Source organism: Priestia sp. FSL H7-0729 (assembly GCF_038005685.1).
Taxonomy (GTDB): domain Bacteria; phylum Bacillota; class Bacilli; order Paenibacillales; family Paenibacillaceae; genus Paenibacillus.
The window spans coordinates 230,687-288,357 of record NZ_JBBOTQ010000007.1; the positions used below are offsets into that span (position 1 = coordinate 230,687).

Consider the following 57,671-nt stretch of genomic DNA (forward strand, 5'->3'; position numbering starts at 1 on the left):
TCATAGCCGTGGCCATGAGGGCACTGGAATCAGGCAAACCCTACGCTGTGCCAGGGGCCAGCAATTATTGGACAGCGCAATTCACCCGCCTTGTGCCTCGTAAATTGATGCTGCGAATTGTAGGAAGTATGCTTCGTCCACGTTCCAAGGGGGGTAAACCAGAAAATATTCAAGTTTGACGATTCAAACATAAGACGTTATCGGTGTATGATGCTCGGGTAACGTCTTATTAGGATTTATTAGCGTCTGATTAGTACACTGCTTAGAGCATTGTGTTGGTTTCCTACGCCTCATCAGACTCATACTTTTCCCGATGCTCCTTCTTCATCTTCACATAGTCCGGATCCGTCTTCGCAATCTCCCATTGTGCTTTGAATATGGCTGCGGATTCCGCCTTTACCTTATCATTCTGATAGGGCAAGATTGAGCCATCCTCCTTCGAATATTTGCGTCCACCTTTGTGATTGGTATACCGTCTGGCCCGTGTATAGCCCATCTGGAGAAATTTGCGAGCCATATCCATACCCACGAAATCTCCCTTTTTTTTATACTCCAAAAATAGCTCATAGATCTTCTCTGATGACTCTGTCGCAATCTCGGGTGTTTTGAACCGCCAGTGTGGCAGGATCTCGCCTTTGTAGGGTTCTACCATCAGCACACCCTGCTCACCCCGGCCTACGGTGTACAGCTCAGGATGTTTGCGAAGATCCAACTTTTCATAATTGAGACTGTAATCAAATTTTTTCATGTATACGACCTCCTTGATAGGAATTACCCCGATTCTGAACCAACAAGCACGGTTAATGGGGAACAACAGAACGAATTACAATTACACAGGAGGGATAACGGTATGGGAATGTCCGGCAGATATCTTGTGGTAACGAGTGAGCTAGTTGAATCCATCAAGTCAGGCGAGGTTAGTGTGCATGATTGTGCAGTTGATCTGGATATTGATAAAACGTGGCAGATGCTTCAATTCACGCTGAACGGTAACCTGGTAGAAGGGGAACCACCCCTGGGTTATGTAGTGCCTCTCGCAGGTGAGCAATACGTGGGAAACTATTCGGACATGGATCTGTTCTTGCTCAGTAATGAGCAGGTGTTGGAAGCCTACATGGCATTGGAGCAGCTCACACGAGAAGAATTAAAGCAGCGGTATAGTCTGGATCAGATGATCGCGGAAGGGGTCTATCCTGTCATGGAAGATTGGGATGCGGAAGAGACATTTCAAGAGATCGTTCAGACCGTGGATGATGTCCAGGCCCTATTTCAGGCAACGGCTGCAAGTGGGAACGGAATCGTCTTTTATGTTTTCTAAATGAGCATGAGATGATGATGAAAAAGGGTTGGCCGGCGCTGAAACAGGTTTGAACTGTGCCTATTCGGGTTATTGATAGACACAAGGCTCAGGCCTTGCTGATATGACAATCCGGTAGAAGAGAGGGAATGCGATATGACACAGGATCAGAACGAAGAGAACAAAGCGATTCAAGAGGACGAGCCGGATCAATTCGAGACTCCCGTAACTGCGGAAGATGAAGAAACGGATGAGAAACTTGCAGAAGATCAGGAGCAAGAATAACTTTCAGCTTTGCATAATGAAGCAGGATGTTTTATCGAAATTTACGATATGCTGAAATATAGATAGACCAGAGGTCGGACATGTTCCGGCCTTTTGGTTTATTTTTTGCGTATCCGTTTACAAGAATTACCTGTACCTTCATAATGGAAATGAACCATATTTTTCTAAGGAGGAGATCCTATTACGAATCGAAAGTTAGTCCAATGGATGGCAGTGCCACTCGTGTTATTAATGGTTGTTCTTACAGGATGTCAGGCTGTGGGTGGAGTAGATGTTGGCAAAGCCGTGGCTAATGGTGCGAGTATCAAGTCCGGTGAATCCAAACAATCCATGAATATAAACGTAGAACCGGCTAAGGAATTCGCGACAGATAAAGACCTTGAAATGATCGAACTCATTAACTCCATATCCCTGGATATTGATCAAGCCAAAATGAAAGATGCGAAGACAGCATCGATTAAAGGTACACTGAGCATGGAGGGAACGAAGTTACCTTTCCACCTGTCCATGAATGAGTCCCAATTGGTCATTGATCTGGACGGAGCCCAGAAACCGCTGTACATATCTCTGGATACGTTCCAGGATGCACAGGCTCTTCCAATGGTAGATACGAAGGCTTTGGAGAAACAAATCGAAGAGATTTACCCGAAACTGTATTCTTTTGTCCTAAAGCATCTGTCCAATCCGAAAAACATCTCCGTAACACCGGTACAGGAATCCGTGAATGGCGAAGCACTTAGCCTCTCCAAGCTGCACCTGGAGATCAGTGGTGAAGAGATGCTTGCCATGGTTAAACCGTTCCTGACGAGTATTTCGAAGGATGAGCAAGGACTGAAAGATCTGATTGGTGATCTGTACGATGTGTTCTACCCTGTATTTGAAGCTGTGAATGAGGTTGAAGACGGGGGAGATGAAACGCTGAATTCCATCGTTCCTGAATCGAAAGATGAAGCCGTGGCTTCACTGTATGCCATGATCAAAGTTGGACTGGACAGTATGCTGGTCAATTATGATCAGGAGCTGACCAACCTGTTGAATGATACCCCTGAATTCAAAACGGTATTTGGCACAGAGACCAAACTGAAATTGGACTTCTATTTCGACAGCAAGCTGGATATTCGCAAGCAAAACTTTGAACTGAAAGTAGCGCTGCCAGCTTCCGAAGATCTGCCGGTGAACGCTGTAACCGTGAGTGGAAACAGTGAACAGTGGAATATCGGTGGAACGGTTGCAGTCGATGAAGTGGATGTATCGGGCGGCGTTATGGATGTGATGAAGGATGATATTACGCCTGGACAGATGCTGCGCAATTTCGATTCCAATTCATTGGCATACCGATTATTGAAGGATGAAGCCGGAATCACGAGTAAAAGTGTAGTGCTCTTCCCGGATGATGAGTACGCTGGAGCGATCACCGTTAAGAATACAACATTTGTTCCGCTTCGCTACGTGTCTGAAGAATTGGACGCTGAAGTGAAATGGACCAAAGGCTCGAACCAAATTGTTGTCATTGACGACATCACTGGTGATGAGATTGTCCTGACCGTAGGTTCCAAGAAAGCAACTGTTGCTGGTAAAGAAGTAACCATGGTGGAATCCGCCTATGTAGGCAAGGACGGCAAGACATATGTGCCGCTGCGCTTTATGGCTGAATCCCTTGGAGCTACTGTAGATAAGGAACAAGAAACAGGCTGGATTTACATTGACCGTCCTTAAGTGAGAGGTTGAAGTAGTCCTTAGCATGAGAGGGGATTTCAGAGTATGCCAGATTTCTCGTAATGATCGTGAAAAGAACACCGCAAAAATTCCGTTAGACCATGAACGGGATACGTGTGTCCTTTTGACCCATTACGAGGAGCTTCCGCGTTTCTGAAATGATGAAACGGATCGGGGAGTGCCTCTATTGGAGGTGCTCCTCTTTGTCGTGTCATCCTAAATAAATCCCCAGAGGTGTAGTATATGAAAAGTCAATTGAAGCAGGTACATTCTGAAATTCGCTTACGACGAGCGCAGCAAGAAGATGCTGTTGTACTTACAGAGATTTGCACTCGTGCTTTTGATCATGCCATAAAAGTCTGGTCCGATGGTGAGAAGGATATCGATAGGAATCTATGTCCACCTGATTATTCTTCAGTTCGAATGCATTGTTACGTGATCCGTGAATGGGATTATTATGTCGTAGAATCAGATGGATGTGCCATTGGCGGAGTGAGTGTTAATGTGCTCGGACAAAAACATGCCAGGATCGATAAGCTCTATATTGACCCCGTATGCCAGGGACGTGGCGTGGGAACTCAAGTCATGAGGCTTATTGAAGCTGAGTTTCCGCATATTGAAATCTGGAAGCTGGAGACCTCAGGTCGGCAGCTGGATAATCATCTCTTTTACGAAAAAATGGGATATGTTCGTACCTATGCATCTGAGGAAGAGTTTGGATACGAGAAGAATGTATCAGCGGTTTCTTTTGATCCAAAATGTGATAAGACCTTGTTCAAAAACTCGGGTGACTCGGTGGTTGAGTTTGTTCAAGCTCAACTGGACTCCGTTCGTTACAGTACCAGTAATCTGACCAATAGTCGGATCACCGACTGCAATCTAAGTGGCAGCAAGTTCACCAATCTTAATATGACCAACATATTGCTAGCTGATTTACGTTTATCCGATAGCAAGGTTGAATTCTGTGCTTTGGATGGCGTTCAATTCCAGGATACTCATCTTGGATCTGACCGTGTGCCCATGCATTGGGCGCATTGTGATCTTGGGGGGAGTCGTTTTGTTGATTGCGATCTATCTGGGGTTCAGTTGGAACAGTGTCAAGTGACCGGGATGAAGATCAACGGAGTAGAGGTAGAGCAACTGCTTGCGGCTTATGAGGCTATGAAATCCTGAGCGGGCACTCCGGTGCCTTCCTGATGTCCGGTGAAAAACACTTTATCCATGTGACATAGATATACGGAAGAACGCCCTTAACTGGCCATTGTGCTGAGTGGGCGTTCTTTCTGGTCTGATAATTGAGATTCAGGGTAACTTATCCGCAGGTTAATTGTGCTGTAGAATCTGCGGTTTTTTGCTAAACCCGGTACTCCCGGCTGTAAAGCCCATTTGGCGATAGAATTCATGCGCATCTTCACGCTCCGGGCGATTACCACTGTTCAGAGACAGGGAGTCCACGTCATGCGTGGCGGCCCATCGTTCGGCTTCCAGTATGAGCTGACGGCCGATGCCTGAGCCCCTGAACTGGTCATGCACAACCAAAGCCATGATGCGGCAGTGTCTTCCGTTCTTTTCATACAGATAAGATGTCTGTAATCCGATCAGTCCAACTACACGTCCGCGTGCTTCAGCAACCAGTGTGGTAAAGTTTGCGTCTGCAGCAATGTGGGTGTAGCGCTCCTCCATCTCGGCGTAAGTGGTGGGGTAACCGAGTTGGTCCATCAGAATGACCATATCTTGCAGATCGGTAGTGGAACTATGTCTAATCGTCACATCCAGGCTCATAATGTTGTATCCTCCTTGGGTCTTTCCTTCAATGAAAGTTCAATAATGGTATCCAGTAGCTCTGCAAAAGAAATGCCTGCAGCAGCTGCACTTTTGGGCAGCAGACTGTTACGGGTAAGTCCCGGCAGCGTGTTCACTTCAAGGACATAAGGCATGCCTTCCCGTATCATCATATCCACGCGCGCGTAGACGCTGCATTTAAGCACCTGATAGCAGGCCAATGCAGCGGCTTCAACGCTATGGTGAAGGTCCGCAGGCAATTGCACAACCTGCTCATCAGCCCCGTGGTCATCATATTTGGAAGCATAGTCGAAAAATGCAGCGTTCGAATGAATGGAGATCACCGGCAGCATCTTACCATCCAGAATGGCACAGGTAATCTCTTCACCTTCGATATACTGTTCAATCATGACCGTATCATCCCAGGATAGGGCAGCCTCTACAGCAGCAGGCAGGGCGGAAGCTTCCTTCACCACTTGGGTACCAATGCTGGAACCGCCTGAATTGGGTTTGACCACCACGGGGTACGTTAATTGTTGAACAGCAATAGAGGATAGTTCCTCCATATGTTTCACCCGCAGCCACTCCCCGGTAAGCACACCCGCATGCTGCATGAGTTGTTTCGACATGTCTTTATCCATACATACACTGCTCGCAAGCACGCCACAACCTGTGTAGGGAATACCCAGGGATTCAAGTGTACCCTGAACGGTACCGTCTTCGCCGTATTTGCCATGCAGGGCAAGCAGTGCCACATCAATCCCCGCTGACTTGTCTATTAGATCGCGCTTGGTATTAAGCTCAATGGGCACTACCTCGTATTTGTCTCTATTCAGGTTTGCAATCATCTCCTGTCCGGTGAGCAGGGAAATAGCCCGCTCTGAAGATGTACCGCCCATAATCACGCCAACTTTCATGTGAAATCCTCCTTATCTCATTTGGGCTGCTGTCTCGCCAATGATGCGAATGCCTTTACGTATATTTTCATCGCTGACTCTGGAGAAACCCAGACGCATCGTGTTTACGCCCTGACCGGGTTCCAGATAAAAGGTATCCCCTGGTGTGAACGTTACACCTTTCACTTTACAAGCCTCCAGCAGTTCACGAGTGCTGTATTCGGACGGGAACTGCACGAACAGGTGCAGCCCCCCCTCACCGGAAATCCGGCACATTGGCAGATGCTGCTTCAGGCAACGCACAACCAATTCATATTTTCGTTTATACTCCGTGCGAGCTCGCTTCAGATACTTCTCGAAATTACCGTTGCTCAGATATTGATACAATAACGATTGATCCAACGTGGAGGTATGGATACTGCGTGCCCGTTTCATACTCTCCAGATAATCAATGAGCGACGCATCCGCAATAACCCAGCCAACGCGCAGTCCCGGAAACAGTACTTTGGAGAAGCTGCCCAGATACATCAGCCCGTTGCCTTTACCCATGCTGGCAATCAGGGGCGAGACGTGGGAGCCGGAATAGCGTAATTCTTCGTTGAATCCGTCCTCAATGATGGGGACTTGATACTTGTTCATCAATCGGATGATCTCTGCGCGTTTCGCAGGCGAAGTCACAATCCCGGTTGGATTGTGGTAGGAGGGTACGAGATATGCCAGATCATATGGACTTGCCTCAAGTTCATGTTCCAGTTGCTTCAAGTCCAGGCCATCCGGCTCCATGTTCACACCGGTCAGTTGAAACTGGTGCAATTTTAGATTTTTAATCGCGGTGTGGTGCGTTGGATTCTCACAGAGCGCTTTGCCGCTTTTTTTGCGCAACGCTCCAAGCACCAGATCGAAACCTTCCGTGAATCCGTTGGTGATTAGAATATCCTTGCCACGGAGGTCGACACCTTTGTTCTCCATATATCGTAGTAAATAGTTCATCAGCGGTCTGTATCCTTGCGCATATCCGTAATTCAGCAGTACTTCGCCTTCAAGTGACATGCGATCCAGAAAAGCCCGCTTCACGTTGTGCAGATCGAACAGCTTCTCATCCGGTGCGATGCTGGTAAATGAGATCTCGCCGCGCTCTGCTCCGGAGCCATGCTTCATCAGATCGTACTGCTCTGCCTGAATGGCATACTCGCTCATCTCGGTCGTCCAGTCCAATTGCCAGCTCGCTGTTGCCTCAGGTGTTTCAATGGAAGCACTGACGTAATTGCCTTTGCCTTTGACGGCATAGATCAGACCTTCATCCTCAAGCTCGGCATAAGCGAGCAGGACCGTGCTGCGACTAACCTTCATGAGGGTACTGAGTTCACGGGTCGAGGGCAGCTTTTGTTTAGCTTGCAGACCACCTTTGAGCATCAATCGCTTCATATAATCTTTGACTTGTATATATACAGGGCGGTCCTCCGTCAGTTGCAGATCGGAATACATCCCATCACTCCCTCTACTGGTATCTTGCCATATTATAAACCCAGCAGAAAGAACCACGATACCTCTGTTTCCCTGAGCGTGTGGTTGGTTGTTCGCGCAAACGCAAAAAAGCCCTGGCATTATGCCTGGGCCTGGTGGTGGAACTTGATCCATCTTCTATAGTACTGCTGCTATAACTCTACAGTTGCATTACATGACTAGTCTCTCTAGGATCGATAGCTATCTGACCTTCTACGTGTGTCTATTAACTTCAGTACGACTATAATTGCAGGCTTTCTAGGTGATACTTAAAATCTACAGTGAAATCATGAATCTAGGTCTTTCTACGTTTGCTTGCTGCAAGGGTCGATTAGATGATGAATCTACAATCTATAAGCTAAGGTTCTTGCTAACTGTACTCTTGTTGTGATCACTTAACAGAATTCAGCATGAAAAAGAGTTTCAATCATAGGGTACAATAGACGGAGGTAGATATAAAGACGTATGTCTCAGTGCCCAATTTCTTCCTCATACCCCTATAGTACCACTTTGAATCAGGGAAGTTAACCTTTTTTTTGAAATATTTGTCGTAATAGCGAAAATTGCGTGAATTGTACTTCATATAGATTGAAATGGTGTCCCTTTATAATATGTGATAGGATGTAAACCTATAGATAATGAGGAAGTGAGCCTATTGATTAATATTACCGTGCCAACACCAGATGTAACCATTACCAAGCAGGTTGATCCACAGCTTAGCCACATTTATGGATTCACTGATTTTCACCTGATTACCCGGGAACTGGGCGGGATTTTCATGTTTTACAATGCCGCTGGAGAGCTGTTGTTTGTCGGGAAAGCACGAAAATTAAGACCACGCATCAAAAAGCATTTTGAAGATACCGTATCACCAATGAAGAACCACCGTGAGGAAGTAACGAAGATTGAAGTGTGCGTGATTGAAGATCCGGTAGATCGTGAAATTTACGAGACGTATATCATCAACACGATGCGTGCGAAATACAATGTAGACAAAGTGCTGTACAAATAAGACGTATTAAAGCACTTAAAGTAACTGAATATGCGATGTCTGGGACATATGTCCTAAGTGTTGCGCTAGTGGGTAAGGATGTAATCGAAGGATTGCATCCGATCCCTTCTAGTGCCATCCCGATCTTTCGAGGGAGTAGCTTGTAGAATTGGAAACGTAGCATGCCCAATCAAACTTAGTATCACAGATATACCAAATACATATGAAGAGGTGATTGTGTTGATCGGTCGTAGCGGTAACCCTACACTTAAAGACAGCACGTTTGAGAACAGAGGATATGGAGAAGATCGGTATCAGAATTACATGACGATCAACGGCACGGTGAACAAAGCGTTTATTACGCTGGTAATCCTACTGGCTAGTGCGTTTGCAACCTGGATGATGTTCTTCAACGGACAACAAGTGATGCCGCTCGCGTATGGCGGATTGATTGTTGGTTTCATTCTGGCACTTGTCATTTCGTTCAAACCGATAGCGGCACCCTATCTCGTACCCATCTATGCGGTAGCTGAAGGACTATTCCTTGGGGCACTCTCTGCAACCTATGAATCCCTGTATAACGGGATTACCTTGCAGGCCGCCCTGTTGACGATGGCTGTATTCATCGCGCTACTGATGGCATACAAAACGAAAATGATCAAAGCTACGGAGAATTTCAAGCTGGGTGTTGTGGCTGCAACCGGTGGGATCATGATTATGTATCTGCTGAGCTTTGTACTTGGTTTCTTCGGCATTTCGATTCCATATCTGCATGATAACAGCTTGATCGGCATCGGTATTTCGGTCGTTATTGTCATTGTGGCTGCCCTCAATCTGGTTCTTGATTTCGACTTCATCGAAGGTGGCGCTGAGCGTGGTGCACCCAAGTACATGGAGTGGTACGGTGCATTTGGATTGATGGTTACACTGGTATGGCTGTACATCGAGATCATCCGTTTGCTTGGCAAATTGCGGAGCCGGGACTAGTCCTATTCGATACGTTGGAGACGTAAACGGATTGTGAGTTTAAAGCTAAAAAGCCAAAAGCTAACGCGTGATACTCACGTCGTTAGCTTTTTTAGTATGTAAGTACGAGACTATGGGTGGTACGTAGTACGACTGGCTGTCGTGACCATGATTGCTTTTGACATTTCCATGTTGCAGATCTTCCTACCACTGGCTACCGGGGCCGGATTGTATACCGCGCAAAAGACCAAAAGACAAAGAAATCACCATCATTGGTGCAGGAATCATCTGTTCAATTGAAAGAATAGGTATTGTTATCTGAATAAACACCAAAAAATCCCTGACAGGTTCGCCAGAGATTTTTTGGTGTTTATCTCAACATGATTGCTGGTTGGTATGTCTACAATAAAAAAAACTAAAAACTAATAATTGCTATGATCATCCGTGTATTGCTTTGGTTTTAAGCTGCACGAGCAATAATCTGATTATTTTCCAGAACCGCTTGAGCTTCAGCATTGGAAGGACGGTAGCCTTTTTCGAGCAACTCTTTAATGTAGATTTTGTTGTAAACGAAAGAGAAGACGATCCCACTAATCCAAGCTCCAACTCCTGCAGTGAAAATACCAAGGGCTACGGAGATCAAGAACATGATGGCAGCCCATTTCAAATCACCACGGAACAACGCAGGGAAAAATCCGAAAAATAATGTTGTCCAGCTGAAACCTACTTTCACGTTCTTGGTTACACCTGCACTGTTTTGCAAAAAGATATGCATTTGTCCACTTCCTTCTAAAATAATGAATCGGGGAGAGAATCGAGTACTAACAAGTATGTAGTGTGAATCTAGTCGTAAATACCTGATTATTATTACCTATTCTTCTTCCTTTTGGTCCTATAGTACCATTAACTGGGCAGGATGTTAATCTTTTTTTGAAAATTATGGTTTCCTATGAGATATATGCTCTTTTTGAAAAAAAGTAAAAATGAAGGAGAGTCAATGACCGCTCCTTCATCATACTTGCAATTCTAACGATTCTCACACCTCTTAATAGAGGATTTTTAGTGTATAGGTAAACCTAACGAACCTTAGACACCTTATTGGTGCAGAGTTTGGCAATATCAACGTGAAAAAGGACATATTAGAGCATATAGGGTGCGTAGGATTCCTTACAATGCCAGACCTGCGTAATTGAAGCCCATAAGGCGTGTCAGATTTGTTAGAGCTTGAACCCAGTCTTAACCCCAACCTCCAAAACCAAATCCAAACTAGACTTCACGATCCCCCAATAAATCCTCAACTAGCTGCGCACTACACCAACTCTGTATATAGATCCTCCAAGGTAATGACCTCGGGCTGGCTCGGCAGCTCTCCACCAGCTGAACAGGCCGCAAGCATATGTCCTTCATCCAGTCGCTGACTGAGAAAGCGATATGTTCCAGCCTGCTGGCAATGCCAAACTCCGCCCTCATCCAGTAGGATGGCGAAGGAGTCCAGTGGTATGGATAAGCCCATACCCACTGCTTTGATATAACTTTCCTTCAACGTCCATAGACGGTAGAAGGTCTCCATCTGACGATCGACAGGCACGGCAGCCAAGAACTGGCTCTCCATAGGAGAGAAGAAACGCTCTGCAATCTGCATGTCAATGGGTGCTATTTTTTCCAAATCCACACCCAGTTCATTCGTACCGCCGGAGATCAAAGCAATCCAATCACCAGAGTGGGAGACGTTGAATGGCACATTCGTATGGTGACTGAGCGAAGGCTTGCCGTAGGAATTACGGGTAAAAGAAAGATCAGCAGGTCTCAGTTCAGTTAACTTGCTCAAAGTCACACGAGTCAATATCTCTCCCAGCACGGAGCGATATGCATCTGCCTGACGCACAAAACGCGATGCCTGGGAACGACGCTCGGCCGAGACTTGCGAGAGAAAATGGTTCCAGTATGCCTCGGGCAATACTTCTGGAACTTGGAGCATACGAATCGTTATCATCATTTATCACCTGAGGACATATTCGGCGCGGTTCAATAACTTTCCTGTATGTGGAACGAACTCTAAAGTGATCTCTATTTTAAGTGAAGTCTATACGGATGCTTGATGAAGATAACTATCCCGTTTTCCTTTTCGTATTGAGGTTTCAGATTATGCAGCCTCATGTCTATGCTTCTTGCGCTTTTTTCCATTCCGTATGCGCAGCCTGCACTCGCTCCCACATGTCTTGGCATTCCGATTCGCTGTAATTCACCAATGGCTCATGGAACAGTCCAGTTAACACGTCACGCCACTCGGTGTAGGTCTGAATCTCCGTTTTGCGGATTCCTTCGATATCATGGGTTCGGAGCATACATCCTCGTAGTTCGTGACTGCGGTTCTCATCCCGTTGACGAAGCAAAAATACATTATGCCATGGGGATTCGGCCGCCCGACTGTAGAATTCATGTTTCGGTATGAACTCCCCCAGATCATGAACTGCTTCAGGAGCATAGTCGACGCCTTCACTTGGCCCATTCGGCTCGTACTCAAGCCGCCATCCCCCAGCTGCAACAGATGATGGCATCAATTGGTATGTGAATGGAGCGGAACCATAGGTTCCATAACGAAGTGGCAGAGGTTCGAAGGGCATTCCACCAAGACCTACATCTACAATCCAGCGCTCAACTGTCGGGTCAGCATCCGGCAGAAGAACAGACAGACCGAGATGGAATGAGTTCACACGGGGTTGTTCCCCATGAGGCTGTACTCCGCCCCGATGCCAATCAACCGTGTAACCCAGAGAGCGAAGAAGAACACTGAATGCACCATTGAGATGAAAACAGTAGCCGCTGCGCCCCTGTAATATAAGTTGGATCGACTCTTGAAGACTGATGCCCACAGGACGACCTGCATAAATATCGACGGTTTGCCAGGATAGATATTTCACATGTGCTCGTTGGAGTTCGGCCAAGAATTCCAGCGTGGGTTTCTTTATATCATCAATGCCGATCCGTTTCAGATAGGCCTGTATTTCAACTCCACTTAATCGTTCAATCATCCAGATCACCTCATGTTCTATAGTGGGCTACAGGCATTGCTCATAAACTTTTGTTGCCCTGAATTCATTGTAAAAGTGAACGGGTGAAAACAACATGTTCAATTAAGCAGATTGTAACGGTACAATTCATAGGACAGTATTAAAAATGATTCTAAGGAGATGAACATGGATTTAATGATAATGAAGTACAATATATGGATGAGCTATTTCTTTTTCTGGGGTATGCTAACCCTTTGGAGTGGATATAGGTTAGAATATAGATAGATAGCAGGATTAGGAGATGGAAAAATGGCTAATGAAGAAGTGATTTTGACACAGGAAGGCTTGGAAAAGCTGGAGGACGAACTAAGGGAATTGAAGACTGTGAAGCGTAAGGAACTGGCTGAGCGTCTGAAACTCGCCATAAGTTACGGTGACCTCAAGGAAAACAGTGAATATCATTCAGCCAAAGATGATCAGGCTTTTATGGAGACGCGGATTCTGATCGTGGAGAAGATGCTGAAGAACGCCAAAGTCATCACGTCCGAGAACATGGATGCAACCAAAGTGGGTGTAGGTTCCACGGTATTGCTTAATGATATCGAATTCGCTGAGAAGATTGAATATAAATTGGTTGGTCCTGCTGAGGCCGATGTAGCAGATAATAAAATTTCCTATGAAAGTCCACTGGGCAAAGAACTGATGGGCAAAGAAGTGGGCAGCGTCATTCATGTCAACGCTCCGATGGGCGTTATCAAGTACGAGTTGCTTGAAATTAAAGTTTAATTCTAAAAGAGAGGTGTTCCGCAGTCATCAAAGTGGCTGAGGGGACACCTCTTTTTGGTTCTAATGGGCTTTGAAGGTTGGAGATATGATTATGTTGTAACTCCACACGGTTGGCCTGACGTAATTTATCACATACTGTGTTTAGGGAACTTATGAGATATAGATGACAGAGTGTTTTTATATGTAAATAAATAACATTTCGACAAATTTCGATTTTCGAATGACCTGACACCTGGAGTAGTATATAATTACGGGAAAACTTTAAAGTGATGGAGTAGATACGATGAATTTTAGTAAGCCTAATCTGGATCAAGACAACGCTGGCAAAGGAGAACGCTTCTCCCAAGCTGGATTTATCCTGGCAGCCATTGGTAGTTCGGTTGGTCTGGGCAACATGTGGAAATTCCCGTACATTACGGGAGAGAACGGGGGAGCCGCGTTTTTCCTGCTCTTTATCGTCTGTTTGCTGCTCATCGGTCTGCCAGTGCTCCTGGCTGAACTTGCGATTGGTCGCAGCGGCAGAGGTAGTGCAGCTACGGCTTTTATCAAAGCAGGTGGACATAAGGGTTGGCTCGCAGCCGGATTGCTGCAAGTATTAACGCCATTTATCATCCTGTCCTTTTATGTCATTATTGCGGGCTGGACATTGCAATATGCGATTACGTCTTTCAGCGGTACATTGTTTGACAATCCGGATTATGCTGGACAATTCGGCTCCTTTGTAGGCGGGTATATGCCGATCGTGTGGCAACTGGTTTCGGTGCTGATTACAGGCTGGATTGTAGCCAAAGGGGTATCGAACGGAATCGAGAAGTTCAACAAGGTACTGATTCCGGCAATGTTGGTTTTGCTTATTATCCTGATGATTCGTGCTGTTACGTTGCCAGGTGCAGGAGCTGGGGTTTCCTTCTTCCTGAATCCGGATTTCTCGCAACTGACAACTGAATCTGCATTGGTGGCGCTTGGACATGCCTTCTTCTCCCTGTCACTCGGGATGGGTATTCTGGTAACATACGGATCTTATGTGGATAAAAATCAATCTCTCGGTGCGGCGACCGTCGCTGTTGGCGCGGGTGACCTTATCTATGCATTCATTGCGGGTCTAATCATCTTCCCAACGACTTTCTCGTTCGGTATTGCACCAGACCAAGGACCGTCACTAATCTTCGTGGCTCTTCCGGCAGCCTTCTCGGCGATGCCACTTGGCTTCTTGTTTGGCGGACTATTCTTCATCCTGCTGGCTATTGCGGCGTTGACGTCCGCAGTATCTTTGCTGGAAGTTCCGGTGAAATATTTCATGGAACGTTTGTCCTGGAGCCGGAATCGCGCGGTATGGGTTATATCACTCGCGGTCTTCATCGTGGGGCTTCCTTCGGTATTGTCGCTCGGCTTGCTGCCTGAATGGACGATTGGATCGAAGAGTGTATTCGACTGGATGGACTTTGTAGCATCCAACATCCTGCTGCCTGTAGGTGGACTGCTTGTGACGATTTTTGCGGGATACTTCTGGAAAACGGCTGCTGAAGCTTCCGGTCTGCGTTCCGGATGGTTCCGTGTGTGGCTGTTCATGCTGCGTTACGTGGCTCCGATCCTGGTTCTGCTGGTTCTACTGCACACATCCGGTATCATTCACTTCTAAATGTGAAGGCCCGATAGGGTTAAATATGGTCTGTTGTGCAGATTTACCATGGATAAAACCTCTTGGAAGAAATGCAAAAGCCCTTGTTTTCCCTCGTCAATTTTGGGACAATACGGAGTAGAGGTTTTTTGGGTAGGACCGATAAGCCATATGCTTTCTTGCGAAAAGAGGATTATACAATGAACAAATCATCCATATATGGATTAACATTAGAGCAATTACGTTCCTGGCTGCCGGAGCATGGGCAGAAGAAATCCCGTGCATCCCGGATCTGGGAATGGTTATACCAAGAGCGTGTACACGATTTTCCCGCGATGTCCGATGTCCGTCAAGAATGTTTAGATGTACTCTCCGAGCACTTCACAATGAACTCTCTTAGCGAACATGTGAAGCAGGAATCGGCAGATGGTACCGTGAAGTTTCTGCTTCGGATGCAGGACGGCAACCTGATTGAGACGGTATTGATGCGGCAAAAATACGGACTTACCGTCTGTGTGACCACACAAGTGGGTTGTAATATTGGCTGTAGCTTCTGTGCGAGCGGTCTGATCAAGAAGAGTCGTGACCTGACCGCTGGAGAGATTGTGGAACAGATTATGCATGTACAACGACATCTGGATGCAGCGGGCCAAGACGAGCGGGTAACCAACGTAGTTGTGATGGGTATTGGTGAACCATTCGACAACTTCCAGCACATGAGTGATTTCATCGAAGTCATCAAGGATCGCAAAGGACTGGCACTTGCCGCCAAACGGATTACTGTGTCCACGAGTGGCCTTCCGGACAAAATCAAGGAATTTGCAGACAGCAGTCTGCAGGTTAATCTGGCGATCTCTCTGCATGCACCGAATAATGAACTGCGTACACACATCATGAAGATCAACCGGGCTTTCCCGATTGAGCAATTGATGGATGCAGTCGATTATTATCTGGCTACGACGAACAAACGCATCATGTTTGAGTATATCCTCCTGCGTGATGTTAACGATCAACGTGAGCATGCCGCGGAGCTCGCTGAACTGTTGTCCAGTCGCAGAAGTATGGTCAGCGTGAATCTGATCCCATACAACCCGGTGGATGAGCACAGTCAGTATCAACGGAGTACAGAAGAGTCGATTCTGGGCTTCTATGATACACTCAAAAAGAACAACATCAACTCCACTGTACGTATGGAGCATGGTACGGACATCGATGCTGCTTGCGGACAGTTGCGCAGTAAACAAATGAAGAACAACACTGCCGAAGAATCCCAACCAGACCGTCTGGCACTGGGATAAGACACAACGCGGAGCTGGCGAGTAATTAGGATACTTGGTTGCTATGATCGTGTCTGTACTTGCTCAACACCGTTGTTGGGTCACGAATGAATGTGTTGCCTGAATACAAAACGCCTCTGTATATCACTAAGAAGTGATAACGGAGGCGTTTTTGGAATGTCATTATTTCAGTTTCTTGGTCATCAACAGATGGGGAATGCCGTCTTCCATAAATACGTCCGACGCGGGTGCATATCCGAGACGTTCGTAGAACCCGGAAGCTTGTACCTGGGCGTGCAGTTTGGCTTTCTCAAGTCCATCGGCAACAGCCATCTGCTCCAGCTTGTCGATCAGCACACGACCCAGGCCGTGTTTACGATAATCGAGCATGACACAGATTCGTTCCAATTTGGCGACCTGCTCCACAACGCGCAGCCTGGAAGACGCGGCAGGTACACCGTCTACATAGAGCAGAATATGGCGCGCCTCCGCGTCTAATGTATCATAAGCATCGAATTCATCCACTGCGGGTACACCTTGCTCTTCAACGAAAATAGCGGTGCGAATGGCGAAGCAGGCATCGAGCAATTCCTGATTATTAACTTCAACAATCGTTGTATTCATGAATGTTTCTCCTTTGGACGATAGTAATCATATCCGGGCATGATAAACTGGTATATAGCATAATCATTGCAGCCATTCCATGTGAGTATCATAGTTAAAATTTAATCCAATTTAACTGTAGTTATATCACTATTTATGTTGTGAATGCAACAATTTTATAAAAGGGCGTGAGCGCATTGACTGAAAAAAAAGAAGTGCTACGCGAAATTGGCATGATTGCCCGCTGTCTGGATTCCATCAGTAATGTCGAGTTTCAGCATCTGAACCTGTCCCGTGGACAATATCTCTATTTGTATCGAATCTGTGAGAATCCAGGTATTATTCCGAATCAGCTTGCTGAACTGATCAAAGTGGATCGAACGACTGCGGCCAGAGCCATTAGCAAACTCGAATCGGATGGATTCATCATTAAACAGCCAGCACTGGGTAATAAGAAGAATAAAGTGTTGTATCCCACCGAAGCTGGGCTTGAAGCATGGGAATTTATTCGAAAAGAAGGCGTGCATTCAGATCAGGTGACGCTGGATGGTCTGACGGAGGAAGAGATCGAGACCGCTATTCATCTTCTCAGACGAATGCGCCATAACATAGAAGTGGACTGGAAATTTGTCAAAAAGGGTGGACGGCGGTCCTACATGGATATCTCAGAATGAACAATACCTCTATCCTTGACCCCTACATCCCAGACCCTAGTCGAACCGATCTCAAGGAGCAGAGTCATTATCTCACAATAGCAAAAGTACAGGAGGGAATCATGAAGAGAATGAACCGGAAAACAGTAACGTGGTTGGTCATATTGGTGGTCAGTATTGCAGCAGCGTTCATTATTTTCATGAAGGAGCGGTTCGTGATGAATGAATTATCCCCTACAGTATCCTTTGTCCAAGATCATATGACCAATCCCAATGGTTTACTTGCGTCCTATTTGCAGGAAGCCACATCCGAAAAAGCAGATATCGTAGCAGGCAGAGAGGTTTTATCTGAATCACTTGGTCTTTGGATGCAATATGCTGTAGCGAAGAACGATCAGGCGTTATTTGAGCAAAGCTATGAGCTGCTGACGACCTATTTCCTCATGCCGCGAAAATATATTGCCTGGAAGCTGGATGCTGAGGGAAAATCTCACGTGACCACCAACGCACTCGGTGATGATTTCCGAATTGTCGGTGCCTTATTAAAGGCAGCAGATCAATGGCAACAGGGAAGAGAAGCCAAACTGGCAACGGCCTCGGATATTTCCCGTACACTGACGCAGTCGGTTCAGAATAAAGGATATTATGTTGATTTTCACGATTTTGGCAATGGTTACTCCGCAGATATGTTAAGCCTGGTTTATGTGGATCTACCGTCTCTCCAATTAATGGAAAAGCATGAAATGCTGGAGCCGGGCACATATGCCAAGTACGAATCCATGTTGAAGAGTATGCCGGATGACGGGATATTTTATCCGAAAACATTCAATGTGGAGAAGAAAGAGTATACATATGATGACACAGTGAATCTGATTGATCAGTTGATCGTAGCGAACCATCTAACTGCGACCAGCCGCAAACCGGACAAGCTCATTGCTTTTTTGAAAAAAGAATTCAATACCCGTCATCAGCTGCCGGGACAATATAAGCGTAGTACTCGCACACCTGCGGTATCTTACCAATCTCCATCCGTATATGGACTCGCGATGCTGCTTGCGGTTCAGTCAGGTGATCCAAAATGGGCGAAACAGCTGTATAAGCATATGATCAGCATGCGTAGTCTGGACGCCAGTTATCCAGGCGGATATGTATTTAGTGGAAACACGCATATGTTTGATAACCTGTTTCCTTTGCTTGGGGAAACTGAATTACAGAAGTTACTTAAAAAGTAATAAAAATGTCGTTTAATATATTCAACAATGTGTTAACATAATGTTTGTCTATTCATGTCATATATTGTTTACTCGAAATATCACTAACCAATCTACTGGAGAGAAGAAACCTATGAGGAATAAAGCACCCATCCTTCGTATTGCATGGGGATATGCGAGTTTGATTGGATTAGCCGTAATCCAGCAGCTCGTTGTCTATCTTAAGATTTATATGAATCAGAGTTATACTACACTGGATGTGGTGTTTAGCATTGTGTCGCTTGGAGCGCTGATCCTGGGTTTTGTGATACCTGTCGGGGTATCTGTCGTCGCCGGATTTATCTATCTGGTCTCTTATTTTGTGTGGCTTGTTACCTACGCGGATGTAAGTGTACTTACGTTCTCTTGGTGGCTGCTCATTCCAGCCAATGTGGCTGTGGCTGCTTTTATCAAGGCAAGTCTTGTGCGCAATGCGCGTGTCATGGAGCGTCTGCAGGAGCTTCAGGAGCGTAATCCGGAGATTGATCTAGATACCTCCCTGGGCAATAAGGATGCACTTGCGGATACGCTTGTGAAGCAAAGTAATCTAGCCAGACGTTATTCGGAGCAATATGGATTCAGCATGGCGATGTTCAAGATCGAGTTTTTGCCGTTGGTACTGGAATCACTCGGTTCCGTACGTTATGCACAGTTCCTTCTTGAACTATCCACTACCATACAGAAGCAGATTCGGTTTGAGGATTATAAATTTTTTGTGGATCGAGGACGTTTTGTGATTATCTGTCCAATGACCAATGTGGAGTACTTGCCCATCCTGACACAACGGATCAAAAAAGCCATGATGGATCTGCAAATCATCGATAAAAAGGGAAATGAGTTGCAGACGGTTATTCGATCGGGTGCACTGGTATTCCAGAAGGAACAATTCAGTAAGTATGAGGATATCGATGCTGTTATTGCGGCACTGGAACGGAACACAGAGACAGATCTCATCGGTGAATACATCTAGATGCTATGGGGGAGGAGTATTTCTGTGAATTATTTAACATGGTTTGTTCCATTATGTATTGTAGTTAGCAGTTTCTTTGCCATTACGATTCTTATTTTAACCTTTGCGACTCTTCGTTTTCGAGGGAAAATTAACAGGAAATATGATCGGAGGAAATTGAATGGCTGATTTCCTGCTGTTGATGTCCATCCTCAGTATTTGGATATCCGTCACCGAGTCGATTGTCATTATGGCTGGAGCTATTCGTTTCATTAACAAACAAGAAAAAAAGGGAATTCAAATTCCTGAAAATATGGATGATTACCCCACTGTGACTGTCATGGTGCCTGCGCATAATGAAGGGGTAGTTATCGTGTCTACCGTTGAGCATATATTGCGTCTGAACTACCCTGAGCATAAAGTTCAAGTTATTGTTATTGCAGATAATTGTACAGATAATACAGCAGAGCGCTTGAAGGAACTCAAGGCCAAGACGAGTTATGCAGATCGTGACTTTACCATTCTGGAGCGTACCGGTACAGGTGGGAAGTCGGGAGCTTTGAATGATGGCCTTGAACTGGCGTGGGGAGAATGGATATGTATCTATGACGCAGATGCGGCGCCTGAGCGGAATGCATTGATGTTTTTGACACAAAAAGCATTGGAAAACCCGGAGAAGTATGGTGCTGTATTTGGTCGAAACAAAGCTCGTAATCGGGGTCAGAATTTTCTCTCCCGTTGCATTAATCTGGAACTTGTAACGGTCCAACGTGTTCACCATACGGGGCTATGGGAGTTATTCAAACTGGGCACGATTCCTGGTACGAACTATATTATCAAGGCAGCACTGATCCGTGAGATTGGTGGATGGGACCCTGATGCGATCACGGAAGATACGGCCGTGTCGTTTGATATTCTTACTCGGGGTCAGCTTATTGCATTAGCGCCACAAGCAGAGGCTTACCAGCAGGAACCTGAGCAATTATCGGTATATATGAAACAGCGCCAGCGCTGGTCCAAGGGAAATTACCAGGTTGTTATCGACAATGTGAAGCATTTATTTGACCGTACTAGCTGGAGAATTAAACTGCATGTTCTGTACTATGCTGCAAGTTATTTCTGGTTTATGATCGCTATTATTGTATCGGATATTATTTTTGTCTCGAATCTAGTGTATCAGGTTATTGCATTATTTAATCCGAATGTCATTTCTCCCTTCCAGTTCTCAGGGGATGTTTACGTGTATCTCGTAATAGCATGGGCATTAATGTACTACATTTATGTACTACAAATTAATCTCGCACTCTCAGCAGATATTGGGCAAAGCAATACGCAGAATTTTATTGTGGCCTGCCTCTCCTATTTCACATATGCCCAGTTATTTCTGGTCATATCCGTCAAAGCATTTATCTCGCTTATTGGAGATAAGCTATTCCGGAGAGAAACCAAATGGTACAAAACGCAGCGTTTTGGCTGAGAAACATCAACTTATAAATGAAGGGCTGTTTTCTGGATTCGTTCAGAAGGCAGTCTTTTTTACTATGGAAAGATTGGTTGGCATTCTGTATACTCATACAGGCTGTAAAGAGGATCATGCTTATCCGAAATGGAGGGTCACGGAATGAAGGCCAGAGGATCAGACTTTTACGATGATGAGGCGAATTTCGAGAAGTATATGGAACGTCGCAAGTGGCAGGAGAACGCCAATGATACATTGGAGAAGCCGGTGATGCTGGAGTTGATCGGAGATGTTGCTGGCAAGAATATACTGGACCTCGGTTGTGGAGATGCAAGGTTCGCCGCAGAATTGCTGAGCAGGGAGCGCGAAGGTGCGACGTATACGGGAATTGAGGGTTCGGTGAATATGATTCAGGCAGCTAACGAATCCGTAAAAGGATGGAATGCCCGGATTGAGCAAGCGTTCATGGAAGATTGGACCTACCCGGCCGAAGTGTACGATCTGGTAATATCGAGACTGGCTGTTCACTATATTGAGGATGTGGAGAGCCTGTTCCGGAACATATACAATACCTTGAAAGAGAACGGGACATTTGTGTTCTCGGTAGAACATCCTGTGATCACGTCCACATTGCAACCTTCCGGGACACGAACGGATTGGGTGGTTGATCAGTATTTTGTAGAAGGATTCCGTGAGCAGCAGTGGCTGGGCGGTTCTGTGAAAAAAATGCATCGTTCCATTGAATCCTACTATATGGCATTGCAGCGGGCGGGGTTTCGTGTAGAACATTTACGCGAGTCAGCACCACAACGTGCCCATTTCATAAACGAGGAAACCTATCTGCGCAGGCAGCGTATTCCATTGTTTCTTTTCCTGGCTGCCCGGAAATAGATCGCGGAGAAGAGACAGATGGAATAGCTGAGTTATACTCAGAAAGTAGAAAGTTCTACACAGAAAACGGTGGATAACACTAGATATAGCATTGAAAAGCCCAAAATCTATCCACATGTGGATAAGATATTGGGCTTTTACTGTTAAGTTTCTGCACCTATGTTGCGTGTGCTGTGTATAACCACGTAATTATGAATCGGCCGCAGCTCTGACATACAGACGTTCCCCGTGCCGATCAACTTCCACAGGTGCCTCGAAGAAGTTGCTCAGTACTTCGGTGTTCATCAGCTCGTTCGTGAGTCCGCTATTCACGATTTCACCCCTACGAAGCAAGAGACTGTGACTAAACACGGGCAATATTTCCTCGGTATGATGGGTGACGTAGATGAGCGAAGGGGTGTCTGGACGCTGTGATAATTCACGGATGCTATCCAACAGTCGCTCTCTTGAGAACAGATCCAGTCCATTGCAAGGCTCGTCCAGAATGAGTACGCGCGGATTGGCCATGAGTGCTCGGGCAATAAGGAGTTTCTGTTTCTCACCTTGAGAACAGGTACGATATTCACGATCCCACAGGTGCTGACAGCCCAGCGTTCGCATCAATTCCTTTGCCTGTTCCAGATCATCATCCGATAGCTTGTCATACAAGCCAATGGTGGCATGTTTGCCGCTGATTACGACATACTGTGTGCGGTCCGTGCCGTACAATTTCTCTTGCAGAGACGAACTGACCCAGCCGATGGATTTGCGGAGCTGCCTTAGATCCACATCGCCATATTCATGACCCAGCACGGATATCTTGCCTTCCGTCGGCCAGAGATACCCGGTGATCATGTTCAGGAGTGTTGTTTTGCCGGAGCCATTCAGGCCAAGTAACGCCCAGTGTTCACCGTCATTAACCTGCCAGCTTACATCGTTCAGCAGGGTAAGAGGTCCCCTTTTCCAAGTGACATGCTGTACATCAATAATCATGCGTTATTCCCTCCTTGTTATCCTCGATTGTCCTAGGTGTATTGTAGTCACAACATCAGTGAGGTTTCAACGGTTATCCCGCTGTTCTTGGTTGGTCCTTGCGCAGAAATACGGCACACACACCAAGCAGTGGCAAAAACGAGCATAACTTGATAACAAATGCAACACTGGTCACATCAATTAAGGAACCCAGCACAACCGAGCCAAGTCCAGCCATTCCGAATGACAGGCCAAAAAATAACCCGGATACCGTTCCAATATGCCGAGGAAGCAATTCCTGTGCATAGACAATGATGACGCTGAAGCCGGACATCAGGATTAGTCCAATCATTCCGCACAATACCATGGACAAGACGGGTCCTGCATAAGGCAACAACAGCGAAAACGGTGCAGTACCTGCAATGGAGAACCAGATCATCGGTTTACGCCCATAGCGATCAGCGAGCGGACCACCGAGCAGGGTTCCAACCATGCCTGCAAATTGCAGAATAAACAGACAGATCTGTGCCTGGGAGAGAGGCAAGTGATACGCATCAGCGTAATAGAAGGCATAGTACCCGGTCATGCCAGCAATATATACGAATTTGGAAAACAGCAGCAGGATGAGAATTCCCATTGTAAAAGCGATGAATCCCCGGCTTACAGGCCGAGCTACTAGCTCTGCGCTGCTTGATTTTAGAGGCTGTTGCTGACGAATGCGAGTCTCGGCAAGTTTGTCTCTGTACCAGCGACTGACCAAAGACTGAATGAAGATACCGACCAGGGCAAAGCCCATCAACCACAGAAAACTACGCTGCCCATGTGGCAGCAGGATGAAGGCGACCAGTAATGGAGCAATGGCCTGTCCTGTGTTGCCTCCCACCTGGAAGATCGACTGCGCCATTCCGCGTCCACGGCCTGCTGCCATATGGGCTACGCGTGAGGATTCTGGGTGTAGGATGGATGAGCCTATGCCAATCAGTGCTGCAGAAACAAGCAGCATCCATAACTCGGAAGACAAGGCTAAGCCGAGCACACCGATCAGGGAGAATAACATGCCTCCGGGAAGCAGAATTGGCATGGGTTTGCGATCTGACATATAACCGACCAGGGGCTGAAGGACGGATGCGGTAATATTCAGGGTGAAGGCAATCCAGCCCATCTGGGCGAAACTGAGCTGCATGGTTTGCTGAAACAGCGGAAAAGCAGATGGAACCACCGTCTGCATCGCATCATTCAGCAAATGGGCGAAGCTGACTCCGGCGAGTGCCCAATTGGCGGAAGAGTTGATTTGCATTTTGCTTAAAGTGGCCTGAGCCATGGGAGATCACCTCGAATTATTTTTTCCTATGATAAAAGATACGGTCGGGCATTGTCTTTGTGAAAAGTGCTTGGAAAGTGAGCACGATTTGCTATAATGTCAGCAGGTGAGGAAACGATGGAATTAAACATGACGCTAAATGGGTTGGAATTATGGAAAGCTACCGGAGGGTTCGCGAATGAACCTCATGTGCATGATGAATGGTATCAGCTAACTTTGCCAGTCAGAGGCCAATGTCATCTGGTACAGGAACGGCACACATACCCTCTGAAAGCAGGCAAGGGGATTATTGCTCATCCCCAAACCGAGCATTATTTTGAAATAGGTTCGGATTCGGCAGTCATTGTGATCAAGTTCCGAAAGCCGCCATTAGGCAGTTACGCAAGTGGGGAGATTAGTAGCGGACAAGCTGAGTTTCGACCCACCCATACTTTTGATCCAACGGAGATCAGCAGTCTGTTCCGAGGCTGGAACTCCATTTTGGTAGATGACATGCCGGATTCGCTGCAAGTACAGGAAACAGAAATGGCGGTCGAGATGTATCTAAGACGCATGTTGACGGGGCAGGAAAATGGAAAAGCGATTGTAGATAATCGTACATGTATGGACCCTCATCTCCGCCGGGTGCTGGAGTACATTCACAGTGCCTATACAGGTCCAATGGATATTGATTCGATGGCGATGGTCGCGCATCAGAGCCGGTATCATTTCATGCGTTCTTTCAAGACTCTTACGGGAACAACACCGTATCAATATTTGTTAAATTTGCGTGTAGAAGAAGCATCCAGAAGGCTCCGCCTTACGACGGATTCGGTAACCACCATCAGTTATGAACTGGGATTTTCCAGCGTCAGTCAGTTTTACAGAGCGTTTCAGCGAGTATATGTTATGACACCGATGGAGTATCGGAATCAAGTGTAGAATCAAATGGGCAGTCTCGCGTGTGCGAGACTGTTTTTTGTTACGTTTCAGCATGCCACTGATTTTTGTTGTTGCCAAACATTGAAGACTTTGCTAAGATGGGAAAAAGTTTATGTAAGCGTATACATTTAATCTAAAATTACAACGTTGTAATTATGGTTTTGGAAATTATTAAAAAGACAGAATTACGGTGTAAGGAGGACTGGCTCGAGAAATTGTCTCTTTTTACGCAGGATATTATCGGTTGTTACAAAATGTGAATGGAGTGAATAACAAATACGTCAGTAAAATGAAAGTTCAATTTTATTAAAAAATTCAAACGTTGTAATTATGTGGCGAAGGGGAGTGCTTCACGTTGAAAAAACGCATGTCTACGCTGTTCAGCCTGATTAGACGGGATAAGTATTTGCTGCTGATGTTTTCACCTATCTTCCTGTATTACCTCATTTTTATGTACCTTCCGATGCCTGGCGTGTTGTTGGCATTTCGCAATTTCTTGCCCGGTCAGGGCATGCTCAGCGGGGAATGGGTGGGACTCCGCTGGTTCGAACAGTTCGTGAATTCCATTTACTTCTGGCGACTGCTGCGTAACACGTTCTTGCTTGCATTTCTGCCACTCCTGTTTGGCTTCTCGATCCCCATTCTGTTCGCGGTCTGCATCGTAGAGATCAAGAACCGGACATTCAAGCGATTCGCTCAGACGGTTACGTATCTTCCTCACTTCATCTCCACTGTCGTTGTAGCCGGCATGATCATTAACTTCCTGTCACCAACAGACGGTATTGTGAACACTCTCATCGCGAGTCTTGGCATGGAAAAAGTGAACTTCATGATGGATGCCAGCTGGTTCCGTACCATCTTCACAAGTTCGGACATCTGGCAGAGCTTTGGCTTCAGCTCCATCATCTACATTGCAGCCATTATGGGCATTGACCCCGAGATGTATGATTCCGGCAAAATCGACGGCGTCAACAAATTTCAGGAGCTATGGCACCTGACCCTTCCCAGTATCAAACCAACCATTGTCATTCTTCTGCTTCTGTCACTTGGCGGCATTATGAGCGTAGGTTTCGAGAAGGTATATCTGCTCTACAACGGAGCCACCTATGAAACGGCGGATGTCCTGTCCACCTATGTATACCGGATGGGGATTGAGGGCCAGAATTACGGCTTCGCCACAGCGGTCGGCCTGTTTAACTCCATTATCACTTTTGTGCTTGTGTTTGCTGCCAATTCCATGACCCGCCGCCTGACCAAGATGTCACTCTGGTAAGACTATAACCCGGACCAAAGGAGACCTGTATGCAAAAATCGAGAAGTGACCGTTTGTTCTACGGAGGTGTCTACCTGCTGACCATACTGGCGGTAGTTGTCACGTTATATCCCTTTCTGTACGTCATTAGCATTTCATTCAGCTCGGTGGATGCCATCGACAAACAAAAAGTTGTATTGTGGCCCGTCGGCTTTACCCTGTCAGGTTACCAAATGGTACTGCAATACAAGGAGTTATGGGTTTCGTTCTACAACACCCTCTGGTACACCGTGGTAGGCACACTGTTGAACATTGTGGCCACATGTCTTGCCGCGTTTCCATTATCCAGGCAGCAGTTTTTCTTACGTCGCAAGCTGAATTTTTTCATCGCTTTCACCATGTATTTCTCGGGTGGACTCATTCCGGTCTACATGCTGATTACCTCGCTTGGGCTGTACAATACCCGCTGGGTTATGGTGCTGCCTGTGCTGGTGATTACGTTTAACGTCATGATCTGTCGCTCGGCCTTTGAAGGCATTCCGAATGAGATTTTTGAAAGTGCCAGCATAGACGGGGCCAATGAGATGACGATGCTGTATCGTCTGGCGGTTCCCATCATCAAGCCGACACTGGCTGTGCTCACGCTCTACTATGCCGTATTCCACTGGAACAACTTTTTCTCGGCCCTATTATATCTGGGCAAACAGGATATGCAGCCCTTACAGATGTTCCTGCGAAGGGTGCTGATCATGGCATCACCGGAAGTCATGCAGAAGATGGGCGGCACGATGACATCCGGGGCGCTGGCGGTATCGACCCTGCAAGTACGTTATGTATCCATTGTGGTCAGCATTCTGCCTATTGTCACGATCTACCCGTTTATCCAACGGTACTTTGTTAAGGGAATCACCCTCGGAGCCGTGAAAGGATAGCTTTAATTACTTAAGTGTCATGTCATTCAAGGGAGTTCAAAATGGTTCATACCTAAGGAGGAATGATGGATGAGATTTAAAGGGGCAGGAAGAAAAAGTGTAATGGCAGCGATACTGGCAATCAGCCTGGCGGGATGTAGTGGTGGAACAGGGGCAGGAACCGATGCGGGGAGCACTCCGTCCAGTTCGGAGCCGGCCTTCAATTATACCGGGGCAGGACCGGTAACGGATCAACCGGATGCCAAGCTGTCCATTCTTGGCACTAACGCCTGGACGACCAACGTGGATCTCTCCACCGCAGCTATCGTTAAGAAAATTGAGAGCAACGCCGGTGTTACGGTGGATTGGGATCTCATACCGCCGCAGAACTATGCGGATGCCGTAAATCCGAGGCTGGCTGCCGGTACCGGCTTGCCCGATATCGTGTACCTGCCGGATCAGGATCAACTGATGAAGTACATCAACAGCGGTCTATTCATTCCGATTAATGATCTGGTAGAGAAATACGGCGTGAATCTCAAAAAAATATATGAAAAGTCGCCTTCCGTCAAAGCCAGTTTAACGACGCCAGATGGTAAAATGTATTATGTCCCGCAGCAGACGCTCACTCGCAACTACATGCCGGTATTTATGGTTAACGTGCGCTGGCTGGATAAGTTGGGATTAAGCGAGCCGACAACGCTGGATGAATTCACGGCGATGCTGCGCAAGTTCAAGACAGAGGATCCGAACGGCAATGGGCAGGCGGATGAGATTCCGCTCTCCATGGAAGCCAAATTTGTGTCCATGGCCTTTGGTCCGGCGTTTGGACTTGATCTTTCGAATCAATTCTATGCTGACGATCAGGGCAAGGTGCATTTCAGCTATTATGAGCCAGCGTACAAGGAATATCTGACCTATCTGAACGGACTGTACAAGGAAGGTCTGCTTGGGGTAGATTATGCGAGTACCACGAGTGATCAGGTCACATCGCGGATCTCTCAGGATGTGACCGGCGCAACGTTTAATTTCAGCTGGTACATGTCGATGGTCTACAGCCCGCTGTTCAAGGATTACAATCCGGAAGAGCCGATCATCAAAGGCATTCTGCCACTGAAAGGACCGCATGGCGATCAGTTCTACGTCGGTCGTACCCCGGTTAGCGGCATCTTCGGTATCACGCGGGACAGCAAAAATCCGGAGCTGGCTTTCCGTTTCCTGGATTATGCAGTAAGTGAAGAGGCGCAGACGTATTATACGTGGGGCATCAAGGATGATACGTATACGGAAGAGAACGGCGTGAAGACATTTACGGACAAAGGCAAGGACAATGAATACATTCAGAAGCTCGGCATCGGTCCGGTGAATCTGCCGAACATCCAATCCACCGATTCTGCCGATTCCGTCGTAGCCCCTTGGCATGCAAAGATGGATAAGGAACTGGAGCCGTATGTTCGCGAACCGTTCCCGTTTGTCTATGCCCTGCCGGATGAAGCGAGCGTGGAGAGCATGGCGATGCCTGACATTACCACATATGTGGAAGAGATGAACTTCAAGTTTATTAGCGGTGATGCCAGTCTGGATCAGTTTGACAGTTATATTGAGACGTTGAAGAAGATGAATATAGAGCAGGTTATTGCGGGCAGACAGGCACAATATGATCGTTATAAGGCTGCACAGAAATAGGAAATAGGGTTTCAGGCGTATGAGAGGTGTTGATTGATTTTGATAACCATTAAAGACATTGCCAAACTGGCGGGGGTGAGCTATAGCACAGTATCCAAGGCGCTGAATGATGATCCCCGAATCAAACCGGCTACGAAGCAGAAGGTGCTTGCGGTCGCGGAGAAACATCAATATCGGAAAAATATGCTGGCCCGGCAACTTTCCACCGGCAGAAGCAATATCATCGGCTTTGTGCTGGATGAACTGAGCAATCCGTTATTCTCGAACATCTCCGGCCGTCTGCACACCGAGCTGAAGAAGCGGGGGTATCAGATGATCCTGGTTGTAGCGGATGATGGTGTGGATGTCTTTAGCCAGCTGCGTGTGGACGGATGTATTCTGTGGGACTATGCACTGGAAAATCGGGAGATGTTCTGGAAAAAGTTCGCGACACTCAACATGCCGTGTTTTGTGCTGGGTACAGATGAAGCGCCGAACTCTCCTTACATTAAGATTGATCGCAAAGAAGGACTGTTCAAAGCAGTGGAGCATCTGAAATCGCTGGGGCATAGCCGAATCGGGTTCATCGGCAACTCGCAGAATATTAAACTGGAGGGATACCGGGAAGCGTTGCAGCGTACGGGTCTGGCTTTTAATGAAGACCATGTGCTGCCAGCGTATTCCTCCTGGGAAGACGGGTATTTTGCCATACGTAATCATGCGTTTGGGACAGAGTCGCCGACAGCTTTTATTGGGCTGAACAACCTGGTTACCCGAGGTGCACTTCGGGCTTTGCTTGAGGCAGGTTACAGCGTTCCGCGCGATATCTCGTTAATCGGGTATGATGATCTGCCGGATATGCAGTATGCCGAAGTGGCCTTGACGACGATTGGCCCTTCTCTGGATGAACTGGCCGTGCAGGCAGCAGAGCTGATTGTATCGTTGATTCGTGATGAACAGGTCGATGTTCCGGTAGTCATTCAGCCCAAGCTGAACCTTCGCAATTCAACGGCAATGTGCCGACAATAAGCAAGAGTGAAGCGGTTATCCGTTAGTCATACATGTATTAGTTAAGTACAACATTCAAGGAGGAATTGCTTATGCAGGTACAGACGCAGTTATCCTGGTCTGAGCGAATTGCAGCAACGATCATCCAGCAATGTGACGGGGACGGTTATCATGCGTTCCCTTCGGGACGATGGGCATACGTGGAAGGCATGACATTGATGGCGATGGCTCGAACTGGGCGATATTATGGCAAGCAAGAGTATGTTGATTTTATGAAAAAACATATGGACTTGTATATCCAGCCAGATGGTTCTATCAGCACGTATACTTTGGAAGAATATAATCTGGATCAGATTAATCAGGGGAAAAACCTGTTTGCATTGCTGGATGGTACAGAGGATCAGCGTTACGCAGAAGCGGCGCATCTCTTGGCAGCACAGCTCGCAGGGCAACCTCGAACGTCGGAGGGCGGCTTTTGGCACAAAAAAATCTATCCATTCCAGATGTGGCTGGACGGCCTGTATATGTCCTCTCCCTTTCTGTCCGAGTATGCGAAGACATTTGATCACCCCGAGTTATGGGATGAAGTAGCGCACCAGATTCTGCTGATCGAACGCCAGACCCGTGATCCCCGGACCGGACTGCTCTATCATGGCTGGGATGAATCGAAGGAGCAGGTCTGGGCCGATTCATCGACAGGGTGCTCGCCACACTTCTGGAGCCGGGCGATGGGCTGGTATGCTATGGCGATTGTGGACAGCGTGGAGCATTTCCCCGTGAATCATGCAAAACGCGGCACCATCATCGGTATCTTCGAACGGATGTGCCATGCTTTGGTGCGCGTGCAGGAGCAGGAGAGCGGGTTATGGTTTCAGGTGCTGGATCAGGGCTTCCGCAAAGGCAACTATCTGGAAGCATCCGGGTCAAGCATGTTTGTATATGCACTTGCAAAGGGTGTGCGGCTGAAGTATCTGGAGCCGCATTTCAGAGCTGCGGCGGAGAAAGGATGGCAGGGGCTTTCCTCCAGATTGGTGGAGGAGACGGCTGATGGCGTTCGGTTAAACGGGATCTGTCATGGCGCAGGACTAAGTCTGGACCGGGATGGCTCGTACAGCTACTATGTGAGCGAAGCGGTTGTAAGCGATTCCTTTATGGGGGTGGCTCCGCTCCTGCTGGCAGCGCTGGAAATGGAGCGATTGCCATGACACAGCAAAAATTTCCGAATACAGCATTGGAACCATCGACTCCCTGTCTGACTGTTGCTTCAGATGGGACGGGGGATTATGTGACGATTCAGGCTGCAGTTGATGCGCTGCCGGAGAATGGAATCGGAAACGTTCCGATTCGAGTAAAAGCTGGCGTCTATTATGAGAAGCTGCATATGGAGAAGCCGGGCATTCATCTGATTGGTGACGGGGCGGAGCAGACGATCATTACGTATGATGATTATGCACTTAAGAAGTTCCCGGACGGGTCGCCATATCATACGTTTCATTCCTATACCGCTTTCATCGGTGCCGATGATTTTACGGCAGAGGGCATTTCCTTCGTTAATGCTGCCGGGCCGGGCAAGGAGGTTGGTCAGGCGCTGGCCGTTTACGTAGATGGAGACCGGGCGGTCTTTCGCCGCTGTCGTCTGATCGGCCACCAGGATACGATCTTCACCGGCCCATTGCCGGAGCAACCCATGGATCGCAGTTACTTTGGCGGGCCACGCGATGGTGCCGAGCGGCGTAAGCTGCGGCAGTATTTCGAGGACTGTTACATTGAAGGCGATATCGATTTTATTTTTGGCTCGGCTACGGTGGTATTTAAGGGCTGCGAGATTTTTACGAAGAATCGCCTGACCGAAGCGGAGGCTGCGGATGGACAAGTGAACGGCTGGATTACCGCAGCGTCTACTCCGGAGGATGTACGATACGGCTATGTGTTTCTGGACTGTGATCTGACCAGCAATGCTCCGCCGCAGTCGGTGTATCTGGGCAGGCCGTGGCGTCATCATGCCAAAGTCTGTTTTCTGAACTGCTGGATCGGCGCTCATGTGAAGCGGGAGGGATGGCATAACTGGAACAAGACAGATGCGGAGCAGACTGTTCAGTATGCGGAATATAACAGTGCCGGGCCTGGTGCCGGACGTGCTGCTGATCGTGTGCCCTGGGCCAAAATGCTGACCGAACAGGAAGCGGCGGAGTACGCTATAGCTCTGATTCTATCCGGCGTGGATGGTTGGCAGCCTTTTGAAGGGGAAGGGGAGCAGCGGTAAGATTCGCCCTATTCTCTACACAATATATAACACAGGCTTTCTTTCAAGTCTCCTGAGGACTTGGCGGAAAGCCTTTTTCGGCGTTCCATATTACATTTTTCGCCCCTAATAGAACTATTTTATCCCTTATCTCCCAGGCATTTTACTGATTAAATACAGGGTGAGGATCTGTAAATTCCCTGTAAAATTTGGTGATGTCTGCTGAAAGAGAAAACGAGAGGGAAGGTCCATTTTGATAAGGGAAGGGAGTGAAGCGACACGCAACATCAGATGGCTGAATGAGCTGGCTCTAATCAATCACAGATCAGATGCAGGTGGACGATGGATGCTTAGTTTGCAAGGTGAACGTATCCTTAGTACAGGAGGGATTTTGCTTGAATCAAGCTGTTCGGTTCCGCCCGGTTATTACATTTGCTTTGGCATTTCTTCTACTTCTTTTGTGGTTTGCACCGAGAGCCGATGCCGCCGCCCAGTGGCAGGCAGGCACCGCATACAAGAAAGGAGACCTCGTCACTTATCAAAATAAAGATTATGAGTGTATTCAGGCCCACACGGCATTGACCGGATGGGAGCCCTCTGTTGTACCTGCGTTGTGGAAATACGTCGGGGAAGGTTCGGGAGGGGAAACGCCAACGCCAGATACGGCACCGCCTTCTGTTCCTGCGGGTCTGACTTCATCCTCCATAACGAACACCTCCGTTAGCCTTGCCTGGAATGCATCCACGGATAATGTGGGTGTAGTGGCATATGAGGTGTACCGGAACGGTGTTCTTGTGACAAGTACTTCAACTACAACAGCTATAGTCACGGGACTGACAGCTAGCACGACCTATGCTTTTACGGTAAAAGCCAAAGATGCCGCAGGCAATATATCCGCTGCGAGCACCTCCCTCAGTGTAACGACTTCCAACGGGTCTTCCAATCCTGGGCCAACCGGCAGCAAATGGCTGATCGGCTACTGGCACAACTTCGATAATGGTTCAACGAATATCAGACTTCGTAACGTATCAACAGCATATGACGTCATTAATGTCTCCTTTGCCGAACCAATTTCACATGGCAGCGGAACGCTTGCTTTTACTCCATACAATGCAACGGTAGCCGAATTCAAATCCGATATTGCCTACCTGCAAAGCCAGGGGAAAAAAGTACTGCTTTCCATGGGGGGAGCCAACGGTACCATTGAGCTCACCGACGCGACCAAGAGACAGCAATTCGAAGATTCGTTAAAATCAATCATTTCCACGTATGGTTTCAATGGTCTTGATATCGATCTGGAAGGAAGTTCCCTCTCTTTGAATGCAGGGGATACCGATTTCCGTAGTCCAAATACACCGAAAATTGTTAACCTCATCCAAGGAGTGAAAGCGGTTAAGTCACACTTCGGCGCCAATTTCATCCTGACGGCTGCGCCGGAGACGGCCTATGTACAGGGTGGATATCTGAGCTACGGCGGCCCTTGGGGGGCATACTTGCCAGTCATCCATGCCTTGCGTAATGACCTGACCCTGCTTCATGTGCAGCACTATAACACGGGCTCCATGGTGGGGTTGGATGGACGCTCTTACGCGCAAGGAACAGCTGATTTCCATGTGGCCATGGCGGAGATGTTGCTTCAAGGCTTCCATGTAGGCGGCAGTTCAGGCCCGTTCTTTAGTGCCCTGCGACCGGACCAGATTGCGATCGGCGTACCGGCCTCCCAACAGGCTGCCGGGGGCGGGTATACCACGCCAGCCGAACTGCAGAAGGCGCTGAATTATCTAATTAAAGGTGTGTCCTACGGCGGTTCCTATACTTTGCGCCAGCCTGCGGGTTATGCGGGGATAAAAGGGATTATGACCTGGTCAATCAATTGGGACGCATATACGAATAACCAGTTTTCGAGCGCACATCGTCCGTTCCTGAACGGGCTGAGTACGCAAATGACAAAGGAGGTTGTGTATTAGATGATACCTTTCAATAAACACACTGCTTTCAAGAAGACTGCAACGTTTTTACTGGGTCTATCCCTGCTCTTATCCGTCATTATTCCTTCTTTTGTGCTCCAACCCGCTACGGCAGCAGCTGCAGATTCTTATAAAATTGTTGGTTACTATCCGTCCTGGGCTGCGTACGGGAGAAACTACAATGTAACGGATATCGACCCAACCAAGGTCACGCATATCAACTATGCATTTGCCGATATTTGCTGGAACGGTATTCATGGAAATCCGGACCCTTCGGGGCCAAATCCGGTAACTTGGACTTGTCAGAATGAAAAAAGCCAAACAATTAATGTACCGAATGGAACAATCGTGCTTGGCGATCCCTGGATTGATACGGGGAAGACATTTGCAGGGGATACGTGGGATCAACCCATTGCAGGCAATATCAATCAGCTTAACAAGCTGAAACAGATCAATCCTAATCTGAAGACCATCATCTCCGTGGGGGGTTGGACATGGTCCAACCGCTTCTCTGATGTGGCTGCGACTGCTGCAACGCGAGAGGTATTTGCGAACTCTGCCGTCGACTTCCTGCGCAAATACAATTTTGACGGGGTGGATCTGGATTGGGAGTATCCGGTATCAGGCGGGCTGGATGGTAACAGCAAACGTCCTGAGGATAAGCAAAATTACACGCTGCTTCTGAGCAAAATCCGTGAGAAGCTGGATGCTGCCGGAGCTGTGGACGGGAAGAAGTATCTGCTTACGATTGCAAGTGGAGCGTCGACGACCTATGCTGCGAATACAGAGCTTGCCAATATAGCTTCCATCGTCGATTGGATTAATATTATGACATACGATTTTAACGGGGCTTGGCAAAAAGTCAGCGCGCATAACGCGCCGTTGAACTATGACCCTGTGGCTTCGGCTGCCGGGGTGCCGGATGCCAATACATTTAATGTGGCTGCCGGAGCACAAGGGCATCTGAATGCTGGGGTACCAGCCGCCAAACTTGTGCTTGGTGTTCCATTCTATGGCCGCGGCTGGGATGGATGCGCACAGGCGAGCAATGGCCAGTATCAGACCTGTACGGGAGGTTCGTCCATTGGAACTTGGGAAGCAGGTTCCTTTGACTTCTATGATCTGGAGACGAACTACATTAACAAAAACGGGTACACACGTTACTGGAATGATACGGCCAAGGTGCCATATCTCTATAATGCGACCAACAAGCGTTTTATTAGCTATGATGATGCGGAGTCGATTGGATATAAAACCGCTTTTATCAAGAGCAAAGGACTCGGCGGTGCGATGTTCTGGGAGCTTAGCGGTGACCGGAACAAAACACTCCAAAATAAACTGAAAGCTGATCTGCCTAACGGAGGTACAGTACCTCCAGCAGATACGACGGCGCCAAGCGTACCGGGAAATGCCCGCTCGACAGGTGTGACGGTCAACTCGGTGACGCTCGCTTGGAATGCTTCAACGGATAATGTAGGGGTTATTGGGTATAACGTCTACAATGGTGCCAATCTTGCTGCCTCCGTCAACGGAACGACAGCAACAATCAGCGGCCTGTCCGCGGGTACTTCGTATACCTTTACGATCAAAGCAAAAGATGCGGCAGGTAATCTGTCTGCAGCAAGTAATGCTGTAACCGTAAGCACTACGACTCAGTCGGGAGGTGATACGCAAGCGCCAACTGCACCGACGAACCTGGCATCGACAGCGCAAACGGCATCCAGCATAACGCTGAGCTGGGCGGCATCCACGGATAACGTGGGTGTAACGGGTTATGATGTGTATAATGGAACGACACTTGCGACATCTGTCAGCGGAACGACAGCAACGATCAGTGGGCTCACTGCGGACACCTCGTATACATTTACGGTAAAAGCAAAGGATGCGGCAGGGAATGGTTCTGCTGCGAGCAATGCAGTGACTGTGAAAACGGCAGCAGTGACGACGAACCCGGGCGGTTCCGCCTGGCAGGCGAATACAGCCTATACTGTAGGACAGCTGGTCACGTATAGCGGCAAGACGTATAAATGTTTGCAGGCCCACACCTCCTTGCCTGGGTGGGAACCATCCAATGTCCCTGCATTGTGGCAGGTCCAATAGATAAAATATGCAATACCTCATTTTGAAATGAAACATGCAGTGTTAGCGGGTCTTGGCTACAGGGAAGAGAATATGACGAAAAACCACCGGCTCCTGGTCCGGTGGTTTTTCGCTATGCAATATCAAACAACGCAGGCTCCCAAAAGGCTAATCATTAGAAATCGAAGTTGTCCGGGTCAGGTCCAACACGTACATCTTCGTTCAGGGCACTGATCTGGTCCATCTCTTCATTTGAAAGTTCAAAATCAAAGATGGAAGAATTCTCGATAATCCGCTGTTCCTTGGTGGACTTCGGAATGGTAATGACCCCATTTTGTAGATCCCAACGCAGGATGACTTGTGCAACCGATTTGCCTTTGGCTGAAGCGATCGCCGTGAGTACTGGATTGTCCAACAGCTGACCTTGCATCAGAGGTGACCATGCTTCAAGCTGGATACCATGCTTTTCGCAGAAGGCTTTAAGCTCAACCTGAGTCAGGTGAGGGTGATATTCCACCTGATTGATCATCGGTTTCACTTTGGCATCCTGCATCAGGTCTTCGAGATGATAAATCTGGAAGTTGCTTACCCCAATAGCCTTAATGCGACCTGCTGCGTACAGCTCTTCGATTGCTTTCCAGGCTGCTTTGTATTTGCCGGCCTTAGGCCAGTGAATCAGATACAGATCCAGGTAATCCAGTCCCAATTTGTTCAATGTCGTATCAAAAGCAGCAAGCGTCTCTTCATATCCGAGGTCCGCATTCCATACTTTAGATGTAACAAACAGTTCTTCGCGTTTCAGGTTGTTTTCTTGCAAAGCTTCTGCAATCGCTTGTCCCACACCGGCTTCATTGCCGTATATTGCAGCAGTATCGATACTGCGGTAGCCATGTTTAATCGCATTTTTCACGGCTTCAATCAATTCAGATCCTTCTTCTACCTTAAATACACCAAGTCCGAACCAAGGCATAGGAACACCGTTATGCAGAGTTACTGTGGATTGTAAATGTTGTGCAGTTTGAGCTGTTGTCATGAGATTTCCTCCTTCAAATGTGTAAAAATCAGTGATTTCAAGCTGTATTGCCGTTATTACATCATACAAAATCAAATCATAGTAGATCAAATTGGGTTCAACATATATAGTATAATTAAATACGATATGAAACCGGTTCCCTCCAGAGGTTGGAACCAATATGACAAAGGGCGAGCCCAGTAAGAATGAAACTTAGAACGAAGCTTTCTCCATTTCGATGGATGCATGTTGATCCTTGTTTTCCAGCACTTTAGCCCATGCGGTCAGGATTACAGCTACAAGAACCATCAAAGCTCCGACCCATGTCGTGTGAATCAAACCAATAGAGTCATTAATCACTCCACCCAAATAGGCACCTATTGCGATCCCGGCATTAAATGCCGCGATGTTAAAGGCTGAGGCTACATCCTTGGCTTGTGGTGCATATCGTTCAGCCAAAGTTACAACGTACATCTGTAGACCAGGCACATTCATGAAGGCAAGTAGTCCCATACCCATAATGGTAAGCAGTGCTGCCAACTTGAACGGGACGGTGAAGTACATCACACCCAGAATGATGGTCTGAATGATGAACATGTAGAAGAGCGCCTTGAGCGGGTTACGATTGGCTGCTCTGCCACCGATGATGTTGCCGACAGCAATGGCGATTCCGTACAACAACAGAATGAACGCGACGGTTTTCTCGGAATATCCACTGATGTCATGCAACAATGGGGACAGATACGTAAAGACGACAAATGTTCCTCCGTACCCAACGGCAGTGATGGCAAAAGCAAGCAGCAAGCGTCCACCTGTAACCAGCTTCAGCTGATCCCGAAATGCCGTTCTCGTTCCTCGTTTCAACGTGGATGGCACGAGTATGAGGTTTCCAATCATCGCGATGATGCCAACCACAACAATCAGGATAAATGCAGCGCGCCAGCCCCAATGCTGACCGATGAGTGTACCGAGAGGTACACCGGTTACTGTGGCAATGGTTAGACCGGAGAACATGATGGCAATGGCACTTGCCCTGCGGTTAGCAGGTACCAAATCGGCGGCAATCGTCGAGCCGATGGACATGAATACTCCGTGTGCCAGAGCGGACACCACTCGTGCAATGAGTAACATGGTGATGCCGGTCGATAGTGCAGCCATCGTGTTACCCGCAATGAAGACAATCATGATGGCAAGCAGTAGCGTTTTGCGTGATACGGTAGACGTGATTGAGGTCAGAACAGGAGCCCCAAAAGTGACGCCTAAAGCATATAAAGTAACGGTCAGTCCCGCTGTAGTTACGGAAATGCCCAGGTCATCTGCAATGAGGGGCAGTAGCCCAACGCTGATAAATTCTGTGGTACCGATCGCGAACGCACTGATAGCCAGAGCTAGCAGGGCCCACGTGCTGCGTTTTGAATCATGTAACATTTCTTGCTCAACTCCCCCGAATGTAGATTTACGTACCGGCAAATGCTATTATGAGTTATTCAGTATAGATTGAATAGTACGTACTTTTTAGTACCCTACGTACTTTTTGGTGCCTATACAGCATGCGACGGATGTAATCCAATTCATCAGGGAGGAAGCAAGTGATGGTTAGAAAAAAATACAATATCTCAGTTGAAGCCACTCTAGAGGTGATCGGTGGCAAGTGGAAATGCGTCATTCTCTGTCATCTGACACATGGGAAAAGACGAACCAGTGATCTCAAGCGTATTATGCCCGCAATTACGCAGAAAATGTTAACACAGCAATTGAGAGAGCTCGAAAACGACGGGATCGTAAACCGAATTGTATACAATCAGGTCCCTCCCAAAGTAGAATACGAATTAAGTGATTACGGGCGAAGTCTTGAACCGATTCTCACTGCGCTCTGTAATTGGGGAGATCAACATATTGTGAAGGAATATGGAGACAAATCAGCTGTGCTGGAGGATAATGGGCTCAATGATTTTAACTCTGACAATAGGGAGCTGGTACAACCGTGAACTATGAGATTCTATATGATGGTGCTTTTGCGATGCTCAAGGTACATTTGCAGCGGGGAGAGCGGTTCAAGGCCGAAAGCGGTGCGATGGTATCCATGACCCCAACGGTTGAACTGAAGGGTTCAGCAGAAGGTGGGATGTTTGCCGGGTTTGGTCGAATGCTGAGCGGGGAGAAGTTTTTCTTTCAGGAACTGACGGCAGCGGGCGGGTCGGCAGAGATTCTGCTCTCACCTTCAAGCATGGGCGATGTAGAAGCTGTTGAATTGGACGGTTCCTACTCACTCTATGTGCAGAAAGATGGATTTCTGGCAGGGACAGAGGGCATTCAGGTGAATACCAAAATGCAGAACCTGAAGAAAGGCCTCTTTTCAGGAGAAGGTTTCTTCATTATTGAGGTCAGCGGACGTGGAACCGTATTTCTGTCTTCCTATGGTGCAATCCATGCGATTAATCTGACAGCAGGTGAAGAAATAATCGTGGATAACGCCCACTTGGTGGCATGGCCTCATTATGTAGATTACCGGATTGAGAAAGCTTCACAGGGCTGGTTATCCAGTGTTACAAGTGGAGAAGGATTGGTATGTCGGTTCCGTGGAGAAGGAACCATTCTTATACAGAGCCGCAATCCGCAAGGATTCGGACAATGGGTGAAGCAGTTTATCCCTGCGCGCTAATTCATTTGTGAGAAAAACACACACAGAGTTGCAACGGATGTGTTTCCATCATCGTTATATGAATAATGGATTTACTTCATTGACTGTTGGGTACATAATCCGTTGCATAAGGTCGCACATCATGGAGGTATGAGATGACAAGCTCACGGTATAAAAATGCACAGGAAAGTCCGGGATATCTGTTATGGCAGGTTACTGCCATGTGGCAAAAGGAAGTACGGAGGGTGCTGGAACCCCTCGAATTGACACAACCTCAATTTGTATTGTTGCACGCCTGTTTATGGCTTAATGAACATGATGAGGAAGGCAAAGGTGTAACTCAGGTTCAGATTGCACAATTTGCCAAAGTGGACGTTAACGTGACTTCACAGGTTCTGCGTGCTCTTGAAAAGAGAGGATTACTTACCCGGGCCCGTCATCAGACAGATACGCGTGCCAATATTATTACAACAACCGAAGAAGGTACCCGATTGGCTGTGGAGGGGATCCATCTGGTCGAGGAATCGGACAAGGCATTCTTTGAAACGTTGGATGGTCGCAAGGAAGAGTATATGGAGATTATGCAGGAGTTTCTTCGCCAAAAATCAGAGGGCTAGTCCATTTATATAATTTTTTTAATTTATTAAACTACAGATTGTAGTGGAATTGGTATTTTTTCTGAATACTAATGAAGATAGTGTTATATGAAAAAATTAAAATAAACCTCCTGACTTCATCCGTCGGGAGGTTTATTTCAGTTGCTTCAATCGATTCGGTAGGACGCAAATGGCTCGCGGCGACGGAAAGAGTCACTGATCTGATCCAGATCGGCCAATAGCTCATCAGGCAGTGACATGTCCAGACTAGCCAGATTATGTTCCAGCTGCTCGGTGCGTGTAGCGCCCACAATCACTGTAGATACAGCTGGACGTGTCAGTAGCCATGCAAGCGACAGAACACTCGGGGAGCATCCATATGAGGCAGCTTTAGCACTCACTTGTTCACTCAGTTGGATATTATGCTCCAGCAGAAAACGGTTGAAGGACGGATCGGTGTCTGCTCTGGAACCAGAAGGCACACTGGTCTGTCCGTTATATTTACCGGTCAGAATACCACCTGCCAGCGGGAAATACGGGATAATGCCTACGCCCTGATCGAGACACATCGGTACCAGTTCCAGTTCAGGTGTACGATCAGCCAAGGAGTAGCTGGTTTGGGTGGAGATATAGCGCACATAACCTTTCTGTTCACTAATGCCCAGCGCCTTCATCAACTCCCAAGCTGCGTAGTTGGAGGCTCCAATGTAACGAACTTTACCGGAAGTGACCATATCGTCCAGTGTGCGCAGTGTCTCATCCAGCGGGGTATGTGGATCAAAAGTGTGGATCTGATACAGATCCACATAATCCGTTTGCAGACGCCGCAGGCTATGTTCCAGCTCTTGTTGCAGATGGTAGCGGGATGAACCGCGCCCATGGGGACCATCATGCCGGGGAAGTCCGGCTTTGGTCGCAAGCACCGCGTTTTCCCGACGACCTGTGAGAGCCTGTCCAATGATGCGTTCCGATTCTGTACCTGCGTAGATATTGGCGGTATCGATAAAGTTGATGCCCTGATCCATCGCTGCATGAATAATGCGGGTAGAAGCTGCTTCATCCGCGCGTTTGCCAAACGCATTGGTGCCAAGCCCCAGTGCCGACACACGCAGACCACTATTGCCTAAACGTCTATACTCCATCATTCATCGCTCCTTCTGAACCTTCTCTTGTATTGCAGATTATAACGTAATCTATTGTAAACGCGTTATTAATATAGTTAAATGATTCTAAGAACCCGTTATTAAAGGAGATAAGATGGAAAACAGTGCTGCACATTTAACAAGACGGAAGCCGAAGAAACCGAAGAAGAAATGGAAGAAGCCATTAATCATCTCCCTGAGTGTGCTGCTTGTGCTCGGAGGACTCGGATTTATTTATCAAAAGCAACTCGTCGTGTTCGCCTTTAATATGTTTGCTTCAGCTCCAGTAAAGGATGCCTTGGATGACTCCTTTAAGCCAGCTGGCGATAAGGATGCCCCTGTCGTGCAACATACGGATCCATTCTCGCTGTTGCTGCTCGGGATTGACCAACGCGATAACGAACCAAGTCGTTCGGATACCATCATCTATTCCGTTGTCCGTCCAGAAGACAATAAAGTGCTGCTGTTGTCCATTCCACGTGATTCCTATACCGAAATTGTCGGGCGGGATGTGAAGTCGAAGATTAACTCAGCTTACGCCCACGGTGAAGCCAAGATGGCGATGGATACGGTGGAGAATTTGCTGGGGAACAAAGTGGATTTCTATGCCGCGATTAATTTTAATGGGCTCAAGGATATTGTTGATGCGGTTGGTGGAGTGGAACTGCCGATCAAAAAAAATATCGAGAACAAATCAAAAGCGCATGAGAAACTGTTCGTTGAAGCCAACAAACCGATCTATAGCGGCGAAGAGGCGCTTGGTTATGTGCGTTACCGGGAAGATTCCGATTTTAATCGGACGATGCGTCATCGGATTTTCTTAAGTGCCTTCATGAATCGTGCGCTGGAGGTCAAAAATCTGACCAAGATCCCGGACGTCATCCAGATAGCCGGATCGAATTTTACAACCAACATGACCTCGGACTTTATCTTGAAATTCGCCGAGTCCTTATATATGAAAGACAGTATACCCACGATCAGTAACTACATGCTGAAGGGGGAAGGTGCGATGCGAAGTGGCACATGGTACTACGATCTGTCGGAGGACGATCTGCAGTATGTACGTGGCATGATCGCCAGTTGGCTGGATCCTGATGCAACCGAGATTATTGAACCCGAATCAACCGAACAGTCAGAGACGAGTGATGCTGCATAAGCCTCGATCTGTATAAAATACTCATATGAATAAAAGTCCGGAGAAGCTGTTGCTTCCCGGCTTTTTTGCGTTCGTAATTCTTTGGATGCAATGTTGTACGGATATATCTAATGTTTAAACCTCTTTTTAAGGCATACATATAGTAAAATATAGGGAAAAGAATAAACATCAACCAACGGAGGAAGCTCATGAAGGATTTTAAGGATCGGCTTGGGCAGGTTCAGGAGCAGCAGAAACAGCTGGCGAAGGCATATCAAGCTTTGCTCCAGGAATACCAGTCCGATGACCTAATTGTTAAGAATGAACAGTTACAGGAGCAGTATGAAGCCCACAAACTCAAGCTGCACCAGCTTGAACTTCGCTCGCGCAAGATGGAAGAAGAGAATGCACGTCTTCGCATGGCGTTATCTGAGCAGATGCTGGATGAGAAGCTCAGTCTGATCCGGGTATCCCGGGAGAAGATGGAGACCTATTTTCAAGGGAAAACAGCAGTACATAATGACCGAGTTGCATTCCATGAACATCGAACGAAGTCCAACCTGAACGCGCTGTACAACCAGGCAGCACAGGAGTTACAAGAGGATTCCCAACAAATGAAGGAGAGGATTGCTTACCTTGCGGCAGAGGTGAAGGAGCGCATTGAATCGCACAAGCGAGCCGTACTGGAGCGAGAAGAGGCTCTACGTGGGCACATGGAAAATGGATATGAGCAGATGGCGGAGGAAGGATTGAGCGAAGAGACGATTCAACGTCGGATCAAACAGAACCGCATGGAGATGAAGATCGGACTCAGCTGGATCAACAAAGTAGCCATCCTGCTCCTCATTCTGGGGGTTGGGGCAGCGTTCCAATACTCATACTCGACCTGGTTTAATGACGAGATGAAGAGCGTAGCCTTTTTCCTGCTCGGTGCGTTGATGCTCGCTGGAGGAGAGTGGCTGTTCCGCCGTAAAAAGCAGACGTTTGCGATGGGCCTGCTCGGTGGCGGGATCTCTGTGTTGTTTGGCTCCATCTTCTATAGTTACTTTTTACTGCATATTATCGGGTTATATACGGGACTTGCCCTGTCTGTATTGGTATCGGCAATCTCCGTATTGTTGTCCCTAAGGTATCAGTCGAAGACCATCTGTTCACTCGGTCTGGTGGGCGGATATCTTCCGCTATTCTCCTACATGTTCTCGTTCGGGCTTGAGGGCACCGCTGTTTATGTAGCCATGATCTATCTGCTGCTCCTAAACGGCATTATTGTGTTCATTTCGTTTGGCAAACGATGGCCGGTGGTGCACTATATCAGTTTCCTGTTCAACACACCATCCATGCTCATCCTCTTGTGGCTGTCGCCAAGTGAGAAGATTGGCATGTTGTATTCCATTGTGACGTTTGCATTATATCTGGGCATTACACTGGCATATCCGTTCAAACATCGGATGAAGTTAACCTGGTGGGATTTCGCTCTGCTCGCTATGAATACGACCATCAGTTGCCTGATGTTATACGTGTTATTTGATGTGGCGGATTGGAATGATGCTCAGGGCTTGTTGGCATTAATCTTCTGCCTGGTGTATCTGGGCCTCGCACGATTCGTTCAGCGCAATATGGCTCAGGAGAAACAGACGACTCTGCTCTTCTATATCACTTCCCTGACCTTTGCCATTCTGATTATTCCATTCCAGTTCGGGGCCAAGTGGTTATCGATGGGCTGGTTAATTGAAGGGGTTCTGCTAGTTACGCTTGGACATCTGAAGCGGTTCAAGTCGGTGGAACGTGCCGGATGGGGTATTGTGCTTCTATGTCTAATCACTTTCGTGTACTATGACTTGCTGGCGCTATTCTTCATCGGGGAACGTTCTTACTTCATGTTAAAATACTCCAGCATCACACTCGGGACCCTGCTGATTACACTGTATTATGCCTGGGCAGTTCACAACAGCTCATCGGTCAGGGAGAGATTCAACTACAGCCCGCTGGAACTGGGCTTCCTGAACGGATTCAAGTATGTGACACTCGCCAATCTGTGGTTATACGTGCTGTATGAATCGAATGAATTGTATACCAGAGCTGTGGATGGGACGTTCCTGTTATACATGTTCTACAAACTGCTCATGTTTGCAGCACTCACCATTTCATTGGCCTATGGATTGAGTAAAGTGAAGTTGTTGCGTGATCCATACGTACAGATGTATACCACTTTCCTGCATGCCATTGGTTGCTGTATTGCACTGGCTGTCACCTTAACCATGCCAGCGCTTCAGCCGGAAGTTCAGCAGCATACAGCGGCAGAGATTGTGGGTTTGCTGGTGCTAATCATCTTTAACGTAGGGGTATTCTTTGCAGGAAGGGATCTGCTGATTGCAGGCATCCGCAGGCAGTTCAAGAGCATTGAATGGTACCCGGTGATCGCAGGGGTATATCTGCTAGGGGTCATCACCGTATTCCTGACGATCCAGTTCCAGTGGGCTGATGTGGGGCTGATGTTCAGCCTGATCTACCTGCTGCTGGCAATTCTCTATATTGCGTATGGCTTCCGTAGAAAATATGTGATGATTCGGCGTCTGGGTCTTGGGTTGACGTTGTTCGCCACCGGTAAAATGGTGTTCTACGATGTGGGTATGCTTACCTCGGGCAGCAAAATCTTTGCCTACTTCAGCTTCGGTGTGCTATTGCTTGGGATATCCTATCTGTATCAGAAGGTGTCCAGCCGGATGGAGGAAATACAGTCCAGGGAGACAGCGAAGCCTGACGACGAACCGACTGTTCCTGAGGAGGAACAAGACTGACTTTGATTTTGAACGACCGAAGTCGCATTTACGATGATATGGGGAGGGGATCTTGAAATGGGATTCGACATGAAGATCATGCTATGGCAGCTGTTATGGCTTGCGGGCCCTGTAGCTCTTATCATATATGCGTGGAGGAAATTCGGCGCGAGAAAGAAACGACATTGACGTGCGTGTCGGTGAGATAGTGGGAATCTGCTGTCCACCTCACTTCGCTATGGGAAATAACCCGTTACCTCTGTTGTTCAACGGATAGACGATCTTTCGTGTAATATAGATTTTTTATATTAAAATGAGGCTCCGGGCTGCTGTGACCAGCAATCTGGGGCCTTATTGATCTGTTTTAATTTGGATTCAATGCGATAGCCTAATATGACATTCGTGAAACGTTTTGCGCGGAGATCACGTTATAATAGAGTAGACTCAGGGCTGGATCTTCATTTGTAACCATGAGGTTTCGGCAGCTGATGTGCCTTTCAGTGATTCTCCGCCATCATCGTTCATACGGGAGAGCACGGTTAATGTCATGGACAAGGCGAAGGCGAGTAGCACGTATATGAAAATGTTTTTTTTATTCATTAGAAGGTACCTCTCTTGTTGAATGAGCTATAGTAGATATCCGGCTGTCATGAGAAAAAAAGCACAACGTCTGGTATAGTAGAGTGAGTAGAAGCAAATATAAATCGTTCCTGAATATCACTATATTGAACTATAGCGGTGCAAACAATGGAACAAATCTGATGAATTTATCATTATTGTTAACGAGATGTATATAGAGATCGAGTTTGAAGGTGGGAGAATAACATGCGGGAGACGGCAAAAATCGTCATTCGTACGCCAGGGCAGGAAAGTGACGGCTCGTTCGCTTATGTAAGCCAGGGTCGCTCCATTACGGTTGGACGTTATACAGGCGGTAATGAATTGGACTTGTCTGTCTATAATCAGATGATATCGAAGCGGCATTGTCGCATTCATTATGATGTACAGCAGCAGTTATGGATTGAGGATCTGGATAGCAAAAATGGAACCGAACTAAACGGGCAGCGCCTCGTTCCCTATGAGAAATACCCGTTCGGCGAAGGAGACAGCCTGACGCTCGTCAACGGTTTGATCCAGCTTCGCGCTGAAGGGGATCTTGGAGAGACAAGGGAATATCGGGTTTCGGATCTGTTGGGTGAGGGTGTACGTTTGCAGGATCACTTGCAGACTGTGCAGATTGGTGAAGTGGAGATTCCGCTGTCCAAGAAGGAATATCAGCTGTTCAAGCTGCTGTACAGCGAACTTGACCACTTTGTGACAAGGGAACAGATTGTGGCTCAGGTGTGGCCGGAGCGGAGCATGCTGGAGAGTGAAGCGGTAGGGATCGACGAGATTAACTCGCTGATCTATCGGACGAATCGCAAGCTTGGTGTACACTTTACCATCAAGTCCGTATATAAAAAGGGTGTATATATGAAGTCTCATGTGCCGGAATGAATGAGTCATAACAAAGGGATGAGTTCATGTTCATCATTTACCTGATTCCATGGCTGATTGCCGTGGTGATATTGATAGGTGTCATATCCATCGTACTTGTTAGTTGGAAAAACGGGATTTCCCCGATGCCCACATCCGGCCGCGTCAGGCAGGTGGTCATTCAAGAGGTGAACCGGATACCCGGGTACGGCGATGTGCTTGAAGCAGGTTCTGGATGGGGTACACTGGGACTGGATGTTGTAAGGCATTGCCCTGGTAAGAGGCTGACTGGAATTGAGAATTCGAGAATTCCCTTATGGTCTTCCCAATTAATTGCGTATCTCAGTGTTCGCTTACGTCGAGCCAAGGGAAAGAAGCACTCTCTCAAGGGCAGACTGAGGTTCATGCACGGGGATATCTACACCGGTTCCTATGAACATGCGGATTGTGTAATCTGTTATCTGTACCCTGGAGCCATGACCCGGCTTCTGGACAAGTTCAGTCGAGAGCTTCCGCCGGGCGCCAAGGTGATTAGTGTCTGTTTTGCACTACCGGGTAAAGAACCCCTACGTACCATTACATGCCGGGATGCCCTGCGTACCAAGGTGTATGTCTACACGTTCTGAGAAAAGGAGTACATCGACTTCCCCCTTAAGCAGAGTGCTGTAATTCTGGTTCCAGAATAATAACGAAAGAAAGCTCCGAACTCACATAACGTGAATTCGGAGCCTTTTTTGTTTCGCCTGCGCCTGAGAAGCGAGTTATGCTCTATGGCTCAGGACATGATATTATTTTGTCGAATCTGTAGTACCTGTAGAGCTTGTGCTGTCGGATGTTGTACCGGATTGGGATCTGTTTCTGCCGCCTCCGAAGCCGCCTTGTCGACCGCCTCCGCCAGGACCGCCCATACCTGTATTGGCTGTCGTTACACCAGATTCATTTACCCAAGTCACATTACTGGTCGATTCGAATGCAACCACTTGAGTTCCGCCACTATAGGTACCGTCTGTGTAGAGTCCATCCACCGCTTTACCTGTAGACGTACCACCGGAGTAGATCACATAAGAGCCATCTTTTTTCAGATCCGGGGAGCTGACAACCACAGTCTGATAATCTTTTGCCGGAGCAAAGGTCAAGATGTTATTGCCTTCGCTGTCTTGTACATGGACAAGTGTTCCAGCTTTTTGCGTTTCAGGGAACGTCATTACAATGGTATTTTGCGTAGACGCATCGGATGTACCTTGTGCCATACCAGAGCTTCCGGCAGCTACGAGGTATCCTCCGCTGATTTCAAATGTACCGTCATAATCCAATGCTCCGTTACCGTTATCCGTTGGTCCGTTCACAATAACCGTACCACCAGTCATATTAATGGAACCATTGGAATCCAGTCCGTCACCACCTGCGTTCACGGTAAGTGTACCGCCGTTAATGTGGAACTCGTTATTACTCGCTGCTCCCATTCCGCCCGGTCCACGTCCTTGCTGAGTAGCATCTGTACCTTGGGATGTCTGATCGGTAGTCGATGTTGTGCCTGTCGTTTCAGTTACAGAGATGTTGGATGTCGTAGCAGCATCCGTTGCTGTAGTAGTGCTATCTGTACTTGCCGCTGTGTTCGCATCTGTTTCCGTCTCGCCACCTGCAGCATTGACGCCATCATCGGATGCTGTTACATCCACATCCCCATCGTTCAGGGTGATGATTGCTCCTTCAAGTCCTTCATAGCTCTTCGCAATCGTGATGGTGCCACCGTTAATCGTCAGTTCCTGATCGGCATGAATGCCGTCATCACCGGATTCAATGCTGAATGTTCCGTCATTGACTGTCACGTTATTGTTGCTGTGCAGGGAGTCATCCATAGAATCAATGGTATACGTACCGCCATTCACCGTAAGGTCTGTACCTGCTTTGAGCGCTTTGGCACTTGTGGACTCGGTTGCTGTTGCAGCAGTGTCCGCATCGGCATTGGTATCGGTATTTGTTGTTGCTGTTGTGTTGGCAGAGCTGGATGTTGCGCTGTTTGTATTAGCACCTGCATTGGTACCAGTGTTATTAGGCATCTCTGGCATATCTGCAGGAGGTTCGCCATCTGGTGGTGTGCCCATATCGGTTGGAGGTGTTCCGCCACCCCATCCGCCGCCACCGCCACCAAATGGACCTTCTTCGACTTTGGCTGGAGCATTGGCGCTACCGCCAGCAGTCACAATGTTGTATGTGCCGCCATCCGTAACGAGTGCGGTTTCGGCTTGAATACCGTCGTTACCACTTTGAATATCGAAGGTACCTCCTGCGATGGCAACGAAACCTTTGGTGGTGTCCGTGTCATTGGTGGATTTGATGCCGTCACCTTCGGCTTCAATAGTAATCGTACCCGCTTGAATAGCGACCATGTCTTTACCTTTGATGCCGTCATCGGCTGCTTTGACAATGATGTTCCCGCTGATGATCTTCAGATCATCCTTGCTCGTGATCCCTTCATTATAGTTACCTGTGACGGTCAATTGACCTGCACCGTTGAATGTAAGATCTGCTTTGCTGAAGATTGCAGCATCCGGCTCGTCTGTTGTAGCGTCGGCGTACACATATGTTTTACCATCGGAAACGGTATTCTTGGTTCCTTTTTCGAGTGTAATCACCGCTTTACCGGCTTTCTGAATATAGATCGCGGCACTGTCATTATCATGGATCGTAGCTCCGTTTAATACGAGATGTACGGTGCCCTTATCGGCAACGTTAACCACAATCTGCCCATCCGTTAGCTCACCGCTAAGTACATAAGTACCCGCTTCAGTAATTGTTACTGAGCCATTGGCTGCTTTGGCGCCCGAACCGGTTACCGTTGCTGTGGTGCCATTCAACTTAATTGTTGTGGAATCTGCCTCGCTCCAGCTAATGTTGGTATCGTCAGCATCCAGAGAGACCAGATCTGCGTATTTTACTGAAGTCTGCTCGCTGACAGATACCGTTTTGGTTGTTCCTGTCGTTGAGGTTGCGGCATTGGCGGTTGTGCTTGTGGTTGCTGGTGAACTGCATGCGGCGAGTAGACTGGTAATCATGGCGATGGACCAAAGTTTGCTGCCTGTTATCATGTTTTTCTTCATATAGATCGTTCCCTTCGAATTAAGAATTAATATTCCGTTGTTGGACTCATGGTTAACGAGATATCCAGGTTGCCGTTCCGTGTACGGATCGCATCGAGGAATTCCTTTTGGCTAACACTTTCGTGAATGGTTACACTGTAGACCAGCTCATACAGACTGCCGAGTTCGGTGGTTCTGATTTTTTTCAGATCAAAAGGTACGTTGAAAGTATGGAATACTTCATTAAGTGCTTCTTCATAGCTCAAGTTCTCGGGAATGGTGACTTTCAGCGTTTTCAGCTGACTCTTCTTGCCGCCGAAGTTGAAGCGACTCAGAACAAACATCAGTACACACAAGATAATGGTGAACAGCACCGCATATCCAAAAGCGCCTACACCGCAGGCAAGACCGGAAGCCATCGTGAACAATACATATGCAATATCCTTTGGATCACCAGGTGCACTACGGAAACGAATGATCGAGAAGGCACCTGCCAAGCTGAATGCTCGGGCGATATTGCTTCCAATGAGCAGAATGATGATGGCGACAATGACGGGCAGGACGACCATCGTTAGGGTGAAGCTCTGAGAATAGGTGGCTTGGTTGGTCTTCATGTACGTGAGGCTGATGATTAATCCCAGAATGATGGCAAGACCAATGGTGATGACTGCGTTGTTAAACGTCAGGTTGGTATCGGTTAGGGCGGAACTGAATAGTGAATCAAGCATATAAGACACGCTCTCTTTCTATTATCGTTTTATCTTGTTCTTGTTCTATGGATGGGTTGAAGTCAGTACCTGGAACAAGAATGCGCTCCGTCTGGTAATTCAGGTTGGTTGTTCTCACCAGATGTCTGAATTCGTTGCCGTATTTGGAGAATCCGGTGCGGTAGAGACCATGCTCACAGAGCAGCTGCGACAGCCACAGCGGAACCGTTTTCTCGGCTTTTACTTCCATCAGCCACCTTCCGTCCTTCACGAGCGGTTCACCGTAATCTCCCTGTTCCAGCTTCAGATCGTATCTGCGGCTGCGAATGTTGGTGTCAAAGGTAATGCGGAGATCCCGGCTGTTCTTGTCAAAGAGTGCTTTGCGTTCATACGCCAGATACACTTTCGGTTCAAGATCGTAGAGGCGAAGGAAGTATTTGATCTCTTCCACAACCTGTTTGTTCATATAGTCTGCCAGCTCCGGTGCCTGTCCTGAACGAACGAATTCGTAAGCTTCATCCAGCTTCAAGGCGGTTCTGCGCTTGTTCACCAGGCCGAAGACTTTCTTTTTGATCTCCAGATATACTTTGGCATTTTCTTCAGGTACTCCATACGCCCGCAGTCTCAGTTTCTCCTTGTATTTTGGTTTGGAGAGACTGGCGCGGATCAGTGAATCCTGTGGAGTGTCGAAGTACAGGTTACTGATGGAGTAGTACTCATGTTTTTTGTTGTAGGCATCCAGCTCCATGTATTTCAGCAAGTCATTGTAGAAATGGGCGTACTGTTCATCCGTCAGGAGGTATTTGCTCTCATATCGGTTGAATACTTCAATTGCCATGTGGGATTCAGTCCTTTCGTTGGTGGGTTGTATGTGTTGTTGCATCGTGTATTGCTTCCATGTCTGTATCTTAGAGGGCCAACCTTGAATGAATCTTAAATGGTTTTACATTGCGTTAACATTTTTTTACCTTCCTATAATATAAAAATTGAACTAAACATTTACACGAGAACGGAGAGGACAGAAATAACCTGAAAAAGCGGAGCGTTCGCCTTTATCCCTGGATTTTCACCTCTCAAAAGGGAATCAAAAAATCTGGGGATAACAGCGATTGGAAGGTTAATCTGTCATCGTAGTGGCAAGTGTAAATATTCTTTTGTTCAGTTTATATAGTTGCTGTCCCAAAAAAATATTAAGATTGATTCAAGGTTTAATTGATAGAATAGGTGATACCATAAAGAGTTTAATGAAGACGAATAATTCAAGCAGAGGAATGAATAGATGATGAGAATATTAATTGCGGAAGATGAGGTTCATTTGGCAGAGGCAGTATCTCAGATTTTGAAAAAGAACAACTACTCCGTGGACATGGTCCACGACGGCAGATCAGGACTCGATTATGCGCAGAGCGGCATCTACGACCTGTTACTACTCGACATCATGATGCCGGAGATGGACGGGATCACCGTCCTGAAGAAACTCCGCAGTGAAGGGAATCATACGCCAGTTATTCTGCTTACGGCCAAAGGTGAACTATCGGACAAAGTCACAGGCCTCGATTATGGTGCCGATGATTATATCGCCAAGCCCTTCGCCACAGAAGAATTGCTGGCCCGGATTCGTGCAGCCTTAAGGCGGAAGGGCGAAGTGGTTCCGGAGGACGGACTGAAATTTGGCGACATGGAACTGAACACAACTCAGTTGAAGCTGAGCGTACAGGGGAAGGAGATCAAGTTGAATCTGAAGGAGAATGAACTGCTGGAGCTGTTGATTGCCCGCAAACAGGCGATTACCTCCAAAGAGCAGATTATTGAGAAGTTGTGGGGATTCGATTCGGAAGTGGAGTATAACAATGTGGAGGTGTACATCTCATTTTTACGCAAAAAATTAACCTTTCTGAACTCGGCTGTTCGCATTAATACGATTCGGGGTGTGGGGTATGTGCTTGAGGTGACGTCCTGATGTTCAAGAAACTCCGGAATCGATTCCTGATCGTGAATCTGGTGTCCATCTCCATTATGATGCTGGTGGCATTTGCGACGATCTATACGATTACGTATCAGAATGTGCAACGGGAGACGAATATGGAGTTGTACAAGGTGTCTGATTTCTACCACAGTCCTTATAATTCATCCAAGATGCCACGCGGAGAAGGTGGGGGAATGGGGACGGGCTCTGAATCAGGTTCTGGTACAGGTGCCTCAGGTTCCGGTTCAGATTCGCAACCTTCCAATGCCATGGGTGGTGATAATGGAGGACCGGGAGGTGACCCCAACTCACCACCTGCACGTTCCGTTTCGTTCATGATCAAGACGGATAGCCAGTGGCAAATCATGGATACCCATTCCCGTTTTGATATGGAAGAAACCTTCTTCACCGAGGCCCTGCAAAAAGTGGATCGGGATAAAGTTGGTGATTCGGAACGGCAGACGGGACAATTTGCGCTGGATGGAACAGACTGGGCCTATGTGGTTGATCCGAGCGGTGACGGGCACATGATCGTATTCATTGATGTGACGGCACAACAGGGCATTCTGACCAATCTGATCTATACGTTTGCTGTTGTTGGACTGGTCATGCTGATTGTGATCTACTTCCTGAGCCGTTATTTTGCGAATCGCTCCATTGCACCGGTTAGAGAAGCATTTGAGAAACAAAAACAATTCATCGGTGATGCTTCACATGAGCTGAAGACACCTCTGGCGATCATTAATACCAATGCTGACGTGTTACTGGGGAATCAGGAGGATACCATAGCGAACCAGGCGAAGTGGCTTCACTATATCAAGTCGGAAACCGAGCGCATGACTGGACTTACGAATGATCTGCTCTATCTGACACAGATGGACGACTCGCGCTCGACGATGATTCATGCGAAGTTTAATATGAGTGATGCGGTAGAGAGTATTATTTTGCCAATGGAAGCCGTTATTTTTGAGAAAAACATCTCCCTTGATTACAACATTGAGCCGAATCTTACGGTTCATGGGAACAGTGAGCAGATCAAACAGGTCATTCTGATCCTGCTCGATAATGCGGTGAAGTATTCCGGTCCAAAAGGGGCCGTAAACGTTACGCTACAGAAACAGAATAATGATGTCATGCTGGCCGTGTCTAACACAGGGGAAGGTATTGCACCGGAACATCTGGATCGGATCTTTGATCGATTCTATCGTACGGATTCGTCCAGAGCCCGCACACATGGTGGACATGGTCTGGGATTGGCGATTGCTCGGTCCATTGTGGATCAGCACAAAGGAGAGATTTACGCCCGAAGTGTGGTCGGAGAGGGCGCTACATTTTACGTACGGTTGTCGTAGAGTTGGAGTGATGCGCTGGCGTAGAGTTGAACTCCCAACTCGCTATGATGCATTAACGTCTTATTTTCACCTAGATGAGAATAAAGTATTTTACCTGCGTTGCGGTTTCCCTACACTAACCCTCGCTGCCGCTCTATAATCATTCGTTAGGCATAAGTTCTGCCTGTAATGGGTTAACCTATGCTACAATGGCAACAGTATGTATGAATCAAGGAGATGAACTGAACGTGGCAGAAGCAAACGCAATTAATGAACAAGAAATGATGCAGTATATTGCAGATAAAATGAAGGCAAGCCAGGCGAACATCGCCCTTGTACTGAAGCATGAGCAAGCGTACATCAACAAGGCGCATGAAAATGCCAAAGGTAACGATGTGGATATTGACGGCGATGATCTGGCTGACTACATCCTTAGTCGCAAAGATGTGAAGCTGGATGAGTTGACCGTGGAAAGCATTTTGGATGCTGAGATGGACTACTTGATGGACAAGGGTCACGCGGGGTACGTCGATTAAATTCAGCGTAAGCAAAGTTTAATGAACCTGACACGCCTTATTCGGGTATTTCTCGCTCGATTGGAGATTCGTTAGTTCGGGAAATAAGCTCTATTAGCTGATATAAGGTGTCCTAGGTTCGTTTGAGTGATCACAATGTGCAACGAGGCGTTAATGGCTGTTTCAAAAGTAACATTTTATATGTGCAGCCTTTAGCATGCTAAGTCTAAGTATCGTACTGTGAAAAAGACCTCAACTCCACAATACTGTGGTGTTGAGGCCTTTTTTAGATTGTAGTGACCAGGCATCCCTTGGGGGATACTTGTCGGTATAACTCCTACAGTTTACAGCTTCTTATTGACCCATCATACCGCCATCTACAGTGTAGAGGGAAGCTGTTACATAGGATGCTTCTTCGGACAACAGGAAGTTCATTACCGCAGCAACTTCTTCCGGTTCACCGTAACGGCCCATTGGAATGCTGGATACGGTTGCTGATTGATAATCTTCCACATTACCGGAATTTGCTTCGATCTGGCGCATCATGCGTGTGTTGATTGTGCCTGGCAATACAGCGTTAACCCGAATATTATAAGGTGCCAATTCATTTGCGGCGGTACGCGTGAGACCAACTACGGCATGTTTGGACATAATATATGGAGATACAGCAGGTGCACCCATCAGACCCGCAAGGGAAGAGGTATTGAGAATCGCACCGGATTTTTGTTTTTTCATCACAGGAATGACATTTTGCAGACCCAGGAATACTCCACGAATGTTGACGTTATAGACCGTATCCAGTGCTTCAACACTTAGGTCTTCGATCAGCCCTGTTGGACCTTCAATCCCGGCATTGTTGGCAAAATAATCGATTCGGCCAAACGCATCCAATGCTTTTTGCACATAGTTTTTCACGTCGGCTTCTTGAGATACGTTCGCTTTTACGGCGATGACGTGCTCTTTGTCGATGTTCAGATCAGCAATTGTCTGTTGGATGGCTTCTTCATTCAGGTCGACCAGAACCAGATTGATTTTACGCTCAGCGAGGCGGCGTGCCAATTCTTTACCAATGCCTCCGGCTGCTCCTGTAATAACGGCTGTATGTGTATACGATGTACTCATGATATACTCGCTCCTTATTCATTATTGGCAGGTATTTCTCAAAAAAAGTTTCAACCTGTCGTCTATCTTTCCTGTCTCAATGTTAAGATATACATAGCCATGTGACAATAATCATTGACAGCGCATATGTCAGCTATCGGACAGTGATGTAAGCGGTGTTCATTTAGTTTACAATAATGAACAAAGGAGGCGAGAATGTTGATTATTGAACATCCTCAGGACCGGAGAGCACGAAGAACGCAGGATGCCATCATCGCTGCGGCGGTTTCTTTGATATTGGAGAAGGGAGCGGATGCCCTCACCATCCGGGATATTACGGAGCGGGCGGATTATAACCGCGGAACCTTCTATTTACATTTTCCCGGCAAACCGGAGTTGTTGCAGTTCATACTGGATGATTTCATGCAGGGAGTAGGACAAGCTTATGCAGCACCATACGCACAGCTTAAAGAAGTGGATATGACTGCATTGCTGCCATCCACGATGCCTGTATTCGAATATATTGAAGCCCATCAGGATATCTTCCGTGCATTAATCACGATGCATTCCGATATGAATTCCCGGCTGTGCAATATGTTTAGAACGTATCTAACCAAGGATTTTGTATTGGTGACCGAAGATAGCGAGCATACGATTAATTACGACATCATGTTAAGTTATCTGGTATCTGCTACGGTTGGCGTGATCATGCATTGGGCGGAAATTGGCTTTAAGTATTCTGCGCATTATATGGGAGAGCAGCTTACGGCACTGATCAACATCAAACCGACCCGTCTGCTGATTGAACCAGGACAGAAGGGTCGGACGATTCACGAGCGTATGCTGTTGGATTAAAGTGAACGCTTATCCGGTCATGGAGGCGCTCACGGCCTGTTGCATCTGAAGCAGCTGTTCGCGAATCAGGACTGACTCTCCAATCAGAATTAGTGCCGGATTATTCACTTGATGTGACAGGGCGAGTGAATGAAGTTCGGCAAGTGTGCCGGTAATAATCCGTTCATCCGAGGTGGTTCCCCGTTCGATCAAAGCTGCAGGGGTGTGTCCACTTTTCCCATGGTGAAGCAATTCATGTTGGATCTGGGGGAGTTGGCTAATGCCCATATAGATGACCAGTGTATCCACGCTATGGGCGAGCAGGTCCCAGCGAACGGATGAAACATTTCCATCACTGCCGGTTCCCGTGACACATGCGAAAGATGAAGAAATTCCGCGATGAGTTAATGGAATAAGGGTGGAGGCGGATGCACCTACAGCCGAAGTGATGCCGGGAATGATCTCAAATGCAATCCCTGCTTCCGCCAGTACAAGCGCTTCTTCACCACCGCGACCAAAGATAAACGGATCGCCGCCCTTGAGTCGTACGACTTGTTTACCTTCTGCTGCGTGTGCAGCCAGCATTCGTCCAATCATCTCCTGACTCATGGAGTGAAGGCCTGGCGCCTTGCCGCAGTAGATGCGGAGTGCTCCTTCACGAGCCTCAGCGAGCAATTGATCATTCACAAGCCGATCGTACATAATGACATCTGCGGATTGAATACGTTTCAGGGCTCTTACCGTAATCAGATCCGGGTCGCCAGGACCTGCGCCAACAATACTGACCAGGCCCCGGCTCATGATCGTGTCCCCATCTTCGGTGCAACATCGGAACTTGCCAATCCTGAACGACCACCCTGAATGGTTGCCAGTTTGGAGGATGTGAGCTTTATCGGATTTCCCCAATGATGGGCAGCATATAGACCAAGGCCTGTAAATACAGCTCCGCCAATGAGGTTACCCACCAACACCGGGATCTGGTTCCACAGCCACCAGTCAGCGAGACTGACCTGTGCACCAAGCATCATGCCTGCCGGAATGACAAACATGTTCACCACAGCGTGTTCAAAACCTTGGGCGAAAAATATCGTAATGGGCAGCCACATCG

The 57,671-nt window shown here is 47.4% G+C and carries 55 protein-coding genes (2 of these 55 running past the window's edge); 35 read left to right on the top strand and 20 right to left on the bottom strand.

Features of this window, described 5'->3' with window-relative positions:
* Positions 1-179: the final stretch of an SDR family NAD(P)-dependent oxidoreductase gene (locus tag MHH93_RS17715; RefSeq protein WP_500055073.1), read on the top strand. 637 nt of this gene lie to the left of the window's left edge; 179 of the gene's 816 nt are visible here — the last part of the coding sequence; its start codon lies beyond the left edge, outside the window; its stop codon occupies positions 177-179.
* Between the two features lie 104 nt (positions 180-283).
* On the opposite strand, the gene MHH93_RS17720 is transcribed toward MHH93_RS17715, so the two are convergent.
* Positions 284-748, bottom strand: a complete 465-nt coding sequence (locus MHH93_RS17720; protein ID WP_500055074.1) for a DUF4385 domain-containing protein — start codon at positions 746-748, stop codon at positions 284-286.
* Positions 749-850: 102 nt separating this feature from the next.
* On the opposite strand from MHH93_RS17720, the gene MHH93_RS17725 reads away from it, so the two are divergent.
* From MHH93_RS17725 to MHH93_RS17740, 4 genes are all read left to right on the top strand, one after another.
* Positions 851-1,318, top strand: coding sequence for a YfbM family protein (locus MHH93_RS17725; RefSeq protein ID WP_500055075.1), 468 nt, complete (start codon positions 851-853; stop codon positions 1,316-1,318).
* Between the two features lie 135 nt (positions 1,319-1,453).
* Positions 1,454-1,582 (top strand): hypothetical protein, encoded by a 129-nt coding sequence (locus tag MHH93_RS17730; protein WP_268794676.1) that lies wholly within the window; start codon positions 1,454-1,456, stop codon positions 1,580-1,582.
* A 258-nt stretch (positions 1,583-1,840) separates the two neighbouring features.
* The gene (locus tag MHH93_RS17735; RefSeq protein ID WP_500055076.1) at positions 1,841-3,298 is read left to right on the top strand and encodes a copper amine oxidase N-terminal domain-containing protein; all 1,458 of its coding nucleotides are present in this window, start codon (positions 1,841-1,843) and stop codon (positions 3,296-3,298) included.
* A 243-nt stretch (positions 3,299-3,541) separates the two neighbouring features.
* Positions 3,542-4,471 carry a GNAT family N-acetyltransferase gene (locus MHH93_RS17740; protein WP_500055077.1) on the top strand — a complete coding sequence of 310 codons (930 nt, stop codon included), beginning with the start codon at positions 3,542-3,544 and terminating at the stop codon, positions 4,469-4,471.
* A 150-nt stretch (positions 4,472-4,621) separates the two neighbouring features.
* Here the strand turns inward: MHH93_RS17740 and MHH93_RS17745 are convergent, their stop codons facing one another.
* Genes MHH93_RS17745 through pdxR form a run of 3 tightly spaced genes read right to left on the bottom strand, consistent with a single transcriptional unit; the run spans position 4,622 to position 7,461 of the window.
* A complete protein-coding gene (locus MHH93_RS17745) occupies positions 4,622-5,080 on the bottom strand; it encodes a GNAT family N-acetyltransferase (RefSeq protein WP_500055078.1) in 459 nt (152 codons plus the stop codon).
* The gene (locus tag MHH93_RS17750; protein ID WP_500055079.1) at positions 5,077-5,997 is read right to left on the bottom strand and encodes a D-alanine--D-alanine ligase; all 921 of its coding nucleotides are present in this window, start codon (positions 5,995-5,997) and stop codon (positions 5,077-5,079) included. Before MHH93_RS17750 ends, MHH93_RS17745 begins: the two co-directional genes overlap by 4 nt.
* 12 nt (positions 5,998-6,009) lie before the next feature.
* Positions 6,010-7,461, bottom strand: coding sequence for a MocR-like pyridoxine biosynthesis transcription factor PdxR (gene pdxR / locus MHH93_RS17755; RefSeq protein ID WP_500055080.1), 1,452 nt, complete (start codon positions 7,459-7,461; stop codon positions 6,010-6,012).
* Between the two features lie 673 nt (positions 7,462-8,134).
* Between pdxR and MHH93_RS17760 the strand changes: the two genes are divergently transcribed.
* Both MHH93_RS17760 and MHH93_RS17765 read left to right on the top strand, forming a co-directional pair.
* Positions 8,135-8,491, top strand: a complete 357-nt coding sequence (locus tag MHH93_RS17760; RefSeq protein WP_253441952.1) for a nucleotide excision repair endonuclease — start codon at positions 8,135-8,137, stop codon at positions 8,489-8,491.
* A 219-nt stretch (positions 8,492-8,710) separates the two neighbouring features.
* Positions 8,711-9,457, top strand: a complete 747-nt coding sequence (locus MHH93_RS17765) for a Bax inhibitor-1/YccA family protein (RefSeq protein WP_500055081.1) — start codon at positions 8,711-8,713, stop codon at positions 9,455-9,457.
* 439 nt (positions 9,458-9,896) lie between these two features.
* On the opposite strand, the gene MHH93_RS17770 is transcribed toward MHH93_RS17765, so the two are convergent.
* From MHH93_RS17770 to MHH93_RS17780, 3 genes are all read right to left on the bottom strand, one after another.
* On the bottom strand, positions 9,897-10,211 hold the full coding sequence (locus MHH93_RS17770; protein WP_192135327.1) for a DUF2628 domain-containing protein: 315 nt from the start codon (positions 10,209-10,211) through the stop codon (positions 9,897-9,899).
* A 534-nt stretch (positions 10,212-10,745) separates the two neighbouring features.
* A complete protein-coding gene (locus MHH93_RS17775) occupies positions 10,746-11,432 on the bottom strand; it encodes a 4'-phosphopantetheinyl transferase family protein (RefSeq protein WP_500055082.1) in 687 nt (228 codons plus the stop codon).
* Between the two features lie 163 nt (positions 11,433-11,595).
* Entirely contained in the window at positions 11,596-12,468 is an 873-nt protein-coding gene (locus MHH93_RS17780; protein WP_500055083.1) for an arylamine N-acetyltransferase family protein, read from the bottom strand.
* A gap of 288 nt (positions 12,469-12,756) precedes the next feature.
* On the opposite strand from MHH93_RS17780, the gene greA reads away from it, so the two are divergent.
* From greA to rlmN, 3 genes are all read left to right on the top strand, one after another.
* A complete protein-coding gene (greA, locus tag MHH93_RS17785) occupies positions 12,757-13,233 on the top strand; it encodes a transcription elongation factor GreA (RefSeq protein WP_500055084.1) in 477 nt (158 codons plus the stop codon).
* A 283-nt stretch (positions 13,234-13,516) separates the two neighbouring features.
* Positions 13,517-14,872, top strand: a complete 1,356-nt coding sequence (locus tag MHH93_RS17790) for a sodium-dependent transporter (protein ID WP_500055085.1) — start codon at positions 13,517-13,519, stop codon at positions 14,870-14,872.
* A gap of 179 nt (positions 14,873-15,051) precedes the next feature.
* Positions 15,052-16,149, top strand: coding sequence for a dual-specificity RNA methyltransferase RlmN (gene rlmN, locus MHH93_RS17795; RefSeq protein WP_500055086.1), 1,098 nt, complete (start codon positions 15,052-15,054; stop codon positions 16,147-16,149).
* Positions 16,150-16,311: 162 nt separating this feature from the next.
* Here the strand turns inward: rlmN and MHH93_RS17800 are convergent, their stop codons facing one another.
* A complete protein-coding gene (locus MHH93_RS17800) occupies positions 16,312-16,752 on the bottom strand; it encodes a GNAT family N-acetyltransferase (protein WP_433748859.1) in 441 nt (146 codons plus the stop codon).
* A gap of 212 nt (positions 16,753-16,964) precedes the next feature.
* Here MHH93_RS17800 and MHH93_RS17805 point away from each other — a divergent pair, with 212 nt between their 5' ends.
* From MHH93_RS17805 to MHH93_RS17825, 5 genes are all read left to right on the top strand, one after another.
* Positions 16,965-17,405: a MarR family winged helix-turn-helix transcriptional regulator gene (locus MHH93_RS17805; RefSeq protein WP_500055135.1), complete on the top strand. Its 441-nt coding sequence runs from the start codon at positions 16,965-16,967 to the stop codon at positions 17,403-17,405.
* 101 nt (positions 17,406-17,506) lie between these two features.
* Entirely contained in the window at positions 17,507-18,616 is a 1,110-nt protein-coding gene (locus MHH93_RS17810) for a glycosyl hydrolase family 8 (protein WP_500055087.1), read from the top strand.
* A gap of 112 nt (positions 18,617-18,728) precedes the next feature.
* Complete coding sequence (locus MHH93_RS17815; RefSeq protein ID WP_036612242.1) at positions 18,729-19,604, top strand: diguanylate cyclase domain-containing protein; 876 nt, start codon at positions 18,729-18,731, stop codon at positions 19,602-19,604.
* A gap of 160 nt (positions 19,605-19,764) precedes the next feature.
* A complete protein-coding gene (locus tag MHH93_RS17820) occupies positions 19,765-21,060 on the top strand; it encodes a glycosyltransferase family 2 protein (RefSeq protein ID WP_500055088.1) in 1,296 nt (431 codons plus the stop codon).
* 144 nt (positions 21,061-21,204) lie between these two features.
* Positions 21,205-21,933, top strand: coding sequence for a class I SAM-dependent methyltransferase (locus MHH93_RS17825; RefSeq protein ID WP_500055089.1), 729 nt, complete (start codon positions 21,205-21,207; stop codon positions 21,931-21,933).
* A gap of 189 nt (positions 21,934-22,122) precedes the next feature.
* Here the strand turns inward: MHH93_RS17825 and MHH93_RS17830 are convergent, their stop codons facing one another.
* Both MHH93_RS17830 and MHH93_RS17835 read right to left on the bottom strand, forming a co-directional pair.
* Entirely contained in the window at positions 22,123-22,905 is a 783-nt protein-coding gene (locus MHH93_RS17830; RefSeq protein WP_500055090.1) for an ABC transporter ATP-binding protein, read from the bottom strand.
* A gap of 73 nt (positions 22,906-22,978) precedes the next feature.
* Positions 22,979-24,205 carry an MFS transporter gene (locus MHH93_RS17835; RefSeq protein ID WP_500055091.1) on the bottom strand — a complete coding sequence of 409 codons (1,227 nt, stop codon included), beginning with the start codon at positions 24,203-24,205 and terminating at the stop codon, positions 22,979-22,981.
* A 117-nt stretch (positions 24,206-24,322) separates the two neighbouring features.
* Between MHH93_RS17835 and MHH93_RS17840 the strand changes: the two genes are divergently transcribed.
* The 9 genes from MHH93_RS17840 to MHH93_RS17880 all read left to right on the top strand — a co-directional run bounded on the left by MHH93_RS17840 (position 24,323) and on the right by MHH93_RS17880 (position 36,271).
* The gene (locus MHH93_RS17840; RefSeq protein ID WP_500055092.1) at positions 24,323-25,126 is read left to right on the top strand and encodes a helix-turn-helix domain-containing protein; all 804 of its coding nucleotides are present in this window, start codon (positions 24,323-24,325) and stop codon (positions 25,124-25,126) included.
* Between the two features lie 355 nt (positions 25,127-25,481).
* Entirely contained in the window at positions 25,482-26,399 is a 918-nt protein-coding gene (locus MHH93_RS17845) for an ABC transporter permease (protein ID WP_036612224.1), read from the top strand.
* A 29-nt stretch (positions 26,400-26,428) separates the two neighbouring features.
* The gene (locus MHH93_RS17850; protein ID WP_339238692.1) at positions 26,429-27,310 is read left to right on the top strand and encodes a carbohydrate ABC transporter permease; all 882 of its coding nucleotides are present in this window, start codon (positions 26,429-26,431) and stop codon (positions 27,308-27,310) included.
* A 69-nt stretch (positions 27,311-27,379) separates the two neighbouring features.
* The gene (locus MHH93_RS17855; RefSeq protein WP_500055093.1) at positions 27,380-28,975 is read left to right on the top strand and encodes an extracellular solute-binding protein; all 1,596 of its coding nucleotides are present in this window, start codon (positions 27,380-27,382) and stop codon (positions 28,973-28,975) included.
* A gap of 39 nt (positions 28,976-29,014) precedes the next feature.
* The gene (locus MHH93_RS17860) at positions 29,015-29,983 is read left to right on the top strand and encodes a LacI family DNA-binding transcriptional regulator (protein ID WP_500055094.1); all 969 of its coding nucleotides are present in this window, start codon (positions 29,015-29,017) and stop codon (positions 29,981-29,983) included.
* Between the two features lie 71 nt (positions 29,984-30,054).
* Positions 30,055-31,167, top strand: coding sequence for a glycoside hydrolase family 88/105 protein (locus tag MHH93_RS17865; RefSeq protein ID WP_500055095.1), 1,113 nt, complete (start codon positions 30,055-30,057; stop codon positions 31,165-31,167).
* Complete coding sequence (locus MHH93_RS17870; RefSeq protein ID WP_500055096.1) at positions 31,164-32,225, top strand: pectinesterase family protein; 1,062 nt, start codon at positions 31,164-31,166, stop codon at positions 32,223-32,225. The genes MHH93_RS17865 and MHH93_RS17870 overlap by 4 nt, the downstream gene beginning before the upstream one ends.
* Positions 32,226-32,599: 374 nt before the next feature.
* Complete coding sequence (locus tag MHH93_RS17875) at positions 32,600-34,171, top strand: chitinase (RefSeq protein WP_500055097.1); 1,572 nt, start codon at positions 32,600-32,602, stop codon at positions 34,169-34,171.
* Complete coding sequence (locus MHH93_RS17880) at positions 34,172-36,271, top strand: glycosyl hydrolase family 18 protein (RefSeq protein ID WP_500055098.1); 2,100 nt, start codon at positions 34,172-34,174, stop codon at positions 36,269-36,271. It abuts the gene before it with no gap.
* 154 nt (positions 36,272-36,425) lie between these two features.
* Here MHH93_RS17880 and MHH93_RS17885 read toward each other — a convergent pair whose 3' ends face one another.
* Both MHH93_RS17885 and MHH93_RS17890 read right to left on the bottom strand, forming a co-directional pair.
* Entirely contained in the window at positions 36,426-37,283 is an 858-nt protein-coding gene (locus MHH93_RS17885) for an aldo/keto reductase (RefSeq protein ID WP_500055099.1), read from the bottom strand.
* Positions 37,284-37,475: 192 nt separating this feature from the next.
* The gene (locus MHH93_RS17890) at positions 37,476-38,690 is read right to left on the bottom strand and encodes an MFS transporter (protein ID WP_500055100.1); all 1,215 of its coding nucleotides are present in this window, start codon (positions 38,688-38,690) and stop codon (positions 37,476-37,478) included.
* A 164-nt stretch (positions 38,691-38,854) separates the two neighbouring features.
* On the opposite strand from MHH93_RS17890, the gene MHH93_RS17895 reads away from it, so the two are divergent.
* The 3 genes from MHH93_RS17895 (at position 38,855) to MHH93_RS17905 (ending at position 40,520) form a co-directional block, all read left to right on the top strand.
* Complete coding sequence (locus MHH93_RS17895) at positions 38,855-39,250, top strand: winged helix-turn-helix transcriptional regulator (protein ID WP_500055101.1); 396 nt, start codon at positions 38,855-38,857, stop codon at positions 39,248-39,250.
* The gene (locus MHH93_RS17900) at positions 39,247-39,924 is read left to right on the top strand and encodes a TIGR00266 family protein (RefSeq protein ID WP_500055102.1); all 678 of its coding nucleotides are present in this window, start codon (positions 39,247-39,249) and stop codon (positions 39,922-39,924) included. The genes MHH93_RS17895 and MHH93_RS17900 overlap by 4 nt, the downstream gene beginning before the upstream one ends.
* Before the next feature lie 134 nt (positions 39,925-40,058).
* Entirely contained in the window at positions 40,059-40,520 is a 462-nt protein-coding gene (locus MHH93_RS17905) for a MarR family winged helix-turn-helix transcriptional regulator (RefSeq protein WP_500055103.1), read from the top strand.
* A gap of 146 nt (positions 40,521-40,666) precedes the next feature.
* Here MHH93_RS17905 and MHH93_RS17910 read toward each other — a convergent pair whose 3' ends face one another.
* Positions 40,667-41,641 (bottom strand): aldo/keto reductase, encoded by a 975-nt coding sequence (locus MHH93_RS17910; RefSeq protein WP_062836693.1) that lies wholly within the window; start codon positions 41,639-41,641, stop codon positions 40,667-40,669.
* A gap of 115 nt (positions 41,642-41,756) precedes the next feature.
* Between MHH93_RS17910 and MHH93_RS17915 the strand changes: the two genes are divergently transcribed.
* On the top strand, positions 41,757-42,797 hold the full coding sequence (locus MHH93_RS17915) for an LCP family protein (protein ID WP_500055104.1): 1,041 nt from the start codon (positions 41,757-41,759) through the stop codon (positions 42,795-42,797).
* A 188-nt stretch (positions 42,798-42,985) separates the two neighbouring features.
* Positions 42,986-45,574, top strand: a complete 2,589-nt coding sequence (locus tag MHH93_RS17920; RefSeq protein ID WP_500055105.1) for a DUF2339 domain-containing protein — start codon at positions 42,986-42,988, stop codon at positions 45,572-45,574.
* Positions 45,575-45,997: 423 nt separating this feature from the next.
* Here MHH93_RS17920 and MHH93_RS17925 read toward each other — a convergent pair whose 3' ends face one another.
* Positions 45,998-46,153, bottom strand: a complete 156-nt coding sequence (locus MHH93_RS17925) for a hypothetical protein (protein ID WP_017691624.1) — start codon at positions 46,151-46,153, stop codon at positions 45,998-46,000.
* A gap of 225 nt (positions 46,154-46,378) precedes the next feature.
* Here MHH93_RS17925 and MHH93_RS17930 point away from each other — a divergent pair, with 225 nt between their 5' ends.
* Positions 46,379-47,050 carry an FHA domain-containing protein gene (locus tag MHH93_RS17930; RefSeq protein WP_500055106.1) on the top strand — a complete coding sequence of 224 codons (672 nt, stop codon included), beginning with the start codon at positions 46,379-46,381 and terminating at the stop codon, positions 47,048-47,050.
* Between the two features lie 26 nt (positions 47,051-47,076).
* Positions 47,077-47,655, top strand: coding sequence for a class I SAM-dependent methyltransferase (locus MHH93_RS17935; RefSeq protein ID WP_500055108.1), 579 nt, complete (start codon positions 47,077-47,079; stop codon positions 47,653-47,655).
* A 162-nt stretch (positions 47,656-47,817) separates the two neighbouring features.
* Here the strand turns inward: MHH93_RS17935 and MHH93_RS17940 are convergent, their stop codons facing one another.
* The 3 genes from MHH93_RS17940 to MHH93_RS17950 are packed head-to-tail and all read right to left on the bottom strand — an operon-like array spanning position 47,818 to position 51,654.
* Positions 47,818-50,130 carry a carbohydrate-binding domain-containing protein gene (locus MHH93_RS17940; protein ID WP_500055109.1) on the bottom strand — a complete coding sequence of 771 codons (2,313 nt, stop codon included), beginning with the start codon at positions 50,128-50,130 and terminating at the stop codon, positions 47,818-47,820.
* A gap of 26 nt (positions 50,131-50,156) precedes the next feature.
* On the bottom strand, positions 50,157-50,837 hold the full coding sequence (locus MHH93_RS17945) for a DUF4956 domain-containing protein (protein WP_091012463.1): 681 nt from the start codon (positions 50,835-50,837) through the stop codon (positions 50,157-50,159).
* On the bottom strand, positions 50,830-51,654 hold the full coding sequence (locus MHH93_RS17950; protein ID WP_500055110.1) for a polyphosphate polymerase domain-containing protein: 825 nt from the start codon (positions 51,652-51,654) through the stop codon (positions 50,830-50,832). Before MHH93_RS17950 ends, MHH93_RS17945 begins: the two co-directional genes overlap by 8 nt.
* A 444-nt stretch (positions 51,655-52,098) precedes the next feature.
* Between MHH93_RS17950 and MHH93_RS17955 the strand changes: the two genes are divergently transcribed.
* From MHH93_RS17955 to MHH93_RS17965, 3 genes are all read left to right on the top strand, one after another.
* Complete coding sequence (locus MHH93_RS17955) at positions 52,099-52,776, top strand: response regulator transcription factor (protein WP_150365220.1); 678 nt, start codon at positions 52,099-52,101, stop codon at positions 52,774-52,776.
* Positions 52,776-54,134 (top strand): sensor histidine kinase, encoded by a 1,359-nt coding sequence (locus tag MHH93_RS17960; RefSeq protein WP_500055111.1) that lies wholly within the window; start codon positions 52,776-52,778, stop codon positions 54,132-54,134. The genes MHH93_RS17955 and MHH93_RS17960 overlap by 1 nt, the downstream gene beginning before the upstream one ends.
* A 203-nt stretch (positions 54,135-54,337) precedes the next feature.
* Positions 54,338-54,649, top strand: coding sequence for a hypothetical protein (locus MHH93_RS17965; RefSeq protein WP_500055112.1), 312 nt, complete (start codon positions 54,338-54,340; stop codon positions 54,647-54,649).
* A 333-nt stretch (positions 54,650-54,982) separates the two neighbouring features.
* Here MHH93_RS17965 and MHH93_RS17970 read toward each other — a convergent pair whose 3' ends face one another.
* Positions 54,983-55,750, bottom strand: coding sequence for an SDR family NAD(P)-dependent oxidoreductase (locus MHH93_RS17970; RefSeq protein ID WP_500055113.1), 768 nt, complete (start codon positions 55,748-55,750; stop codon positions 54,983-54,985).
* Positions 55,751-55,945: 195 nt separating this feature from the next.
* Here MHH93_RS17970 and MHH93_RS17975 point away from each other — a divergent pair, with 195 nt between their 5' ends.
* Positions 55,946-56,584 carry a TetR/AcrR family transcriptional regulator gene (locus tag MHH93_RS17975; protein WP_500055114.1) on the top strand — a complete coding sequence of 213 codons (639 nt, stop codon included), beginning with the start codon at positions 55,946-55,948 and terminating at the stop codon, positions 56,582-56,584.
* A gap of 9 nt (positions 56,585-56,593) precedes the next feature.
* Here the strand turns inward: MHH93_RS17975 and cobA are convergent, their stop codons facing one another.
* Both cobA and MHH93_RS17985 read right to left on the bottom strand, forming a co-directional pair.
* Entirely contained in the window at positions 56,594-57,364 is a 771-nt protein-coding gene (gene cobA, locus MHH93_RS17980) for a uroporphyrinogen-III C-methyltransferase (RefSeq protein ID WP_500055115.1), read from the bottom strand.
* Positions 57,361-57,671 carry the 3' portion of a formate/nitrite transporter family protein gene (locus MHH93_RS17985; protein ID WP_440391063.1) on the bottom strand. 574 nt of this gene lie beyond the right edge of the window, so only the last 311 of its 885 coding nucleotides appear in the window; its start codon lies beyond the right edge, outside the window — the gene reads right to left on this strand; its stop codon occupies positions 57,361-57,363. The genes cobA and MHH93_RS17985 overlap by 4 nt, the downstream gene beginning before the upstream one ends.

Bases quoted from the DNA above. Each gene is read 5' to 3' on its own strand.
- MHH93_RS17935 (WP_500055108.1), top strand. From the start codon at position 47,077: ATGTTCATCATTTACCTGATTCCATGGCTGATTGCCGTGGTGATATTG.
- MHH93_RS17805 (WP_500055135.1), top strand. From the start codon at position 16,965: ATGATTGCCCGCTGTCTGGATTCCATCAGTAATGTCGAGTTTCAGCAT.
- MHH93_RS17800 (WP_433748859.1), bottom strand. From the start codon at position 16,752: ATGAATACAACGATTGTTGAAGTTAATAATCAGGAATTGCTCGATGCC.
- MHH93_RS17850 (WP_339238692.1), top strand. From the start codon at position 26,429: ATGCAAAAATCGAGAAGTGACCGTTTGTTCTACGGAGGTGTCTACCTG.
- cobA (WP_500055115.1), bottom strand. From the start codon at position 57,364: ATGAGCCGGGGCCTGGTCAGTATTGTTGGCGCAGGTCCTGGCGACCCG.
- MHH93_RS17725 (WP_500055075.1), top strand. From the start codon at position 851: ATGGGAATGTCCGGCAGATATCTTGTGGTAACGAGTGAGCTAGTTGAA.
- MHH93_RS17775 (WP_500055082.1), bottom strand. From the start codon at position 11,432: ATGATGATAACGATTCGTATGCTCCAAGTTCCAGAAGTATTGCCCGAG.
- MHH93_RS17750 (WP_500055079.1), bottom strand. From the start codon at position 5,997: ATGAAAGTTGGCGTGATTATGGGCGGTACATCTTCAGAGCGGGCTATT.
- MHH93_RS17810 (WP_500055087.1), top strand. From the start codon at position 17,507: ATGAAGAGAATGAACCGGAAAACAGTAACGTGGTTGGTCATATTGGTG.
- MHH93_RS17970 (WP_500055113.1), bottom strand. From the start codon at position 55,750: ATGAGTACATCGTATACACATACAGCCGTTATTACAGGAGCAGCCGGA.
- rlmN (WP_500055086.1), top strand. From the start codon at position 15,052: ATGAACAAATCATCCATATATGGATTAACATTAGAGCAATTACGTTCC.
- MHH93_RS17780 (WP_500055083.1), bottom strand. From the start codon at position 12,468: ATGATTGAACGATTAAGTGGAGTTGAAATACAGGCCTATCTGAAACGG.
- MHH93_RS17880 (WP_500055098.1), top strand. From the start codon at position 34,172: ATGATACCTTTCAATAAACACACTGCTTTCAAGAAGACTGCAACGTTT.
- MHH93_RS17790 (WP_500055085.1), top strand. From the start codon at position 13,517: ATGAATTTTAGTAAGCCTAATCTGGATCAAGACAACGCTGGCAAAGGA.
- MHH93_RS17975 (WP_500055114.1), top strand. From the start codon at position 55,946: ATGTTGATTATTGAACATCCTCAGGACCGGAGAGCACGAAGAACGCAG.
- MHH93_RS17770 (WP_192135327.1), bottom strand. From the start codon at position 10,211: ATGCATATCTTTTTGCAAAACAGTGCAGGTGTAACCAAGAACGTGAAA.
- MHH93_RS17940 (WP_500055109.1), bottom strand. From the start codon at position 50,130: ATGAAGAAAAACATGATAACAGGCAGCAAACTTTGGTCCATCGCCATG.
- MHH93_RS17925 (WP_017691624.1), bottom strand. From the start codon at position 46,153: ATGAATAAAAAAAACATTTTCATATACGTGCTACTCGCCTTCGCCTTG.
- MHH93_RS17730 (WP_268794676.1), top strand. From the start codon at position 1,454: ATGACACAGGATCAGAACGAAGAGAACAAAGCGATTCAAGAGGACGAG.
- MHH93_RS17840 (WP_500055092.1), top strand. From the start codon at position 24,323: ATGGAATTAAACATGACGCTAAATGGGTTGGAATTATGGAAAGCTACC.
- MHH93_RS17890 (WP_500055100.1), bottom strand. From the start codon at position 38,690: ATGTTACATGATTCAAAACGCAGCACGTGGGCCCTGCTAGCTCTGGCT.
- MHH93_RS17865 (WP_500055095.1), top strand. From the start codon at position 30,055: ATGCAGGTACAGACGCAGTTATCCTGGTCTGAGCGAATTGCAGCAACG.
- MHH93_RS17965 (WP_500055112.1), top strand. From the start codon at position 54,338: ATGAATCAAGGAGATGAACTGAACGTGGCAGAAGCAAACGCAATTAAT.
- MHH93_RS17745 (WP_500055078.1), bottom strand. From the start codon at position 5,080: ATGAGCCTGGATGTGACGATTAGACATAGTTCCACTACCGATCTGCAA.
- MHH93_RS17870 (WP_500055096.1), top strand. From the start codon at position 31,164: ATGACACAGCAAAAATTTCCGAATACAGCATTGGAACCATCGACTCCC.
- MHH93_RS17905 (WP_500055103.1), top strand. From the start codon at position 40,059: ATGACAAGCTCACGGTATAAAAATGCACAGGAAAGTCCGGGATATCTG.
- MHH93_RS17895 (WP_500055101.1), top strand. From the start codon at position 38,855: ATGGTTAGAAAAAAATACAATATCTCAGTTGAAGCCACTCTAGAGGTG.
- MHH93_RS17740 (WP_500055077.1), top strand. From the start codon at position 3,542: ATGAAAAGTCAATTGAAGCAGGTACATTCTGAAATTCGCTTACGACGA.
- MHH93_RS17945 (WP_091012463.1), bottom strand. From the start codon at position 50,837: ATGCTTGATTCACTATTCAGTTCCGCCCTAACCGATACCAACCTGACG.
- MHH93_RS17885 (WP_500055099.1), bottom strand. From the start codon at position 37,283: ATGACAACAGCTCAAACTGCACAACATTTACAATCCACAGTAACTCTG.
- MHH93_RS17915 (WP_500055104.1), top strand. From the start codon at position 41,757: ATGGAAAACAGTGCTGCACATTTAACAAGACGGAAGCCGAAGAAACCG.
- MHH93_RS17835 (WP_500055091.1), bottom strand. From the start codon at position 24,205: ATGGCTCAGGCCACTTTAAGCAAAATGCAAATCAACTCTTCCGCCAAT.
- MHH93_RS17855 (WP_500055093.1), top strand. From the start codon at position 27,380: ATGAGATTTAAAGGGGCAGGAAGAAAAAGTGTAATGGCAGCGATACTG.
- MHH93_RS17920 (WP_500055105.1), top strand. From the start codon at position 42,986: ATGAAGGATTTTAAGGATCGGCTTGGGCAGGTTCAGGAGCAGCAGAAA.
- MHH93_RS17720 (WP_500055074.1), bottom strand. From the start codon at position 748: ATGAAAAAATTTGATTACAGTCTCAATTATGAAAAGTTGGATCTTCGC.
- MHH93_RS17820 (WP_500055088.1), top strand. From the start codon at position 19,765: ATGGCTGATTTCCTGCTGTTGATGTCCATCCTCAGTATTTGGATATCC.
- MHH93_RS17955 (WP_150365220.1), top strand. From the start codon at position 52,099: ATGAGAATATTAATTGCGGAAGATGAGGTTCATTTGGCAGAGGCAGTA.
- MHH93_RS17815 (WP_036612242.1), top strand. From the start codon at position 18,729: ATGAGGAATAAAGCACCCATCCTTCGTATTGCATGGGGATATGCGAGT.
- greA (WP_500055084.1), top strand. From the start codon at position 12,757: ATGGCTAATGAAGAAGTGATTTTGACACAGGAAGGCTTGGAAAAGCTG.
- MHH93_RS17830 (WP_500055090.1), bottom strand. From the start codon at position 22,905: ATGATTATTGATGTACAGCATGTCACTTGGAAAAGGGGACCTCTTACC.
- MHH93_RS17960 (WP_500055111.1), top strand. From the start codon at position 52,776: ATGTTCAAGAAACTCCGGAATCGATTCCTGATCGTGAATCTGGTGTCC.
- MHH93_RS17825 (WP_500055089.1), top strand. From the start codon at position 21,205: ATGAAGGCCAGAGGATCAGACTTTTACGATGATGAGGCGAATTTCGAG.
- MHH93_RS17950 (WP_500055110.1), bottom strand. From the start codon at position 51,654: ATGGCAATTGAAGTATTCAACCGATATGAGAGCAAATACCTCCTGACG.
- MHH93_RS17910 (WP_062836693.1), bottom strand. From the start codon at position 41,641: ATGGAGTATAGACGTTTAGGCAATAGTGGTCTGCGTGTGTCGGCACTG.
- MHH93_RS17930 (WP_500055106.1), top strand. From the start codon at position 46,379: ATGCGGGAGACGGCAAAAATCGTCATTCGTACGCCAGGGCAGGAAAGT.
- pdxR (WP_500055080.1), bottom strand. From the start codon at position 7,461: ATGTATTCCGATCTGCAACTGACGGAGGACCGCCCTGTATATATACAA.